Genomic DNA, 57,671 nt, shown 5'->3' on the forward strand with positions numbered 1-57,671 from the left:
GTCATTGGTCATTGGTCATTGGTCATTGGTCATTGGTCATTGGTCATTGGTCATTGGTCATTGGTCATTGGTCATTGGTCATTGGTCATTGGTCAACAGTCAAGTCAAACATAACTATTGACTATTGACTGTTGACTATGGACTATTGTGGGGTTTTTTGCAACTCCGGTCGTTCTTCTGGAAGAATTGCCCCTTCTACTGGGCAAACTTGGAGACAGATGCCACAGTCGATGCAGGTGGCAAAGTCAATCCAGTACCAATCAGTCCCCTTGGTATTTTTTCCTGGACCATCATGAATACAAGCTACTGGACAGGCATCTACGCAGTCAGCGACACCTTGACAGACTTCTGTAACAATTGTATGCGGCATGTTCTCGATTCCCTCTTTTCTGTATCGGCTCTTTCTAGCCTAGCAAGGTAGTGGGGAGTGGGGAGCAGGGGAGCAGGGGAGATAAGGGAGGGAGATGAATTAATAACCAATACCCAATGCCCACTTGCCCTGAGCGGAGCCGAAGGGATGCCCAATACTTCTCTTCTTAGGCTGCGCCAACGACAACGCTGGGTACAAGTGCCCAATGCCCAATAGTTCGACTTCTCTACGAGACGCTACGCGTAGCAAGATCCCCGGAGGGGTACGCTCAGTAAAAGTGCCCCATGCCCACTAATTAACGCAATGGTTCAATTTTTGCGGAGCCATCAGCTTTGATCCAAGCAATTTGGGCTATGCTGCGATCGCGTGCATATTGTCGGATAGCCTCTGCATCCCTTCCCCCTAAATCAATTTCTACCCGCAGCAAATCAGTAGAATCTCTGAGTTTTTGCGCGTAGGCAAAGGCAAAGGCGTTAGCATTGGCATTCTCTGGTGCTACCAACCAGTCACTGGCTGGAGTCGCCTGTGGTAATTGCTGAGTACACAGCAGAACCTGGTATAAATCTTCGATATTGAGTCCAAAACCAATTCCGGGGATGTTTTCTCCTTGAGGATGATATAGCCCCAAAAGCTGGTCATAGCGACCACCGCGCCCTAAAACTCTGGCTTGGGATTCGGTATGGTTGACAAGCTCAAAGACAATACCTGTGTAGTAGTCTATAGTCTGGATCAGGCTAAGGTCGAGGGTTAAAGGAAATTGTTTCTCCGATTCTAGTAATTCTACTAGGGATTTGAGGTTATTTACTGCCTCTCGCTGTTCTTTGTCTAAATCCAAACTACTAACTTTTTGCAACACATCTGCACTTGTCCCGCGCAAATCCATGATGATTCGGGCGCGATCGCGTAGTTTGTCACTCAGGGGTAAACTATCTATAGTAATCCGATCGAGATGAGCGATCGCACTGCGAACTTGATCTTGTAAATTAGCAGGAAAGGCACTCAGGAGCGATCGCGTAATTCCCGCCTCACCTAAAATTAAATGCCATCCTTGCAAACCCAATGCTGCCAGACAATCTGCTACTAACAGCAGTACTTCGGCATTTGCCAGCAATCCGCCAGCACCTAATAACTCTACCCCAGCTTGATAAAACTCCTGTTGGCGATTGTGTCTACTTTCCCAAGTGCGGCGAAACACATTGGCGTTGTAATACAACCGTTGCGGATAAGTACCACCGGCCATCCGAGTCACAACAGTACGAGCAATAGATGCTGTTAATTCTGGACGTAGCCCTAATTCATCATCTTCGCCATTTTGTTGTAGTTGAATCACCATCTGACGCTGAATTGCTTCTCCCGCCATCAGGGTATCCATACGCTCTAAAGTCGAGGTGATAATCCTGTGATATCCCCAACGGTGAAACACTTGCTGTAACCGATCTTCAATCCAGCGTTTTTTCTCCACATCCAGGGGTAATAAATCCCTGGCTCCCGCAGCTGGTTGATACACCATTATTTTTTCTTCCCACCAAACAAACCACCGAACAAACCACTACCAGATTTCTCTGGTTGCTTATCTCCATTATTGGGGGATGATGTCACCTTATGATCGCTAGTTTGTTGTCCTAAAGCCTTATCTATTTTCGGTTTCCATTGCAATGCCGTTTCATCATTGGGGTCTAATTTTAGAGCATTGTCAAAGTGGATTTTTGCCATTTTTAGCTGATTTTGCTTCAAATACACCATTGCAATTAAGCTATGACAGCGACTATTTTTCGGTTCTAGCTTTAGCGCCTCTTGCAACTCTACTTTGGCTGGGGCAAATTGGTTTTTGTCAATCAAAGATTGAGCGCGACGAACATACTGTTCTACAACCAAGCCTTCTTTTGCTGGTGCTGGTGCTGGTGGATTTTTTGGTGTATTTGGCTGAGGTATATCTGATTGGACTTTGGGTTGAGCAGGTGGCGGTGACGCTGCGGATGATTTACCCGCAGTCCGCATTAAATAGACTAAATTTAACTCACTAACTTGGGCAATGACTTGCAGTACATGCTCTAAAGAATCATATTGGGTTTGGGCGAGTTTAGCGATCGCACTTTTATAGAAATGATCGACATTAGCTGCCTCAACTAACTGCCTAGCCAAGTCGGTGTTGAGAGTTACCGAGGTAGACTCTTGTACCAAACGCTTGCCAATTTGCGACAAAATTAGAATATATTCAGTGCGAGTGCGATCGCCAACAAGTTTTTCGTAAGCTGGGTTAACCAGCTTTGATAAGAATTCGTTTCCTAGCTGTTTTTGGGCATCACTTTCAGTAAAACTACTATCCGGGTGTAAGCGACGGGCAATTTGGAGATAGCGTTTACGAATCTCTTTGACATCCGCATCAACTGGAACGCACAATACGGCGTGATGATCTATGAAATCATATTTAAATAGTCCGCGATCTATTTTAAAAGACATATAGAGGTTTTGCACCAAAGGAGCAGTTACATTCCTCTTAGTTTACCCAAAGTTAGGGGGAAAGCCGCCACCTGCTACACCCAAGCTGACAGTGGCGGAGTTTGTAAAAGTTCGTTACTGAGGGAGTCGTGAATATAACCATTTGTGGCAAGAATTCTACCTAATTCAATTTTGACGGCAGTGCCATCATAAGTGGTGATTTTGCCCCCAGCTTCTTGTACCAAAATTATCCCGGCGGCAATATCCCAAGGAGAAAGCCCTCGTTCCCAGTAACCATCGACACGTCCACAGGCAACATAAGCCAAATCTAGCGATGCGGAACCGCTACGTCTGACTCCTTGGGTAAGATGGGTGAGGTGGCTAAATTCAGCATAGTTGTTATCAGAGGTTTCGCGGCGATCGTAGGCAAATCCTGTCACTAGTAGGCTTTTACTAAGTTGAGATGTTACTGAAACCTTGATGGGCTGACGGTTACGCGTTGCTCCTAAGCCAGCAGCAGCCCGGAATAGCTCATTGTGAAAGGGGTCATAAATTACACCAACTTGCGGAACGCCATTAATTAATAGCCCGATGGAAACGGCAAAAAATGGGTATTGATGAGCATAGTTGGTTGTGCCATCTAGAGGATCTATTGCCCAGAGATATTCATTCTCTTGATTACCTAATTTTCCTGATTCTTCAGCAAGGATAGAGTGCTGGGGAAAGTGGCGACGCAAAATGTCTAAAATCAACTTTTCTGAGGCTTTATCAGCAGCAGTGACTAAATCCCCAGGGCGTCCTTTTTCAATAATTGCGTCTTCTAGTTTACCCAAGTAACCTTGCAAAATAGCACCAGCAGCTAAGGCCGCTTCTGTCGCAATATCTAGAAAAATTTGTAGATTAGTCATTACTTATTGGGCATTGGGCATGGGGCATGGGGCATGGGGCATGGGGCACTTGTACTGAGCGAAGTCGTTGGCGCAGCCTCTCGTAGAGAAGTATTGGGCACTTGTTATGACTCCCAACTCCCCACTCCTAACTCCTTAAAGATTTTGGCGGCGAAACTCGGCGGGAGTGAGGCGCATAGATTTTTCTGGGTTCCAGATTCCTTGCCCCATGAGTCTAGCCCATTGTTGGGCACGTTCTAAACGCTGATCATATTTGTGGTTAGGTGATCGCCCAACAAACATTGCATTCCCTTGTTTGACTAATTCTTCATTCAACAACACCTTATTTTTCCACACATAAGCTAGAGTTCGCCCGATTTTGTCTTTTGCTTCTAAATCAAACTCCAGCGTTACCAACTGTTCTGCACCACCAATTAGATTCTCTAACTGTTCTTTTGCTGCTTCCCCCCAAGGGCGCTGTCGCAAATCTGGTGCATCAATACCCACTAACCGCACTTGGGAAATCAAATTTGGTTGTTCAGCCATGCCTAACACTTCCAAACTTTGCCCACTAACTACCCGCGCTACTTTCACCTCAGCCTCATTGCTTGGCAGCTGGTTTTTACCTTGGCAACTCACCAAGAGCAATAAGCAAGCCAAAATAGCTATTTTTCGCAACCAGTCACCAAAATGTACAGGCATCTGAAATTCGGTGATTTTAAATTTATTCCTCATCTAAGGGTAAACCCGCTTTAATTCTCCCCCTAGCAAAATAGCGTCCAAACTGGAGTTCGTAGACTTCATCTTCGTCTTGTGTTTCCACTTCCAAGTCAGAACGGGGGTAACTCACACACAACAAGGCATAACCTTGCCGTCGTAAATCTGGCGACAAGCCGATGGCCTCTGGTTGGTAAATTTCTCCTGACAATACTCTCACAGCACAAGCGGTGCAAGCCCCGTTGCGGCAGGAAAAGGGTAGTTCCACCCCTTGTTTTTCGCCAGTGTGGAGGATGTAGCGGTTTTCTGGCACTTCTAGAGTGTATGTTTTGCCAGTGGCGCGATCGCGAACTCTAATTGTGTATGTACGGGACATCTGGATTTGGGTTTTGGAATTAGGACTTTCAGATTCAATCTAAAATATCTTTCTTTATCTTTGCATTTTCTGGGATTCTATAGTAGAATCGTAACTTGTGGCACCTGGAGAGGTGGCCGAGCGGTTTAAGGCGCAGACCTGGAAAGTCTGTTTAGGGAAACTTAACGAGGGTTCGAATCCCTCCCTCTCCGTTTTTCAACCCTAGTCTAAATATATAGTTTGAACCGGACTTCTACAAATAATCTGATTCAGCAAAAAGCAAAATATTGCCAAATATAATCGCCTGCCAAGGCATACTTTGAGCTATTTCCGACAGCAGCCCCACGCCGTCCCGAAGGGCGGCGCGGGGAGTATGTCACCAAATTTAACAGAGGCTCAACTACCAACTTTAGAAGGGAATATCATCTGGATCTGGTTCTTCCGCTTTCACTGCTGGATAAGTGGTTCGCTCATAATTTGTGGGTTGGGGTACGGGTTCGTAACTGGTTCCTTGGGGAGTAACGCCAACCGGATTTGTAACCGGGGTAGGCGCTGGCCTTTGTGACTCGTAATTGGGAATATCTTTCTGTGGAGGACGAGATGTTGAAGATGGTTGTGGTGGAGCCGTTTCAGTGAATGATGGAGTTACGGTTCCTGAGGGCAATGGATCAGTATTAAAACTACCTCCAACAGATTGAATTTGTTGCACCGTCAATTCAGCGCGTTTTTCTTTAAAACCTTCTTGCATCGGAACAGTATTCATACTTAAACGCCCTACCAAGATGACGCGATCGCCTTGGTGGTAGTTTTGCTGAATTTCTGTCGCTAAATTCCCCCAGCCAACAACTTTCAGTGTGGCTGGCGGATCTTCTGGTTTCTGGGAATTGGGAAACTGCACCAGCATTTCCGTGACTCCCAAATTATCCGCCGTATAGCGGAGTTGCGGTTCATTAATAATTTCCGCCATCAAAACGCAACTGTTCATTAAAATTACTCCTAACTGCAAAAAGTACTGATTCAAAAACAGGGGGTTTTTCTATGTAGTGCCAATTAATATCTAGATAGGTTTAATTGTTTGCATTTTTTAATAATATTTGAACAAATATTCTACATCCATTTTTAGTTTTTAGTTATTTCTAGCATAAAAGCCAAGCGATCGCTTTGAACAGTATTAAATATACCGTTCGCCACTTTCGCCTGACTAGGATGAGCATTTAATTCTGCATTGAGTAGTATAATTGTACCACTAGTTGATGAAATATCAAAAATTCTTGGCAAAAATTAAGTCTTGACGTGAACAGGGAAAACACCCAAGGCGATCAACCTTGCTGGAAGGTCACGCAAGATAGGTAAGCGCAAAAACGCAGGTGGTACAAAGGTGCGATTTGAGGTGAGAATCGGTGCAAATAACCGCTTTTGGATAAAAGTTTGAATACTAATTTGGCGCATTTTGGCATGGGGGAGTTGCAGCAAGCGATCGCTAAGTCCCAATTCTTCCATAATTTCCATTACTGATGGATGAATCGTATCGCCGCGAAAGTCGCGAGAGACTGATCAATACTTGGGTGAGGAAACTCCTTCAAGCAAATCAACTCGTAGAAAGAGGAAACCCAAAGAGCGATCTTTGGAATCCCCACCTTCAACGAAGTAAGGTGGGGAGGATGTCAATTTTCGTATTTACATACAACGTGTATTATGATTGGCGCTAAACTGTCATTGGTCATTAGCCCAATGCCCAATCCCCAATCCCCAATGACAATAACTAATCGTGTCCCAAGTTGTTTTAGAAAACGTTTATAAAAGTTTTTCCTCGCGTCAAGGGGAAAATGTTACCTCACAAACCCAATCTCCCCTGATGTCTGGGGATAAAACTGATGCAGCACAAGAGCGTGCGGGAAGCGTCAATGTTTTGCGGCGGATTAATCTGACGATCGCAGATGGCGAGTTTATGGTGTTGGTAGGCCCTTCTGGTTGTGGTAAAAGCACCCTACTACGGTTAATCGCTGGGTTAGAAGTGATGACTGGAGGCAATATTTGGGTAGGCGATCGCTTGATTAATGACTTACCACCCAAAGAACGCGACATCGCAATGGTGTTTCAAAATTACGCCCTCTATCCTCACATGACGGTGTATGATAACATCGCCTTTGGGTTACGTCGTAGGGGAAGCAGGGGAGCATCACTTCGGCTACGCTCAGTGACCGAGGAGCAGGAGAGCAGAGGAGAAAATACTCCCTATCTTCGGAGGTGGGCTGAAAATCTTTTTGTGGGGGCGACAAGAAAGTTACCTAAAGGACTGCGGTATATTTCTGATCAAGAACGGGCTGTAGATGAGCAGGTGCGTAGTGTCGCTCAACTGTTGCAAATCGAAACATTGCTGAATCGCTTACCCAAACAGCTATCTGGGGGACAAAGACAACGAGTTGCACTGGGAAGAGCGATCGCCCGTGATCCCCAAGTATTTTTAATGGATGAACCGCTTTCTAACTTAGATGCCAAACTGCGGGCGGAAACCCGCGCCCAAATTGTCAAATTGCAGCGCCAACTGGGGACAACAACGATTTACGTTACCCATGACCAAACAGAAGCCATGACAATGGGCGATCGCATTGCGATTATGTCTGAGGGTAAAATCCAGCAACTTGCTTCTCCCTTAGAACTTTACAACCGTCCTGCCAACCTTTTTGTAGCAGAGTTCATTGGTTCACCACCGATGAATTTTATTCCTGTGGAATTTCATGCCCCTCTGTTGATTACTCATTCCCAGTTACGTTTCACCCTTCCAGAAGTCTGGGGAAAAGCTTTACAAAAATATGATCGGAAAACTCTAATTTTAGGCATTCGCCCAGAACATTTTAACTTGAGTATGCCTGCCACCAAAAACCTACCAGTGCAAGTAGATTTGGTGGAGAATCTCGGCAACGATTCCTTTCTTGCTGTTAAGATTGTCGAACCGGGATCTCAAAGAGCCACTACAGCTAATTATCTACAAGTGCGAATACCACCAGACCGATTTGTCCAACCTGGTGAGCAACTTTGGTTATCGCTAACTCCAGAAAAAATTCACTTTTTTGACCCGGAAAGTGAGTTAGCGATATTTCCCTAAAATCAATCAACAGAGAAACACAAACTTACCAAAGTTTAGATTTTAAATTTTGGATAGACACCATTTATTTGTGAAGCTGTGCTAAACCTTTTGGTTCTTCGGTTAAGGCAAGAGACGGCGATTTATCGCGTCTTTGTGATGATTTATCGCATCTTTATTGTGTCACCTATTCCCCATAATGTGTGCCTGCTACTTTCCCTCGAAACACAATGTAATTGTAGATGTTGTAAAACAACATAATGGGAATCAGAAATCCAATGAAGATTATCATGAACACTAATGCGCTAGGTGCTGCGGCGGCCTGATAAATGGTGATACCTGGGGGAATAATATAGGGAAAGACAACTAATCCTAACCCCACAAAGGTAAGTAGAAAAAGCAGCACCGTCCAAACTAGGGGAGTAGTTTCTGCTTTGCGGTTCAGGCTTTGAATCAATAACCCAATCAGCAACACACCTAGCACGGGAATGATTGAAAATAGATACACTTCTGGCTGATGAAATAACTTTGCTCTGGCATTTTCATACACAACAGGGGTGGCGATGGTGATTAAGATTGCACCTAAAAGCGTTGTCCAGGCAGCAATTTTTGCTGTGCGGTAATGGGACGTTTGCAGTTCTCCCTCAGTTTTTAAGATGAGATAGGTGGAGCCAATCAATACATAACCCTGGATCAATGTCAAGGCAACTAAGAGCGATCGCCAATCGAGCCAGTCCCACATACTGCCGATAAAGTGACCCGATTCATCAACTGTAATGCCTTCTAAAATGCTGCCCAAGGCAAATCCTTGAAACAGCGCCGCCATGAAACTACCGATTCCAAATGCCACATTCCAAAACACTTTGTTTGTAGAATGCTCTCGAAACTCAAAGGCCACAGCCCGAAAAATCAAGCCAAAGATCATCCCAAAAATGGGAATGTAGAGCGCATTCAAAATGGTGCCATAAGCGAGAGGAAATGCCCCAAACAACGCACCCCCCATCAACACCAACCAGGTTTCATTGGCATCCCAAATATTACCCAAACTCGTCATTAAGATGTCGCGTCGGTCGTCATTGGAACTGGTTAGCGATAGGATGCCTACGCCTAGATCAAACCCGTCTAACATAACGTAGAGAAATAAAAACAGAGCCAAAATGACAAACCAAACTTGTGCTAGAAAGTGTTCTAGATTCTCCATACAGTTACCTATTAATAGTGCTGAGTGTTCGCGTAGCGTCTAGGGAAGAAAAAGTACTGGCTAAAGCCCCGCTACCGCTAACAGCACTCTTCATTGCGAATTGCGAATTGCGAATTGGTTTCATCGAGACTCCTGGGTCTGAAAAGAATAGTGCTTCTAGAACGGCTTTGCACAAATCTTTAAATTACACAGAGTTGTGCTTTGGTAAAATTAGGATACGGTGAAATTGCTAAATGCAGGAAATTGACTCGTTTCCAAAGCTTAAGCAGTAACCGAGTTGTCTTACGCGTAGCAATGTAAATTGAGTCGTGGGGTGTGGGGGTGAGTACATCCTCTGGTCAAGCGTAACCGCGCCCGTAAGTTCCGCAAACAACATGAGTAAACAAGCAATTGTTAGTAGTGTTGGGAGGGGGACAAAGCCTCTCGCCTTTAGGCAGAGGAATGGTTACTGCTCTGCTTCGACAGGACGTTGATCTGGAACAAATTCAGCCGGGGTAGTTTCTATGGCAGCTTGGGTGTCAATGCCTGGAACCGGAAGCTCTAGGTTGGGGCCTTGACGAATGATCCGACTACCAAAGAATAAGGCACAAATAAATAGGGCTGTATAAATTACAGCAAAAATTAGCAGAGATGTTAAGACCTCACTAGCAGGTAGGTGGGAAACTCCGTCTGCGGTGCGAATTTGCCCGTAAACTACCCAGGGTTGCCGCCCAACACAACGCACAATCCAGCCTGATTCCACGGCAATGTAGCCCAGTGGAGCCGCCAAAATCCAGATTCGCAGTAGCCATTTCTGTTGGGCGATCGCCTCTGGTGAGAGTTTACCCCGCAACCACTGAATCACACTGAGTCCCATCAATCCAGCCAAGAAGAAGCCGATACCGCTCATGATGCGGAAGGCGTAATAAATCAAACCCACCATGCGGGGGCGATCTTCAGGTTTCCAATGTTTCAATCCGAGAACGGGTTTAGAGAGGTTCTGTTTAAATTCCAAAATGTAGCCTAAGCCGTTGGGAATTGAGATTTCCCAGTCATTTTGCTCAGTCTGGTTATTGGGTAATGCCACCACACTCCAGGGCGCAGGTTGACCGGCAGGAGAGGTTTCCCACTTAGCTTCCATCGCAGCTAGCTTGGTAGGCTGATAATCAGCTACCTGCTCGGCGCTGAGGTGTCCGATATAGATTTGTAATGGGGTGACAGCGATCGCAATTGCCAAGACAATTTTGAGCGATCGCCCAAAGAAAGCTTCATGACGGTTGTTGAGAATATACCAGGCGCTAATTCCCCCAATCACAAACAGAGAAGTTTCCAGCGTGGCTAAAAACATGTGCGAGACACTGTTGAGCATGAAGGGATTTAAAATTGCTTGAAAGTAATCATCGACAACAAACTTCCCGTTCACCATTTCCCCACCTGCCGGGGTCTGTAACCAAGAGTTTGCCGCTAAAATCCAGAAGGTAGATAGGTTTGCGCCAAAGGCAACCATAATCGTGGCGAAATAGTGAATCACTGGGTTGACTCGTTCCCAGCCAAACAGCATAATCCCCAAAAATCCGGCTTCTAGCATGAATGCCATCGAAGCCTCAAAGCCTAAAATGCTGCCAAAAAAGTCGCCTACCGCTTCAGAAAAAGGTGCCCAGTTTGTGCCAAATTGAAACTCCATCGGTAAGCCGGATGCTACACCAATGCCGAAATTCAACACATATAGTTTTGCCCAGAAACGAGCATGGTGGTAGTAATCAGGATTGCGTGTTTTGAGCCACATTCCTTCAACGATGACCAGATAAATCCCCATCCCAGTGGTGAGAACAGGCCATAGCATGTGAAAGATCGCCGTCAGTGCAAACTGCATCCGCGATAGGGCAACGGTGTCCGAGAGAAAATCCATGAACTAACCTCTGAATTCGTTTAATTGCCCAGCATCTTCGGGTCATAGTCGAATGGTAATATCATGTCCGTATAAATAGTTATGATTCCCACAGTCATTGCACCCCACCCCCAACCCCTAAGAGCTTGCGGGGAGGGGAGACAAAGCGTAGCTTTGGCGGGGTGGGGTTCTTCGGGTTTAATAAGTAATCAAGCGGACATGATATAACGGAACATTTATACCCTAGTTGGGCTACGCCTACGCTAATTCTAAACTTCCCAGATTTGTTAAAGTACACCATCCAGCGCTCCTCAACTTCGACAGCTTGTCTTTTGACACAAATTCAGTTTCAGCAAAAAATGTACACATAAAAAAATGCGTTATGGTGTGAGAATTAATGCCTGACCTCAAATATTTTTCCAAGCCCTTCATCTTCCTCCTTTCGACATTGATAGCTACGCCCGTACTTGCTCATACCGTACAGATGTCAGGCGATGTTGGAGCTACCTTTCATATTGAACCCAATGACAATCCCCAGGCTGGAAAGCCTTCCCTTGCTTGGTTTGCTTTAACTCACAGAAGTGGGCGCATTATTCCCCTATCGCAATGTAATTGTCAGCTTGCAGTGTATGCGGTTCCTCATGAGAAAAATGCTTCGCCTCTGATCAGTCCAATCTTAAAACCTGTCAGTGGCGATCGCTATCAAGGGATTCCCGGTGCTGAAATTACTTTCCCTACAGTGGGAGAATACGAATTGAAACTGAGTGGATACCCTAAAAAGAATACTGGATACAATGGTCGATTTATACCTTTCACGCTGACCTACAAGATTATCGTTGCCGGAGGTTAAGTAATTTTTCCAACAATATTTGAGGTGAAAGTTACTGAATCTGCCATCAACAATAAGAAGTAAGATTATGGGTCACAAGTTCAAAAATATTGCAATTATTTTCCAGTTAACCTTTGCATTACTGGTGTATTTTTCACATCCTGCTTTTGCTCAAACATCAGCGTCAGTGCTACCAGCAAAACAGGATAAACCATTGGTAAACGATACTGCCGAAAATACTGACCAAGGACAGGTGACTTCGGTATCCCAACTTTCAGATGTTAAACCTACTGATTGGGCTTTTCAAGCGTTGCAATCTTTAGTAGAACGCTATGGATGTATCACCGGATATTCTGACTCAACATATCGTGGTAATCGTGCCCTCAGCCGTTATGAATTTGCAGCTGGTGTCAATGCTTGTTTGAGTCGGGTAAATGAATTGCTGGCTTCTACAACAGACAGTCTAGTAAAAAAAGACGACTTAGCGCTGTTGCAAAAGTTACAGGAGAGTTTTGCCCCAGAACTGGCGACCCTACGCGGTCGAGTGGATGATCTGGAAGTACGCGATGCCACTGTAGAAAAGCAACAATTTTCTACAACGACGAAGCTCTATGGTAACGCCCTCTTTTCCTTAACGGCTATTGGGGGTAACAAACAGGCTGATGGTAGTGGCGCACCGGTGAGTCGTAATCTGATTGCCAGTGATTTCCTATGGCTGACTCTTGATACCAGTTTTACTGGTAAAGACCTGTTGAGAACTCGGTTACAAGCTAGCAATACGCCTAATTTGAAGGTTGCCACAGGCACTAACATGGGACGATTGACACTAGATGATTATGACAGCCCTAATCAACTGACTTTAGCTAAATTATCGTATCAATTTAAGGTGGGAGACAAACTCTCCATCCATATTGGTGCAAATGATGAACTACATGAAATGCTGGATGACGATGTGGATGCTGTTTCCCCTCTGGGCGATCATGTTAATGGTTCCATCTCACTCTTTGGTCAGTTCAATCCCATCTTCGCTATCGGGGGGGAAGATGTTGCTGGTGGTTCTCTCACTTATGAGTTTAGCAAGGCAGTGAGACTTAGCGCTGCATACGCTGCTGGTGGCAATAGCAATAATCCAAATTCGGGACTTTTCGGCGGGACTTATGTGGGTTTGGCTGAACTTACCTTACGTCCAATCGATCATTTGACTTTTGCACTCACCTATACACATTCTTACAGTGCTGACGATGATGAGGCGAACAATGCGCTCGATACTGGTACAGGCAGTATCAATGCCAGCGACCCCTTTAATGGCAGTCCTACTTCAGCTAACTCCTATGGTGTAAATATGGCTTATGATGTTAGTCGTAAATTCACCTTGGCAGCGTCGGCAGGCTTTACATACGCCCATGCGGAAGGAGGTGACAATCAGGGAGCCAATGCGGACATTGTGAACTGGTCGGTGACAGCAGCATTTCCCGATTTGGGTGGACAAGGAAACTTAGGGGGGTTTGCGATTGGACTACCGCCAAAGGTGACTAGTAATAATGTTGCAACTCGCGTAGATCCCAATAGCTCGCTGGAATTAGAGTTGTTTTACCGCTATGCCATCAATGACGCTATTGCAGTTACACCGGGACTAATTATGGTTACAAACCCAGAACACAACAGTAATAATGACACAATCTATATTGGTACAGTCCGAACAACCTTCTCTTTCTAGGTTTCATTGAGAAATCTTGCTTATCAACATCTGTAAAGTAGCGATGCCTACGGCGGCAAGCTACGCACCTCAATACACCCCATCAAGTGCGATCGTATTTCATTGAAAATCAATCTTCTTGAGAAAGAATTAAATTTAGAATATTCATTTCTTTAGACTGGAATATTTGATTTTCATTAAATAGGTTTTTCCCTAATTTATCCATTTGTAAAGACGCGATGAATCGCGTCTTTACCGATTCATCGCGTCTTTACTTGATGCCACGATCGCCAAGAGTGCCAAACGTAACCCAAGAAGGCCACTACACCAAGAAAAAACTGAATATCTGCCAATCCTAGACGTTCAGAACCGTAAAACTCTCTCGGAAAAACTGTCGTGTTATATCCCACAAACGCGGCAGAAATCCAAGCCATTAAAGCTAAACCCAGCAAGCTATAAGAAAGAATTTCTTCAGCATTTTCAATTGGTAAAATTCGTCTTATCCAGGTAAAAGGTTGTACAAAAATATGCCATGCACCACCAGCAATTAAGATAAAGCCAATCCAAATATGCCCGCCAATGACATCTTCTAAGTTATCAACACTTGCCATTCCTAAAGGATTCCAGCTACCATCTTTCAGACCAACTAAGTAACCAAAAATTGTTACTGGGTTTAAATTGGGATTGCTAATCAGGCGGACATTTCCCAAGTTAGTGTCATAAATTCCGCCAAAAATCGTTGCCTTTAGCACTAACAAAAATGCTCCCAAACCCAGAATAATTAGGTGATGACCTAAAATTAAACCCAATTGCTTTGGGTCATTCCACTCATAGTGAAATCTTGCCGTCTGTCCACCAGCATTATATAAAATTACTGGAGCGCGAAAAACATGAAAAAGTCCACCTGCACCCAATACAGCAGATGCAATTAAATGCAAAATGCCAATTACAAAATAGGGGTAGGTATCGACTACTTCACCTCCAGCACCTACACCCCAGCCCAAAGTTGCTAAGTGGGGTAACAAAGTCAATCCCTGTTCATACATTGGTATACTAGGAACAAAGCGTGTAACTTCAGATATTGTGATTGCTCCTACCCAAAACATAATTAAGCCTGCATGAGCAATGTGAGCGCCTAATAATTGACCAGATAAATCAATTAAACGGGCATTACCCACTAACCACGATGAATTTTTGTCTGCTGCTAAGGTTCTATCAGTTGTAATTGTCATAGTTAAATACCTTTAAAAGTGCTGAGTGCTGAGTAGTGAGTAGTGAGTAGGGGTTTAGCATTGCTAAACCCTGACAGGGAGTGGGAGAAGAATTCGTAACTTCTAACTATTAACTCGGAACTCAGCACTCACAACTCAGCACTTATTACGATTCGCTACCTATGGCATTTATTGCCCTTTCAATTCGGCTAAAGTCAACGCCAATTGCTCGTAGGGCGTGCCACAGATGACCTTGTAAGAAGAAGAAAGCTAAGAAGAAATGGGCATTTGCTAACCATGCTCTGGAAGTGTAAGCACCGTTAGCTAACTTAATGCTGTCGGCAAAATAAGGGCTAACTCCGAGTTTTACTTCCAAGGTAGAGCCATAAAATTCCACGGGATAAGCTAAGGTATTCACCGCACAAAAGTAAGCTGCAACAAATCCAGCTAAGGCAATACCGCCCAAAGAGTAGGAAAGGATGGCTTCACCAGAGAAAATTAAAAGCTTTTTCGCCCAAGGTAAAGGCTCTATGAGGATGTGCCAAATCCCGCCGCCAATGAGTAACAAACCTACATAGATATGACCACCGACTAAATCTTCTAAGTTGTTAACTGTGGCAAAGTGAGTTTGATAGCCATAAATAACCAAGGGGTTGAGGGTGGGGTCGGTGACAACTCGAACATCGTGAATTGTTGAGTCGTATAGTCCTCCCCAGAACATCGCTTTTCCTACTAGGAGTAAAGCAGCTACTCCTAAGAAAATCAGGTGATGTCCTAAGATAAACCCAAGTTTTTTCGGGTCATCCCATGTAAAGTGAAATTTCCGAGGGCGACCGGTGGCATCTTTTAAGTTTTTTGGCGCTTTGAAGGTGTGGAAAAGTGCCCCTGCGCCAAGTACAGCAGAAGAAATTAAGTGTAAAGCGCCGATAACGAAATAAGGGTAAGTATCGACTACCTGACCACCTGCGCCCACGCCAAACCCCAAGGTGGCTAAGTGGGGAAGCAAAATTAACCCCTGTTCGCCCATCGGTACTTCGGGATTGTAGCGAGAGATTTCAAACCATGTAAACGCACCAGCCCAGAGCGTCGTCAGCGCTGCTTGTGCCACATGAGCGCCGATAAATAAGCCAGAGAGATTGGCGAAGCGGGCGTTACCAGTCCACCAATCAAATTTGAGGTTGGGATTGCCGTATGTCTGCATTGTTCAGGTGATTAGTAATTGTTGCTAATAATACTCAACTAGTTGGTACTTGTTTTAGCAGTTAAATGTCGTATGAGTACAACAAATCAACTACCAGGTATGTAGATGCAAAGCTTAAGTTCACCGCAGGCGTTGCCGATTGTTATCTACTCTACTCGTTAAATCTAATTACCAATTATTGAGATTACAAACTTACTTTATTGAAAATAATTCTTATTTAGATCATCTATTTACAAAATGTAATCATTAAAACTGGAGGAAAAATAGGCAGCGCAAGCGGAGCGACAATAGTAAATATCATCGCTCGAACGCAAGAAAAGATTAGTTTTTAAGAGTGGGTTTTTTTGCCTTTATGAATAACTTGTAGAAGTGCTTAGAGATAGTCCAGATGCTTCCAATAGATGCGGATGATGGCGTTGCCAAAAACTCAAAATCTCTTCGCCAACCTGTTGAGGATAGAAGTAGTGAAAGAAATGATATCCTTGTGCGTATTCCCAAAGCTTATCTTCTGGCTTGAGCCAATTAAACCAGTCATGCAATGTAAGTGAGTTGACTATGGGATCATTCTTGCTACCACATACCATCATTGGCATAGAAACTCCACCCTTGGGTAAATAAACCAACTTAAACAAAGAGTGTGACGATGGAGATTGTTCTAAATCTTTATCTAAGGCAGCGACTAACTTCTTAGTGGTATGAGCTGGTTGATTTCCAAATAGACTGCGAACGGTGCTTGCCAAAACTAGTTCGCGGCTGATGCTAAAAAGTTGTCGTTGAAAGTAATAGTGAGCTTGCCAATTGTTTGCAGGTTGAGCTGCTACAGCTAGCAGAGTGAGCGATCGCACTCGGTGGGGAAATCGACGGGCAAAGGTTAAGGCGATCGCACCACCCATCCCATGTCCCGCTAAATGCAGGGGGCGATCGCACCATTCTAAAAAGTCATATAGCAACTCCACAGCTTTATCTATGGAACTGGCTTCATCTTTAGTTTGCTGGTATTCCCACTGGGCCACATTTATATACCCAGATAAATAATCAAGTAATGGTTTATCAAAACGCTGTAAAGCAGGACTGGCACTTAACCACAAAACATCAAATGAATCAGACATAAATACCTGTAACTTCTAAATTATCAATTTCGGCGGTTAGAAACTGCGTCTACACAAACAAAACCCGCCTCCGTGGGTTCAAAAACTTTAATTTTCTCTTAGTCCGCCTCCGCGGACTTTGCCTGTGTAGCCGCGAATTTTATTCACCCTGGCTTGAAGTTGACTTTCTACAAACCAAATTCTGTCTTCAACTGAGCAACCCAAGTTTTAATTCGCTCGTCTGTTAAATCAGATTGACTACCTTCATCAAGTGCCAATCCGACAAACTTGCCATTTTTCAAAGCTCTAGATTGCTCAAAGTCATATCCCTCAGTTGGCCAATAGCCAACAGTTTTACCGCCCTTCTGGGAAATTTTTTCTTCTAGAATTCCCATTGCATCCTGGAAGTTATCGGCATAGCCATATTGGTCTCCATCACCAAAATAGGCAACCAGTTTACCTTTAAAATCTATTTGATCCAAATCGGGGAAAAAGCTTTCCCAATCGCTCTGAAGTTTACCAATATCCCAAGTTGGAGAGCCAATAATCAGCAATTCATACTCAGCAAAAGTGGTAGTATCCGCTTCGTAAATGGGATGTAATGTTACAACATCACCACCAAACTCATCCCGAATTTTTTCAGCATCAGATTCAGTGTTGCCAGTTTGAGTACCGTAGAACAGACCAATTTTTTTCGACATATTTTCACCTGATATATGATTTGCGATTTTCTTGCCCTGGGAGACGATGCGCGATCGCAAGGATACCTATTTGCCAAGTTTGTGCAACTCAGAAAAACAAACTGCTATTGGTTAACAGCAGGAAGGCAAACAAAGCTCCACCACAGCTACCCACTGTCCACCCAGCATTAAACTCACTCCAAGACTTAGCTGTTTTCATGTTTTCCGGTAGCTCTCCTTGGGCAGGTTTGCGCCCTTGGAACGATACACTACCGTACAGCCACAGGCAAATCGATAAAATCAACAGTAGACCGATTGTGGCCACCGAAGAGATAGCCAAAGATGCGACTAGGGTTAATGGTCGGTTCAGTAATCACTCGCACAGATGCCACTACCGGATCGTAAAGACCACCCCAAAACACCGCCTTTGCTACCAATAACCAAGCCCCAAACCCCAACAACAGCAGATGAATACCGATGATAGTGGTCATCTTATCTTCATCTTTCCAGTCGTAGCCAAAGAAGCCAGGGAAAGAGGTGTTTTCACTTAATATTTCCGGGCCTAAGAGGGCGTGGTAAATGCCACCAGCACCCAGTACGGCAGAACTAACCAGATGTAAAACACCAATGACAAAATAGGGATAGGTATCAATAATTTGGCCGCGATCGCCAACACCAAATCCCAAGGTTGCTAAATGGGGCAGCAAGATTAACCCCTGTTCATACATTGGTTGAGAGGGGTCGTATTTGGTGATTTCAAACAGAGTCATTGCTCCTACCCAAAGAACAATCAGGCCAGCATGAGCTATATGAGCGCCCAAAAGCTTACCCGACAGGTTAATGAATCGGGCATTGCCAGCCCACCAACCGGATTCCTGGGTTGTTATCGTTGCAGTTGCCATTGTTAGATTGCCTCCCCACGAGTTGAACGGATGACTCTACCCTTTGAGAAGTCAAATCCAGCAGCGCGTAAGGCGTGCCAGAGATGCCCTTGAAGAAAGAAGAAACCTAGCCAGAAGTGAGCATTTGCCAGCCAAACGCGAGAGGATAGTAAATCTCCACTCTGGAAATAAGGAAAGCGGTCAAACCCAATACTCAGGGCTGGCCCATAAAATTCGGGTGGGTAAGCTAGTGTGTTAACAGAAACAAAATAGGCAGCAATTAAACCCATGAGAGCTAAAGCACCCAAGCTGTAAGAAAGGTATGCTTCTCCTGACCAGATAAAAAGCTGCTTTGCCCAGGCGAAAGGTTGAGTAGTAATGTGCCAGATACCACCGGCAATGCAGAGAATGCTGACCCATATATGACCACCAACCAAGTCTTCTAGGTTGTTGACTCCAGCAATCCAGTGTTTGCCACCACCGCCAAATAAGTAGCCAAAAATAACGGCAGAGTTCCAGGTGGGGCTAGAAATTATCCGCACTTCACCCACCGTAGAATCGTACAAACCGCCAAATAACATGGCTTTGGCAACTAGTAAACCTGCTCCCAGACCCAGCAATACTAGGTGAATACCCAGAATAGTGGTCATTTTATTAGCATCTTCCCAGCGATAGCCAAAGAAGCAAAATCTCTCTTCTAAGATGGCGGGGCCTCGTAGGGCATGAAAGATGCCACCAAGTCCCAAGAAGGCGGAGCTAATTAGGTGCAATACTCCAATGACGAAGTAGGGATAGGTATCTACTATTTGTCCACCATTTTCTACACCCCAGCCGAGGGTTGCTAGATGGGGCAATAGAATCAAGCCCTGTTGGTACATTGGTTGGGCTGGGTTGAAGTGGGCAAGTTCAAACAGGGTTGTTACACCAGCCCAGAGAACAATTAACCCCGCATGAGCAACGTGAGCGCCCAAAAGTCGTCCTGAAAGGTTGGTTAACCGGGCGTTCCCTGCCCACCAGGGAATTGACTCTGGTGTTTGAACAGCCATCCTTGTCATAGCGTTACCTCCTGAGAAAGTTTACAAATAGCTCAGATATATCGCTAGCTTAATGCATATTAATATCAATAAGCTTGAAGATATACTATCAGACTTATTGAAAAATTTTTGCATTTAGTTAGAGTAAACTTTTGTGAAGTATTTCCGGAAAAAAGCCGCAAAAGCGGGCGGCGCTTCATTCCAACTCAATAAGGAGTGGGCTACAAAACAACTTCTTGTAAATGCCTTACGATCGCCTCACAAAACATCCAGATAATTACTTGTTTCAAAAATCACTTCGGTAAAACAAGCTAGAGGAAGTAAGTTTTGTGTGCATTTATGAAATTAATCCAAATACTGAAAGTAGCTGTAATTCCTGTTTTGACTGTGTTGAGCTTGTTGTCTGCATCAAATAAAGTACTAGGGCGTGTTTTCAAAGTCTTAGATCCCCCCAACCCCCCTTAAAAAGCAGGGCTGTTTCATTCGATCTCTTAGAGATTTTGTCAATAGTGCCCCTACACCTAGCGATATAATGTTGTACCGCATCTGAATGGGAACCGCTATACTGGGGAAGCTTTAATTTATTTTGATTGCAATTACGCCGGTAGAAAATTACCCGAATGTCATAATGTCCAATGATAATTTTGAAAACATCTCGGTATAATTCGTGATTTATTGTAATGACGGTTGTGGACTCGTTAACGTAATTCGTAATTAAATAATTCAATTACGAATTACGTTAGCGTAGCCCATTACAAATTACACTTCGGCGGGTTGATATTCTTGTTGTCTTTCCACAAATGCCTGTACACGGGTGCGGTAGTTTCTCACAGTTTCATCTACCCATTCGCGATCGTTGCTATTTGCATACAAATGCACCAGTGGTTCGCTAGCATCTGGTAAAACTAATAGCCAACTGTCATCATAGGGTTGACAAATTTTCACTCCATCGATTAATTCTAGGTTTTGGGCGGGGTGAGTTTCCACTAAGTAACGCATCAAAGCACCCTTGGCTGTCCACGGGCAGCGTATTGTATAAGTTTTGTGAATTACACGGGGCAATTCCGCTCGCGCCGCAGCAAGCGATCGCTCCTGTATAGTTAACATTTCAATGATCTTCGCAATGCAGAACATAGAATCAAATCCCGGATGCAGTTGCGGGAAAATAAAACCAGTATCTCCACTACCTCCCAATACCACATTCGGGTTTTTCTGACAAGCCTCCATTAAAGCTGTCGGGTTAGCTTTGGTGCGAATTACTCTCCCATCATGGCGACGGGCGACTTGTTCAATAGCACTGGAAGCATGAACTGGTACTACTACAGTTCCTCTGGGGTTAGCTGTCAGAATCATATCGACCATCAGTGCTGTTAAAGTTTCCCCACGAATTGGGTAGCCTGATTCATCAACTAAAATTAGCTGTTCCCCGTTAGCGGATACTTGCACACCAAAGTTAGCTTTCAATGCCTCCACTACATGACCTAACTGAGTCAGCAGTCCTTCGCGGTCAGCTACAGACATCGCCGTTTTATTGACACTGGCATTCAGTACGACTGCATCAGCACCAAATTTATCTAACATTTGGGGTAAAACTGCCCCCGATACGGCATAAACATAGTCAATCACCACTTTTGCCCGACTGTTGCGGAGTGTATGAACATGTAAAAGTTTCTCAAAAGCAGTGCAGTAGCGCTCCATGACTTGGCTAGGATAAGATACATCGCCAATTTCATGAATTAGCGCCCGCCGCATATCTTCCTTAAAGTAAGCCCCTTCAATTTTCTTTTCCAGGGCTTTGGAGATATTAATGCCCTTGGCATCCATGAATTCAATCAAAATGTAGTCGGGGCGATCGGGGTGTACCCGCACATGGATACCACCAACTACCGACATTGTAGGTATAACTGTGCGGGCAATGGGAATAGCTGTGGCATCGAGATTTTGAATATCAATACCTACTGACATTAAACCAGCAATGAGCGATCGCGTCACCATCCGCGAAATATTACGCTGGTCACGGGAAACCGTTACCTTAGAACCAGGTTTTAAGGTAGAACCGTAAGCAGATCCCAATTTCACGGCGAATTCTGGGGTGATGTCGATATTAGCTAATCCTTGCACACCACGTTGCCCAAATAAATTCCGTTGGGCAATATTGCCCCAAATCAAGTTAATGTTTAAAACTGCGCCTGATTCAATCTTTTTACTAGGCCAAACACGCACGCCGGGGCTAATTTGGGCTTCTTCTCCCACCGTAGAAAGCGAACCCACAACAGCAGCTTCTAATACATGGGCGCGGCGGTCTACACGAGTGCCACGGGAAATCACACAGGCAGAAAGATGTGCTTCCTCGCCAATTATTGCCCCATTCCACACTATAGGACGTTTGAGATTAGCATCAGCGCCAATAGTAACATTATCTCCAATTACAGTTCCGGCCTCAATTTGGACTCTTGCCCCAATGCGGCAATTATCACCAATCACTGCTGGAGTTTCGATCACAGCCGTCTGATCGATGTAAGTATTTTGGCCTACCCATAACTCATGGGAAACTTCTTTGTAGGGAAAATCCAGTTGTACCTTGCGATCTAATGCGTCATACTGAGCCTCGCGGTAGGCATCTAAGTGACCAACATCACACCAGTAACCTTGATCGATGTAACCATACAGGGCTGCATCTTTTGCTAGTAGTAAGGGGAATAAGTCTTTGGAAAAGTCGCATTCAGTGTTTACTGGCAGATATTCCAAAACTTCTGGTTCAAGAATATAAGTGCCAGTGTTGACGGTATCGGAAAAAATTTCACTACTAGAGGGTTTTTCTAAAAATCGCCGAATCCGTCCTTCCTCATCGCTAATCACCACCCCAAACTCAATGGGGTTGGGAACCCTGGTTAAAATCAAAGTCGCTTTTGACTTTTTTTGTTTGTGAAATGCGATCGCTGCCGTGAGGTCAAAATCTGTTATGCTATCACCGCTAATGACTAAAAAAGTTTCATCAAGAAGTTCGGCAATGTTTTTCACACAGCCTGCTGTACCTAAAGGCTGATCTTCTTCGACGGCATAAGTCATCTGAACGCCAAAATCGCCGCCATCTTGAAAATAATCTCGCAAGACGTCAGGTAAATAATGCAATGTTGCAATCACTTCTGTAATTTGATGTCGTTTGAGGAGATTAATAATATGTTCGGCAATTGGTCGATTTAGAATTGGCACCATCGGTTTGGGCAGATCGCAAGTTAATGGGCGAAGCCGCGTTCCCGAACCCCCTGCCATCAGTACTGCACGCATAAATCCTCCTTAACTAGTTACAGCCTTCGCTGCTTCAATACCCATGAGATATCTTTTATTCTTCCTTCTTTAGTCTCCTATGGATATTGATATTTGAGGAACTTCCATAAGATGCATCTGGATTGGGGTATTGGGCATCTAACCGAAACAGACTCATGATATAGAGCAACTAAATTTATTTATGGGTAATACCAATTCTGTATGAAGATGCGCCAAACTACATGAGGAACGAACCGCATTCGCGCAGCGTCTCGTAAGAGTTGGACACAAAGAGAGAAAATTTGGCGCAGCCTCACAAAGAAATGGTATTAGAAAAAAATGTATTTTCAGACACACTGCGCGATCGCCTTTGGTATGTCGTAGAAATAAATGTGGTGTCTTTATGATCTTTGGGACTTCCGAGAATTCAGGACTTAGCACAGGTAACGGAAAATCGAACCACAGAGGACGCAGAGTACACGGAGGAATAGGAGTTTAAGAGGTTTCTTGCGTAAGTCCTAGAATTGGCTAACTGGCTCTGAAAAAACCAAAATTTTAGGCAAAAAAATGAGGATGGCGTATACCATCCTCATTTTATTTTTTGTTATTTTACTCATTTCCAGATGGTAGCTAGAATTGAGTCAAGTATTACAGTTGAGGTACGTACTGTTGCTTCTCAGGCACTTCAGCGTACTCAGCCACAATCTGGCGAAATTCTTCGCCGTCAATGGTTTCCTTTTCAATGAGCAGATCGACTAAGCGATCGCTCACAGTCCGATGCTCACGGATAATCTTCTTAGCATTTTCGTAGCATTCTTCCACGATCGCTCGCACTTGTCCATCAATGCGGGAAGCGATGGATTCGGAATACTCAGATCGGGTTGTCCAGTCACGACCCAAGAATACTTCTCCCTGCTGGCTTTCTAACGACAGTGGTCCTAAGTCGGACATCCCGAAACGAGTCACCATTTGCCGCGCCATTCCTGACAACTGCTGCAAGTCTCCACCTGCACCAGTTGTGACTTCCGCAGCCCCAAAAATCACCTCTTCAGCAGCCCGACCACCTAAAGCACCAGTAATTCTAGCTTTGAGTTGAGAACGAGAAATTAACCCCTGTTCTTCGTTGGGTGTAAACCAAGTTAAACCCTGTGCTTGTCCTCTTGGGATGAGTGTGACTTTCTGTACTGGGTCATGGTCTTTTAACAAAGTCCCAACCAAGGCGTGTCCAATTTCGTGGTAGGCAATTAAGCGCTTGCTCTTGCTGTCTACCAAAGGAGTACCTTCCATCCCAGCGACTACGCGATCAACTGCATCATCAATTTCGCGGAGGGTGACCGCTTCTTTGCGTCTTCTAGCAGTGAGAATTGCCGCTTCGTTGAGTAAGTTGGCTAAGTCAGCACCAGTGAATCCAGGAGTGCGACGAGCGATCGCATCTAAAGATACACTAGGGTCTAGTTTCTTGTTCCGTGCATGGACTTGCAAGATTTCCAAACGCCCTTTGATATCGGGTGCATCGACTGTTACTTGGCGGTCAAAGCGACCGGGACGCAACAATGCCGAGTCTAATACGTCGGGACGGTTGGTAGCAGCAATAATAATGATGCCTGTGTTACCTTCAAACCCGTCCATTTCGGTGAGCAATTGGTTGAGGGTTTGCTCTCTCTCGTCGTTACCGCCACCGATACCAGCGCCCCGTTGCCGTCCTACAGCGTCGATTTCATCGATGAAGATGATACAGGGGGCGTTGTCTTTGGCTTTCTTGAACAAATCGCGGACGCGGGATGCACCCACACCAACGAACATTTCCACAAATTCCGAACCGGAAATACTGAAGAATGGTACACCTGCTTCGCCAGCGATCGCTTTTGCTAGTAAAGTTTTACCAGTTCCAGGAGGTCCTACTAACAACACTCCCTTGGGAATCCGTGCGCCTACAGCCGTAAATTTTTCTGGCTGTTTCAGGAAGGTGACAACTTCTTGCAATTCTTCCTTAGCTTCTTCGATCCCGGCTACGTCGTCAAATTTGACCCCGGTTTTGGCCTCCATTTGGAAACGCGCTTTAGATTTGCCGAAGTTCATCGCTTGACCTGGGCCACCGGGGAGATTGCTAGAACGGCGGAACAAAAAGAACAGTCCGGTAATCAATAAAACTGGGAACACAAGATTGCCCAATAATCCCCAAATTGCGCCATCATTCCGCATGGGGTGAGCATCAAAACTAATAGCTTTTTCTTTGAGCTTGCTAATTAACTCAGGAGCGTTAATAGGCAAATCCACCCGCCACCTTTGGACACGATTTTCGATGTCTGGATCGCGGGCTTCGATAATTGCAGTCCTACCACCTTCGTACAAATCTACGCTAGTGACGCGATCGCCGTCTAAGTATTCTAGAAAGCGGCCATAAGTCATGCGGGTATTGGCTGTATTCTTACTCATGTCGGCAGGAGCGCCTGCAAAAGCCCCTTGCCAAAAGAAAAAGCCAATTACCAAAGCTGGCAATGTCCAGAGTACTACGACTTTCCAAGAGAATTTCATCTTAATTTGCCTCTAGATACATATACAACTCATCAGCCCTAGCAACAGAATGTTCATCACTATGTGACTTTAAGCTGTTAAACGGATGTTTATAAATCCATTTTGTTTAATTTGATCTCTTATATGCACTGCTATAGAGCGATTAGCCCATTATGGCAATGCCAACAAGAATCTTAATCAAAGTTAACTTAATTTTAATACAAAATCGCACGAGAAAAGGGAGCGCAGCAGGATACAAAGACACGGATAATTTCTCCAAAATGCTTCTCGTGCCGTTCAAGCCGCTCTCAATCTTCATTCTGGGGACTGGGGAGTGGGGGAGATGAGGGAGTAGGGAAAGATGAGGGAGATAAGGCAATACGGTTCGGTTAAGGTTTTTTGATGAAAATTCTAGATCACAAAGACACGATAAATCGCCGTCAAGACGAAAGACTGATTATTGTAGAGACGGCGATTCATCGCGTCTCTTGTCTTAACCGAACAGTATTGGGAGATAAGGGGGAAGAACCAATGCCCAATCCCCTACTTAACTTCTGTAATTTTTAGAGTGTAAGGGAGATACTTGCCTTTTTGGTAGGAGCCAACCCAAATTTGGTAACTTCCAGGTAGCCATTCACCAACCATACCAGCATTTTTGCCATCAAAATCGTCATTACACCAAGTACCGCCGGGTCCCTTGATAATCATGGTGGTGTCTTCAGGACTTTGCACTTGTAGCTTCAGGTAGTCAAATTTACTTGTTAGTGCTAATGTGTGGTCTGGTGTTTCATCAACAAATCCGGTACAAGGACCAGTGGCTGTTTCACTCCTCCCAGCTACTTGATTCCCAGGTATTGAACCACCACTCATCCCGCGAACTGTCATGGGGTCTGGCGAAAACTGAGAGCCAATGGTGACATCTCCAAATATCGTTGGCGCTTCCTGAGCATCAGTCACAGCATTAACTGTCGATATGATGAAGAGCGTAACTATCATGAACGATAATCTCATCCCTCTATTGAGCGCTTTTGTCGGCATTGTAATTACGTTCGCTTCTAAGTGTTTTTGAAGACATGAATTTTACACACCAAGTTCCCAACATGAGGAGAATTGACTAACTATTTTAGATGTGAAATTGAGAATAATTCATTAGTAATTAGTCAATGATTTCTTGTTCTCATAGTTGCTCTACCTTATGGATCTACGGTGTACACACAAGTCGAAAAAAGCTTGATTTTCCATTATTTTCTCGTTGCTCTTGTTCCCATGCAGAGCATGGAAACGAGGAAAAGCGTATTGCCTTATGGATAGGGGCCCACAAATGTGCGCCCCTAAAATCTAAAATATTTCTAAAATTCAAAAGTAATCGCTAATTCACTTCCGTTATAGCCCGACTCAAGCGCGGCTTATCTAAACCAATCTGATTTAGTAGTAACCAAGATTGGATTAGATCCGGGCCATGAACATCTCCAGTTAAGGCGGCTCGGAGCGATCGCATCACTAAGCCTTTTTTGACTTTTTGCTCTTTCACCACTTGTTTAATAATCTCCTGGGCGGCGGCTTCCGACAGTTGCGGCTGATTTTCTAAAGCTGTGACAATCCCCTCAAGGACAGCAACAGAACCTTCTTGCTTCAGTTGCGTACTACCTTCGTCGCTAAATTCAACGGTGTCGCTAAAAAACACTTGGCTTTGAGCTACTGCATCTACCAGGCGAGTCAAACTTTGGCTAATTAAAGTTACTAGTTGCTCTAACCAGGGGCGTTCCCTTCCACCATCAAATTTATACCCAGCCCCTTGCCAATAGGGTATAAGTAAATCTGTGAGTTTATCTACTGGCGTATTGTGGATATACTGACTGTTCAACCAATCCAGCTTGTCCCAGTCAAACTTTGCACCTGCTTTATTTACACGTTCAAAGCCAAATTCTTTCGCTGCTGTTTCTAAGGTAAATATTTCTTGCGTCGAGTCTGGTGGCGACCAACCCAGCAATGTCATGTAATTCACCAAGCCTTCAGCAGTAAAGCCCATTTGCTGAAAGTCAGAAATGGAAGTAACACCATCTCGCTTAGAAAGTTTGCGTCCTTCCACATTCAAAATCAAGGGTGTGTGGGAAAACTCTGGGATTTTTGCACCCATTGCTTCATACAGTAAAATTTGCTTGGCGGTGTTGGCGATGTGGTCTTCTCCCCGAATGACATGGGTGATTTGCATATCGATGTCATCCACGACAACGACAAAGTTGTATAAAGGTTGACCGCTCCCTTCTTCTGAGGCGCGGGCGATGACCATATCACCACCTAAATCGCTACCTCGCCAAGACATCTTTCCCCTTACTAGGTCATTCCAGACAATTTCCCGTCCATCTTCGATTTTGAAGCGAATCACAGAAGAGCGACCTTCGGCTTCAAAAGCGGCGCGTTGTTCTGGGGTGAGGTTGCGGTGACGGTTGTCATAGCGAGGAGCTTCACCTCTAGCTTTTTGGGCTTCTCGGAGAGCCTCTAGTTCTTCAGAAGTGGTGTAGCAGCGATAGGCTAATCCTTGATCTAGCAGTTTTTGTACTGCTTCTTTATAAAGATCCAGGCGTTGGGATTGGAAAAATGGCCCTTCATCCCAGTTAAGTCCTAGCCAGCGCAATCCTTCAAGAATATTGTCGGTGTATTCGGGACGCGATCGCTCTAAATCTGTGTCTTCTATTCGCAGTATAAATTTCCCGCCGTGGTGACGGGCAAATAACCAATTAAATACAGCCGTTCTAGCTGTACCAATATGTAAATTTCCGGTTGGACTCGGCGCAATTCTGACTCTGACAGTCACAGTTAATTCTCTCTTTCGCAAAGCATGATAAATGTAGCTTATATTTAAACCCTGAATCTTGAGTCAATCATCTTGATCGCCTTTAGCTACGGTCAGGCGAGACGCACACCCTACAAGAGGTAGTTGAATATTTTTATTTGGAAGTCCCTAACTAATAAGCAATGCCGAATTCCTATATTACTCATCAGAACTCAGCATTAACTACTTATAAGTGGGAACGGGACTGACGGGGCTCGAACCCGCAACTTCCGCCGTGACAGGGCGGTGCTCTAACCAATTGAACTACAGTCCCTTGTTTGTCAACTTTGCTATTATCACTATTTTTTTTCTACTTGTCAAGTGTTTTGGAGTTGGGATAGGAATTTTCATTATGAGACGAGCGAAATAGATGACTATGTTCGGGATGATATAAACGCGATCGCCCTGTTGCTGTGGAGAGTGCTGGACTGATGATATAAAGTGTAGTGCGAATTAGTTTTTCTTGATGAGTACAGTCTGCCATTTGATTCAGGGGGACAACCCTAATCTTTTCATCAGGCCATCCGATGCGAAAGCAAATGGCAATGGGGGTTTCGGCTGGGTAATGTTCGAGTAGTTTAGCTTGGGCATTTTCGACATGACGCGCACTTAAATACAGGCAGAGGCTAGCCTGATGTGCCGCAAGAGTGGCTAACTCTTCAGTAGCGGGGACTTCTGTACGTCCGCTAATGCGCGTCAAAATAATAGTCTGGACTAAACCAGGGACAGTCAGTTCTACTTTGAGTTTGGCAGCCGCAGCTTGAAAAGCGCTGATACCAGGTATGACTTCAAAAGGAATATTTGCCTCTGCTAGGAGGTGCATTTGCTCGTGGATGGCACTGTAGAGGCTAGGATCGCCAGAATGGAGACGGACGAGAGATTTGGATTGCGATCGCACCCGATCGATCATAATCGGCAAAATCTCTTCTAAAGTCTGATTCGCAGTTCTAATTATCTCCGCATCTTCTCGGCAAAGTTCTAAAATCTGTTCGGGTATTAAAGAATCAGCAAATAAAATCACATCAGCCGCAGCCAGGAGTTTCTGTGCCTTCACCGTTAATAAATCAGGATCTCCAGGGCCTGCTCCCACAATATACACAGATGGTTCTAGAATATATTGTGTTATTTTATACATCAGTTTTTCTGTATATTCACTTTTAAAAGAACACACGGCAATCCCTCAAAAATTTTTTGGCAGATTCTTCAGTATCTTTCCGGATTTACCCTCTTTCTCTAGTAGAGAGTAATGGTAGATGCACCCTGGTTAAGCCCTAGAGAATACTCTGGGGCATTTTTTATTTTTGGGCATTGGGAATTGGGAATTGGGCATGGTTATTTTCCTCATCTCCCACTCTCGCCATTTCCTTTAAAAGTAGGAACTACATCGGGTAAAGGGCGTTTAAGTAAGTAAAGCCAAGCTAATCCAACTAATCCCAATAAAATTCCTAGACTGCTGACTACTTGTGCCATCCGTAATGATCCCAGCATCAAGCTATCGGTGCGAAAGCCTTCAATCCACAAGCGCCCTAAGCTATAGGCTGGCCAGTAAACTAGAAACAGTGTGCCTACCTTCAAACGGGGCTTACCGGATAAAGATCGGAAAAACAACGTTATTAGTAGCGCAAACACCATTAAATCCCACAGAGATTCGTAGAGGAAGGTGGGATGAAAGTAATCGAAACTAACGTAATCTAGAGGACGACGATCTGGTGGAATATAGAGCTTCCAGGGTAAATCAGTGGGATCGCCAAAAGCTTCAGAATTAAAGAAATTGCCCCAACGTCCGATCGCCTGCCCTAAAATCAGCGAAGGCGCTACTAAATCTGCTAGTTGCCAAAAAGAAACCTGTTTGATTTTGGCAAAGATTAACGCAGCTAAAACCCCACCAAGAATCGCTCCATGAATGGCAATACCTCCTTCCCAGATAGCAAAGATTTTTCCTGGAGTTGGGGCATATTTTGACCACTCAAACAAAACGTAATATAGCCTTGCGCCAGGAATTGCCCCAATCAACAACCAAAAGAATAAATCGCCTAGCAACTCAGGATTAACATTACGGCGCTTTGCCAATTCCTGGGAAAGGATAACGCCAATTAAAACTGCTGTGGCAATCAACAAGCCATACCAACGGATTGTGAGTGGCCCTATTTTCACCAGAATTGGTCCTGGAGAAGTAAACTGAAATGCCAAAGGCAAGGCGGAAAAATCCAGTGCCATGAAAAATTACCTAGAAAAGTTCGTTAACTACCCGCGCACTTTGCTAAGTACGGAGTTTTTTGTGTCTCGGATACTGGAACTACACTTGAATCTTCCACAACATTGTGGGGACTTAGTTGACACTCTCAGATCTAAAGACACTGAGATTCTTAGTTCATCGACGTGCCTTAAAATAACCTATCCTTGCGGCAATGCTTAAACCTGAAACCCGTTCAATAGAACCAAGCATCGAGTTCAATTTAGATAATCCCAGGTGGCTCTCATCTCCCTAAGCGTTAGAGAAGGAGTTCTCTTGTTCCCGTGTGCCCCACGGTACATTTAATGTTTTTTGAAAAATAGTTAGTTTGCTGGATTTAGATCCGCGCTGGCATCCTAGTTATTTTTAAAGTGGTTTATTCACTACCCACTTGCCATTATTTTTTCCTAGCCAGTCGTTTTGGGGTTGATTATCCATTTGTGCTAGCGGTTATTCTACCTGTGGCATAACTATATTATGCCCCCCCCCGCACCAAAAATTAATTCTGAATGGGGTTAAAACCCCACAATTCACTTATATCTCAGGTCTAAAGACACGTAGCTCTACGCTTACCGGCTAACTTGTAAAAATCCAGCATCCATATTTAGGAGTCTAGTTCCTAATGCCTAGTTGAGCATAACTTGTGCCACTAAAACAATTGAATTTAGCATCTTTACCCAGAGCGCAAGATGGTAAATTTGAGTAGGTTACGTAAAACTGTTTCGATATAATCACGTAAACAACTTTGATATATTTAAAATTGTGATTGCTATTTATCCTGGTAGCTTCGACCCCATCACTTTGGGACACCTTGACCTCATTGGGCGCGGTAGTCGGCTGTTTGAGCGGGTGATTGTCGCTGTACTGCGGAACCCTAACAAAATTCCACTTTTTAGTGTGGAGCAACGGCTAGATCAGATCCGTGATTCTACACAACATCTACCTAATGTAGAAGTAGACAGCTTTGATGGTCTGACTGTCAACTATGCCCAAATGCGACAAGCACAAGTTTTGTTGCGGGGTTTACGGGCTGTGTCAGATTTTGAAGTGGAACTGCAAATGGCTCACACCAATAAAACTCTTTCTACCGAAATAGAAACAGTTTTTCTTGCAACCTCAAATGAGTATAGTTTTTTAAGTAGTAGTGTGGTAAAAGAGATTGCAAGGTTTGGTGGCTCTATCGATCATCTCGTTCCCCCACACATTGCCCTGGATATATACCAATGCTACAATCAGAAATCTCCAATGTCGAACCCAATCTCAACGGAAACAATCCCGCACCTCAAGAATATCTCGGTGGAGAGGGAAGCATAGATATTCAGCAGGAACTCAACCGCCTAGAGGAAATAGTTCTCTCTAGTCTCAGGATTCCGTTGACGGGACGCACACTCATAGATGAAGAAAAGCTACTAGATCAGCTTGATTACATCCGGGTGGCTTTACCATCACTTTTTCAAGAAGCAGCAGCAGTTCTCAACCAAAAGGACGAGATTTTGCTGGAAGCAGAAGAGTATGGGCAGCAGGTTGTTGAGGCTGCACAAGCAAAAAGAGCGCAAATTTTAGCTGAAAGCGATATTATTCACCAAGCGAAACAGGAAGCTGAACAACTGCGGCGACAAGTGCAACAAGAGTGTGAGGGAATAATGCAAGAAACCCTCGCGGAGATTGACCGCAAGCGGTATGCTTGTCAGCAAGAGTTAGAGTTGATGCGACAAACTGCGATCGCTCAGGCTCAAGAAATTGAAGATGGTGCCGATCAATATGCCGATGGACTTTTGGGAAATATTGAGCAGGATCTCAAAGAGATGTTGCGAATTGTCACCAATGGACGCCAACAACTGCAAATTGATAACCTCACCCAGCGCAACTCATCTCCTGGCAAAAAAAGATAAACTGTAGTCCTAGCATTTACCAATTTGGGCTGACGGGGTTGTAGAAAGATGATTTGATGTATTTTTCTTATAGAGACGCAATATACACATCCCGTTTATACAAAACATGCTTTGCTAGAGGCGTGACAGCTGATTGAGCTAGTTGCGAGTATCAGGATATAAGGAGGTTTTATCCAACCAGACCCAAAATTTCTCAGGTTGTACAGTCAAACTAGAACAAGGAGGTCTATTCTGTTTGTGAGCCACATCTGCTTGGCACATTTGCAATTTTTTCTGCCAACAGAGGAATATTATGCTAACTAGGTTGAAAGTTTCTGGTTTTAAGAACCTCGTCGATGTTGATGTCCAATTCGGGCCATTTACCTGTGTAGCCGGGGCTAATGGGGTTGGTAAATCTAACTTATTTGATGCTATTAAATTTTTAAGTGCGATCGCGGATATTCAACTAATTGAAGCTGCCTTATCTGTGCGAGATGAAGGAGGTCGAACAGCTGATGTACGTAGTCTGTTTCATCGGGTTGGTGACGAATATGCAGATGAAATGTCCTTTGATGCCGAGATGATTGTACCAGAAGAGGGTGTAGACGATCTAGGGCAAAAGGCGGAAGCTAGTATTACTTTTCTTCGCTACTCTATCATCCTTGCTTACAGATCAGATGATGGCTTGCGGTCTTTAGGTTCCCTAGAAATCATTAAAGAGGAGTTAGTTCACATCAATCTTGGTGATGCCAAGAAAAACTTATTGTTTCCTCACAGTGTTGAGTGGCGTAAATCAGCAGTTAAGGGGCGACGAACTTCACCATTCATTTCAACCGGAGACGACAAAGGAAAGACAGTAATTAAGCTACATCAAGACGGGAGGAATGGAAAACCCTTGTCTCGGCTAGCCATGAATCTTCCCCGAACCGTGCTATCTGTGGCTAATGCGGCAGAAAGTCCAACGGTGCTGCTGGCGCGAAGAGAAATGCAATCCTGGCGGCTACTTCAGTTAGAACCTTCAGCACTACGGCAGCCAGACGAATTTACATCGCCCACAAAGTTAGATATGGATGGTTCTCACTTAGCTGCAACACTCTATCACTTGGCACGCATCAACAAAAATCATCCCATAAATGGACTGTCAGATGATGAGGCGGAAGCACAGGTTTACAGCCAAGTTGCGAATCGGCTGGCAGAACTGATTGATGATGTAGGTGAAGTAGGAATTGACCGGGATGAACGACGTGAAATTTTGACGGTAATAGTTACTGGCAAAGACAGTACATCACATCCAGCAAGGGCGCTATCAGATGGAACCCTGCGCTTTTTGGCATTAGCAGTTCTAGAATTAGACCCTCACGCACAAGGTCTTTTGTGTTTAGAAGAGCCAGAAAACGGTATTCATCCAGAGCGTATTCCCAAAATACTCAAACTACTTCAAGACATTGCTACTGATGTTGATGAACCTATTGGGATAGATAACCCCCTTCGTCAAGTAATCATCAACACTCACTCACCTTCAGTAGTTATGCAAGTACCTGACGACAGCCTATTGGTTGCTGAATTAAAGGAAACAGTAGATTCAGGGAAGCGATTTAAGCGAGTATCGTTTGCTTGTCTACCTGACACTTGGCGACAGAAAGACCCAGAAAGCATGAATGTTGTACCCAAAAACAAATTACTTGCTTACTTGAATCCGGTAGTACTTGGTGAATCAGAGCCTGAGAGTAATGGAAAAGTAGGAAATCTCCAGCAATCAAAACCAACACAACCCAAAAAACGTCGAGTTGTGGATAGAACTGACCTTCAACCACTAATTCCCGGTTTTCCTACTGAATAGGCATGAAAGAACTTTGCTACACTTTGCTGTCAGACGGCAGTTCAGATAAAGCACTGATGCCTATCCTCACCTGGTTATTACGGGCGCATCAGGTTGAGTGTGCTATCCAGTCTAATTGGGCGGATCTACGACGCTTACCCAAACCACCGAAAAAGTTATTACCACGGATTATCAACAGCTTAGAACTCTATCCTTGTAATCTCTTGTTTATCCACCGAGATGCAGAAAGAGAACCACGCGAAAAACGTATAACGGAAATTTCAGAAGCGCTAGAAGAAGCAGTTAAAAAATCAGTAGTAGTGCCACCTCATATTTGTGTGATTCCGGTACGTATGCAGGAGGCGTGGCTTTTATTTGACGAAGTAGCGCTACGGAAAGCGGCAGGAAATCCTCGTGGACATCAACTATTACAACTGCCAGATATTCGTAGACTTGAACAAATACTTGATCCAAAAAATATTCTCTATGGACTTCTGTACGAAGCTAGTGAGTTGAAAGGTCGGCGGCTAAAGCAATTCTCGGTAAACGAACGTGTACACCGATTAGCTGAACTTATTGATGACTTTTCACCCCTAAGAGCTTTGTCTGCTTTTCAATTATTGGAAACTGACATTCAACAAGTTATAAAAACACAAGGTTGGTGTTCCTAATAGAGGTGTAAAATTTTGCATTCCCAGAGGATATTTACATGAACTGATTACAAAGTATATGTAAAATCTTCCACTAGCATACCAGGAACTAAACTACCTCCAAGTTGGCGACTATCATAAGTTCCGACTTCAGGAATGAATTCTTGAAAATTAGTCAAATCTACTAAGTTTTCTCCCCAAAAGCGATAGAGACTTTCATCAAAACGTAAGTTTTCAATGGGGGCGATAATTTCTCCGTTTTCTACCCAAAAACAAGCATAACGAGTCATACCTGTGATTCTACCAGTGTGGCGATCGCTCCAATTCAAGTAATGCAAATTAGATACATATAATCCTGTATCTAAACTCGGAATAATCTGCTCAAATACCAAATTTCCCGGACTCACTTCTGGCGCTCGTAAAGTCTCTGAAGCATTAGCGCCGTTGGCAATTTTTTGATATTCTTTAGCAGTCCGAGAATTCACCAGAGTATTTACCAAATATCCTTTTTCTATTATAGGTAACTCCGGTGCTGCTATTTCTCCCAATTCATTAAATCGTGGTACTAATCCCCGTTGGAAGTTTTCTTTCAAACTAAATGCAGTGGAAAGTTGTTTTTCTTGACGCGATAGAGCAGCTAAAGAGCTGTTTCCTTGCTGAATATCAGCTTCGCTCACAGAACCCCAAGAAAGCATCATTAATAAATCTGCGACAGCAGCTGGTGCAAAGTAAGTTTTGTACTGTCCTCGTGGCAATTCTTTAGCTGGGCGAGTCAGCAATTCTAGTTGCTTTTTGGCTTCGCTAATTTTGGCTATATAAGCAGATTTATCCCAATCACTCCCGGCAAATGTGCCTTTAACTGCTTGTCCAGATGGGGAAAATAGAGAGTAATCTAAGGTAAAAGAATCAGTTGCAAACCAGTGTTTTTTACCACTAGAATCACCATAGGCTTTAATTACCGATCCCCCGGCATATATCCCGGTAAAATCTAATTCAGAAACTAGTTCTAGTACAGTTGGTACTACTGCTTCCGCCGCCAATAAATTCCCAGAATGTATTTCTCGACTGGTATTATTTCCTGATGGCAAAACTAGATATGGATCGATGGGTAGTAGAATAAGTTCGTCACGTAGTTCTTGCAAAGCAGTATATGTTAACTGCCAATCTAGATCCCAATTTCCAGTAAAGGGAAATTGGCGAACACTATTGCGCTGATCTTGCATCAAAGTCAGTTCTATCCAACCATCAGCGACACAACCAGTTTGTCGCACTTTTGCATGATTAAAACGAGTAAATTGACTTATTTCACTGCTGAGTCTCACGGTGAATTGTTCATTTTTTGCTTTTTTAATCAGCAAACTTTCAATAAGTCGATTAAAGCTGACTTCTAATACAGATAATTCCTCAATTTTCATAGATATTAAATATTAATAGGGAATAGGGAAAAGTAGAGACGCGATTAATCGCGTCTGTTTGGAGAGACGCGATTAATCGCGTCTGTACAAGAGTTGGGAGTAGAGACGCGAATCGCGTTTGTACAGGAGTTGGGAGTTGAAGATTTTTAACTACTAACTTTCAACTCCTAACTTTTTTCAAGTTCCTCCACCAAAAACTTCGACATTAGCAAATACACAGACAGGTGAGCCGTGTCCTACCCAAATGGCCTGATTTGGTTCTCCTTTGCCACAATAAGGAGTACCATACATTTGCCAGTTTGTGGCATCTCCGACTTGAATTAAACTATGCCAAAACTCTGGTGTTGTGGCGCGATAGTTAGGATTACGAAGGGTTTTGGTAAGTTTACCATTTTCAATTAATTTAGCGTACTCACAACCAAATTGGAATTTGTAACGGCGATCGTCAATTGACCAAGATCGGTTAGATTCCATATAAACGCCGTGTTCTATCCCAGCAATAATGTCTTCAAAAGTACCGTTTAAAGGCTCTAAATTCAAGTTACCCATGCGATCGATGGCTGGTCGATTCCATGAGGAAGCACGGGCACAGGCAACTCCTGCTACACCTGCTCTGGCTTGGCTCTCCAGACTGCCTAAACCCCGTTGAAGTACACCTTCTTTAACCAAGTACTCCCGCGTGGCTACAGCACCTGTATCATCAAAGCCATAGCTAGCAAATTCACCAGGGACGGTGGGATCAAAGGTAATGTTCATCAGTGGCGAACCATAAGCTAGGTTGCCAAAATCACTTTTATTAACGAAGCTGCCCCCAGCATAGTTACGCTCATCTCCCAAAATTCGGTCAATTTCTAGGGGATGCCCGACACTTTCATGGATTTGCAGCATCATTTGATCTGGGGCTAAAACTAAGTTGGTACGGGTGGTTGGGCATTCCTCTGCTGTCAAGAGTTCTATTGCTTGTTCGCCAATTTGCCGTACCCGATGCCATAAGTTTTCTTGTTTTAATAGTTCAAGTCCGCCTTGGTAACAGTTTGCTTGGGAGCCGTTGTTGCTGCGCTGTTGTACAATTGCTCCATCTTGGGCGGTGGCTCCGTAATTAGTGCCTATAGATAGTATTTTTTGATAGACTTCTGAACCGTTGCTGCTAATAAACCAAGATTCTCTCTCGGTTGTGCTGGCACTGGCGATGGTTTGCACAATTTTGTCATCAACTTTGAGCGTTTGGCAAATCCGAATTAGTAAATCGTTGATTTCTCCCGGACTCAGAGCATCCAATGGCTCAAGAAATGGAGATTTATATTCACCAACGACTTTCGGGCGCTCACATTCACGGAAGGGATGTATCCACCATTCACTGGCTGCTAGTGCCTGTTTATAGGCTGTTTGAGCAGCAGCTTGGAGGGAAGATAGTTCTAGAGAGTTAGTTGCTGCATAACCCAGACAGCCATTAACCAAAACTTCCAGCATGGCTCCGACAGTGAAGGATTTGCCGTTTAGTTGGGGTAAGGCGTCACGGACTAGACGGGTAGTAGAAGTTTCCTTTACGGCTCTAATACCAATCCAATCAGCAGGAATATCGAAACTAGCGATCGCTTTTTTAAGTTCAGACCACATAATTTAAGGGAATGGGGAATTGGGGATTGGGGATTGGGGATTGGGGATTGGGGATTGGGGAGAATTCAATTTATTCCTAGTCCCTAGTCCCCAGTCCCCAGTCCCCTCTAATTACGATGCCAGCGTGTGCCATCACGACTATCAATTAGCGTAATACCTTCTGCTTGAAGTTCGTCACGAATGCGATCGCTTTCGGCAAAATTTTTGGCAATACGTGCTTCTCGCCTTTGCTGAATTCGCGCCTCAATTTCTGCATCGCTTAAACCACTACTCGTGGGAGTTTCTGTTTCTATCTTGGCTTCTAAACCTAAAACTCCAGCTAATGTGACGAGAGTTTGCCATTGACGCTGTAACTCCTCAGGGGAAGTTTCGGTTTTCCCTTCATGCACAAGAATGTTTCCCTGACGACGCAGTTCTTTGGCTAATTCAAACAGCACTGTTAATCCACCAGGAAAATTAAAGTCGTTATTTACCGTTTCTTGGAAGCGTTCAACAGTTTCAGGAAGTAGTGAGGCAGTTCCCACTCCCCAGCCTAGTTTTTTGCCGTATTGGTAGCCGAAGAGTAACCCTTCTTTGATGGTGTGCCAACCGTTAGTTGCTGCGGCGATCGCTTCGTCGGTAAAATCTATGGGTGTACGATATTGAGCAGTCAACACGAACAACCGCACTGCCATCGGGTCAACTCCTCGATCTAGTAAGTCTCGAATAGTGGTAAAATTACCCAAAGATTTGGACATTTTTTCACCATCTACCTTTACCATGCCGTTATGCATCCAGTAATTTGCTAAAGGTTTTCCTGTCACAACCTCAGATTGGGCAATTTCGTTTTCGTGATGAGGAAAAATTAAGTCAGTACCACCAGCATGAATATCGATGGTATCACCCAGGCGATCGCGCACCATTGCCGAGCATTCTATATGCCACCCCGGACGACCTGCGCCCCAAGGTGATTCCCAAGCTGGTTCTCCCGGTTTTGCTGCCTTCCACAAAGCAAAATCAAAGGGATCTTTCTTTTTCTGATATTCTGGATCTTCGATGTTGACGCGTAGGCGTAGCCCGCCGTAGGCATCGCTTTTCCCGGCTTGCATATCTTCTAACTTACGTCCAGAAAGCTTGCCATACTCAGAAAACTGCCGCACAGCATAATATACATCGCCGTCAGCAGGGTAGGCAAAACCTTTATTTTCCAACTCATGAATTAACCGTTGAATGCCATTCATCGTGTGGGTAGCACGGGGATATTCATCAGCTTCTTTGATTCCCAACCGCGCCATATCCTCAAAATATGCTTTGATATAGCGATCGGCTACAGCTTCCATTGAGGAATGCTCAACACAGGCTCGATTGAGAATCTTGTCATCAATATCGGTAAAATTTTGGATATATCGCACTTCATAACCGATAAACTGGAGGTATCGGCGCACGACATCCCAAACGATGCAAGCTCTAGCATGACCCAAATGGCAGTAGTCGTACACCGTCACACCGCAGTAATACATCTTAACTTTGCCTGGTTCGACTGTTTCAAACGGTTCTTGACGACGGGTGAGGGTATTGTAAAGGTTTAGGGTCATAACAGAGTAATGCTGAAATAAGAAGATACGTAATAATAGGGTAAAGCAGCCGGGATGACAGTCCAGCATCCCTATGCTAGTGTTTTCTGGACTATCTGCGCTACATTACTATTTTTTGACTATTTGATAACAGCGCTATGCAATCAGCAGTTACACCCGAATCTTCGACAATGGATACGCCCAAGCAAGGAATGCCAGTAACAATTATTACGGGTTTCCTCGGTAGTGGCAAGACGACTTTACTTAATCATATCCTCAACAACCAACAGGGTTTGAAAACGGCTGTTCTCGTGAATGAATTTGGTGAAATTGGCATCGACAACGAGCTAATTGTTTCCACTGGTGAGAACATGGTGGAGCTAAATAACGGTTGTATCTGCTGCACTATTAATAATGATTTAGTAGATGCAGTTTACAAAGTTTTAGAACGCCAAGAAAATCTAGATTATCTCGTAGTGGAAACAACAGGATTAGCAGATCCGCTACCAGTAGCTTTAACATTTCTGGGCACAGAATTGCGAGATTTAACCCGCTTGGATTCGATTATTACCGTGGTAGACGCGGCGAATTACAGCCTAGATTTATTTAACTCTGAGGCAGCATACAGCCAGATTGCTTATGGTGATGTAATTGTGCTGAACAAAGCAGATTTGGTTGATGAAGCCACTTTGAATGAGTTAGAAAGAAAAATTAACGAAGTCAAGGAAGGAGCCAGAATTATCCGCACGACGCGATCGCAAGTGCCACTTCCTTTAATTCTGAGTGTTGGTCTGTTTGAGTCGGATAAATATTTTGACACAGTGGTAGATGAACATGACCATCACGATCATGACCATGACGATCATCATGATGATCGTGACCATTCAACATGCGGTCACGATCATCACGACCATGACCACGATCACCATCATTCTGATCATTTAGAAAATGATGGTTTTACTTCCATCTCTTTCCAAAGTGACAAGCCTTTTTCTATTAAGAAATTTCAGTATTTCTTAGATAACCAGCTACCCACAAATATCTTTCGAGCGAAGGGTATTATGTGGTTTGACGAAAGTCCAAAGCGTCATATTTTCCACCTTTGCGGTAAACGCTTCACCTTGGATGATGATGAATGGCAAGGTAAATTGAAAAATCAACTAGTGCTGATTGGTCAAAATTTGGATCGTGAAGCTTTAATTACTCAACTCGAAAACTGCATTTGTCTACCTTCAACCTCTCGTGGTAAAGGCTTTGGCAAATAAAAGTTAGGAGTTAGGAGTTTAATAACTCGTTACTCGTTCCCAGGTTCCACCTGGGAATGCATTCCTAACGGCTCCGCCATCAATTTTGAACAATTAAAATGAGAGAATAGCGACACCGAATAGCGCGTCGTAGACATCGCTTCCTCATTCCCCAAAGAATTATTCTCACGTAGGGGCAATTCACGAATTACCCCTACGTGAATAAGGGACTTCCAAATAAAAAAACATCCCAAATTTTTTGTGGGATGGGTGTCCACCCGTCCCTGATTTAGAGCGGGCAAGATGCCCACCCCACAAAATGGATAATTTATTTCTTGGAAGTCCCTAAAGGCCAGCCTCACAATACTGAGGACTAAATGCTTCTGGATCGTAAACTGATTTACTGATTTAGTAATCCGATCGCTATTTCAAGGTACATCTTAGCTTTGTGTAAGTTCAGCAGGTTCTCCTGATCGTATCGGTCAGGATAGCTCATCGCTTTGCCCTCCATCGTTAGCTTAATCAACGCTGCTTGCTCATCAGTAGGTGAGTTCATCTCATCTACCACCCCTTCAAGGAATTGAATAACGCTAAAGCCTGGTGACTTTAATCCTCTTCCCTGCCTTAATTGAGCGAGTGCTATCTGTGGGAATGCCATCAAGGTAACAATCCAACTGGTCTTGTATCCCCCATTCCCGGTTGACTTTAGTCCGTAACACCTAGACAAGTCTCTCAACTCAGCAGTAGTTTTGATTTCAAGTTCTGACCGTGTGAACATAAAATAGAATTACCTCTTGATAAAAGTGGTATCGGTGAGTTACAAGTTTTCCAGACAACATACTCACCGATTTAAAATTCTATTTCGATGCTTGCCTCGAAACAAGCTATATTTATATTTCTAAACAATGCCTAACCCTAAAGGTAATCCTCAGAATTTTGATAATCCACCAAGTAAAGATTTAACTGAAAATGTTACTTTTAGAGCTACTAAGGAAATGAAGGAAGAGATACAGAAACAGGATAACCCGGCGCAATTTTGTCGGGATGCTGTTCAAGAGAAGATAGATAGGAATAAAAAAGAGGGGTAAAGGGTAAAGGGTTAAATTAGGTCAATTTGGGGCAATGATGCAAGTGACAATTGAAAATCATCGCCTCGTAACTTTGTTACTTGAAAAGGAAGTAATTTAAGTGTATACACTAAAAAAATGAATAACAGTAGCCTGTAGATCGTGGTGTTCTAATTGATGAGAGAATATTAAATTAACCATCACAAAAGTTTAAATTCATTGATCATGACGAAAATCCAATTTTCTAGAGGTCTTGACGAAGAGGTAACTCCAGAGGTGCGGCTGACGCGATCGCGCAGTGGCGACAGTGGCACAGCGACGTTTATTTTTACCAATCCAAAGATTTTAGATCAAGGTAGCACTGAAGATATTACCGGGATGTACTTGATTGACGAAGAAGGTGAGATAATTACCCGTGAGGTCAAGGCTAAATTTGTCAACGGGAAACCGGAACAATTAGAAGCACTTTACGTCATGAAATCTGTCGAAGAATGGGATCGCTTTATGCGCTTCATGGAGCGGTACGCTGAAGAAAACGATCTGGGACTGAGCAAAAATGAGGCATAGGGGAGCCAGTGCGTTGCGGAGGTTCCCTCCGTTGAAGCAACTGACGTCATAGGGCATCGGGCATCGGGTATCGGTAATTATTGTCATGTTTAATGCGCCATTGCCCATGCCCAATTATCCAGGATCAAAAGTTTATGACTGACCTATGACGCTACAACCTCATCCAGATTCGCCTAGAATTCTCGTAACTTGTGCTGTGGTTACTGTCAGCGATACACGCACTTTGGAAACAGACAAAAGTGGACAGCTAATTCAGCAGTTACTCTTTGCTGCTAACTATGCTGTAGGAGCCTACACGATTATCAAAGATGAACCGACCCAAATTCAAGAGCAGATAGAAAATCTGGGTAAAAGCTCAAATTTAGATGCTGTGATTTTCAATGGTGGAACGGGTATTGCAGCCAGAGACACCACTTATGATGCCATTGAGAAGTTGTTAGAGAAAACTTTGCCGGGATTTGGGGAGTTATTTCGTTTTTTAAGTTATCAAGAAATTGGTTCGCGGGCGATCGCTTCTCGCGCTGTTGCTGGTGTTTATCAAAATAAATTAATCTTCTCGCTTCCTGGTTCCAGTAATGCTGTGCGACTGGCGATGGAAAAATTGATTTTGCCCGAACTCACTCACTTGGTAAGTCAACTTTGTCAGGGGTTTTCAGCCTCTCCCTGATCAAACTAAAGCATGAGGCACTAAAATCATCCTTTCTATCGTTACATCTTGAGACTACCCAGAATTATATTGAAACGGATCAAATCTTAATATCAGATCAGCAATGGAGCCTGTTCACTGGAATTGCACAATTGCTCACGGCATCACCGCATTTTCATACTTTGGTATCCCCACAGTCATAGGGGTTTTTTTTGCCAAAACTAAAGCAACCATCCCTTCTAAGTTTTGGCTAGCCTTTTTCTTATCAGGTGGATTTGTACTACTTTGCGGATTTCATCACCTTCTGGCGATCTTTGAGCCATATATGTCAGTGTCGCTGCTGCACTTAGGCGTACTCGATGTAATGGCAGTTATTTCCTTGGCTGCTTTACTCTACCTGATGCCAACCGCTTATCGAATTTTAGGGGCGATCGCCAAATATCAAGAAGATACCCGCGAACTTCAACGCAGTCAGCAGCTGCAACAGCTATTTCTAGATCATGGCCCCTTTGCAGCCTATATCAAAGATGAGCAATCTAGAATTCTCTACTACAACCAGGAGATACAGTCTAGATTTTCGGTAGATCCACAAGAATGGGTGGGAAAAACGGATAGCGAAGTTTTGCCAGATCCAGAAGAGGGGAGGCGGGTAATGGAAAACGATCAAGTCGTTTTGAAGACTCTACAACCCTTAAAGCTGATTGAAGAGGCAAAAGTACCTGGTAACGATCACCCGTGCTACTGGCTATCGTTTAAGTTTCCGTTCCGCGATTACGCAACGAGTGCTTACCGCATTGGTGGGATCAGTATTGATATTACAGAATCTATAGAAGCACAGCGATCGCTCACTGATCTAAATCGGCAGCTAGAAGAAAAAACACTGGAATTAGAGGCAAAAAAACGAGAACTTATATATCTCTCAGATATGGCAGATATGCTTTATTCCTGCGAGTCTGAAGATGAGGTGTATCAAGTGGTCGCTTTAACCTGTTCCAAGCTGTTTCCTAAGATGAGCGGTTGTATCTGTATAATTGCTAATTCCAAGAATTATGTTCAGATGAATAGTATTTGGGGAGATGAAAAAACCAGTAAAGAAATATTTTCACAATCTGAATGTTGGGCATTGCGGAGAGGGAAACTAAACCTTTTATCGCCTCTGAAGTCAGGACTAATTTGCAGCCACTTCATACAGCCTGTTAGCGGCGCACATTTGTGTATTCCATTGCTTGGACAAGGCGAAGTAGTTGGGATTTTACATATCTATGACCTTGTACAAATTAGTCCAGAAGAACAAGAAATTACTGAGATTATTGCTAGAACCTTAGCCATTGCACTGAATAATCTATCGATAAAACAACGTCTAACCCATGATAGTTTGCGGGATGGAATGACCCAACTATTCAATCAAAGCTATATGCAAAATATAACAGAACAGAGGCTAGCGGAAGCTGATCGGTCGGGAGAACCTCTTGGTGTTATTTTCCTTGATATCGATAATTTCAAATATTACAACTCACGCTATGGGCATCTGACTGCGAACATTGTTCTTAAGGGATTAGCAAAACTGCTGTTAAAATCTATTCGCTCCTTTGACATTGCTTGCAGATGGGGTGGTGAAGAATTTGTGATTGTGATGCCTAATATGACAATGGAAGCGCTTAGGAAGCGAGTAGAAGAACTAAGGCTAGATGTTGAACGAATGCAATTGAAGGACGGCGATCAGATCCTCGAAAGCATCACCGCTTCTTTTGGAATAGCTGTATCAGAACCAGGGATGACGGTTAAGGATTTGCTGAATCAGGCAAATCAAGCGATGCTTGATGCCAAGCGAAGAGGAAAGAATCGGGTTATGGAATATGCAAATACTTCTAATTAATTCTTGGTCTAAGAAGTTCAGCACGACAAGAAAGAAGGCTAAACAAAGGCAGTCTAACAATTATCATAAAGCTAGAATTCGGTATGCCTGTAAGTATTTCAGAGGATGTTTGAAAAGTCCTCTTCTCGGTAGCAAATACTTATAGATCCCCCTAAATCCACGCCACGTGCTTCTCCCAGGGGGAGACGCTACGCGAACAAGTCGGGAAACCGCAAGGGCGCAGTGGCTCCCCTTAAAGAAGGGGGACTTTGATTCTGGTTCCCCCCTTTTTTAAGGGGGGTTAGGGGGGATCTATAAGTGCCTAAAATCACAGCCAAGCACTTTTCAAACAACCTTTAAGAGTAAGTAAGCAACGATATAATGAAGGTAGGCATTATTTTCATAAAATTTATGTTTTTAACTTGGTTAGATAGTAACTCTTGGCTGCTGGAAGTTGGCGGAAAACGAATACTAATTGACCCTTGGCTGGTTGGTTCGTTAATTTTTAGCAATTTGGATTGGTTATTTAAAGGTTCGCGATCGCAAAATCGCCCAATCCCAGATAATATTGATCTGATCCTGCTGTCTCAAGGTTTAGAAGACCACGCTCATCCACCAACGCTTAAATTACTTGATCGCAGCATCCAGGTTGTAGCTTCTCCCAATGCTGCCAAGGTAGTACAGCAGTTAGGTTACACCCAAGTAACAACTCTGGCTCATGGTGAAACTTTCACTTTAAATAATCAAGTTGAAATCAAGGCTTTCCCCGGCTCACCCATTGGCCCCACTCTGGTAGAAAATAGTTATCTCCTCAAAGAATTGGAGAGTGGTTTAACTGTATATTACGAGCCTCATGGGTATCATTCCCCAGAAGTTAAGCAAGCTGCACCTATCGATGTAGTGATTACACCGTTTATTGACTTAACGCTGCCTTTGCTTGGGCCGATTATTAAAGGACAAAATAGTGCTTTAGAAGTAGTAAAGTCGTTACAGCCTCAAGTAATATTACCTACGGCGGCTGGTGGGGATGTGGCCTTTGAGGGATTGCTGGTGAAATTCATTCAGACTAAAGGAAGTGCTGAGGAATTCCGCTCCTTACTTGAGAAAAACAATCTGGCGACGCGGGTACTTGAGCCGAAACCAGGCGATCGCTTTGAACTACCATTAGAAAAACGAGCATTAGCAATCTAAGTTAGCTGCACCTAGCCCTAGTGATTAGAAATCGCCAGAGCTAGAGATTTTCTTTCCTTATGGACTTGCCAATTATTTACCACCGAGATTACGTTGCCCCATTACCTGAAGGGCATCGCTTCCCGATGTCTAAGTTCCGACAACTCTACGAATTGCTGTTAACTGATGGTGTAGCTAATCAAGAACAATTTCACACCCCCGAACGTCCACCGCTAGAATTGATAGAGTTAGTCCACACTCCAAGCTACGTTCAAGCTTACTGTGAAGGAACCCTAGATGCCAAAGCACAGCGACGCATTGGTTTACCTTGGAGTCTAGCATTAGCGAATCGTACTTGTGTCGCGGTAGGTGGTACGATACTCACTGCTAAACTGGCATTAAGTCAGGGTTTAGCTTGTAATACGGCGGGTGGAACTCATCATGCCTTTCCTAGTTATGGATCTGGTTTTTGTATTTTCAACGATTTAGCGATCGCCTGTCGTGTTTTACAAAAACTTGGACTCGTCCAAAAAATCTTGATTGTAGATTTGGATGTCCATCAAGGAGACGGCACAGCTTTTATTTTCCAAGACGACAACAGCGTTTTTACTTTCTCCATGCACTGCGAAGTCAATTTCCCTGGTACTAAACAAAACAGCGATTTGGATGTTCCTTTACCGGTGGGAATGGAGGATGATGCTTATTTACAAACCTTGGCGAATTACTTAGCAGATTTATTATCTAAAGTCAAGCCAGACTTAGTATTTTATGATGCTGGTGTTGATCCTCATATAGGCGATCGCTTAGGCAAATTAGCCCTAACCGATGCTGGGATTTTTCGCCGGGAAATGCAGGTTTTAAGTACCTGTATGAATAGTGGTTATCCCGTCGCCTGCGTCATTGGCGGTGGGTATGCTGATGATATGAAATCCCTAGTTTGGCGGCATTCCCTACTACATCGCGCCGCCAGTGAAGTTTACCAGCAGTATAAACTATAGTCACTTAGTAAGCAATACTACACAAAACAATGAAAGCACCATGAATTTAAGATTGAGGACTTACTCAAAATCGTAGCGTTTTTAAACGCAAAGGTACGCAGAGTCTTAGCAAAATGGGACTAAAATAAACTTTGCGCTCCTCTGCGCCCTTTGCATTTAAATTTAAACCCTATTTTGTCGGCAAAGGCACTACTGGATGAATAACAGCAAACTCAGAATCTACGAACTAGCAAAAGAATTAAATTTGGATAGCAAGAAGCTATTATTAATTTGCGAAAAACTCAAAATTGTAGTCAAAAGCCATACCAGTACAATCTCCGAATCCGAGGGAGAACGCATTCGTCTGGCGGTAAATAAGCTAACAGCAAAATCCTCGAAAACTAAAACCAACTCTGAAGATTGGGGCTATACCTTTATAGCTTCAGCAATTGATAGCTTTATCCGCCATCTTGAAGGTGAAACCGCCCTTAAATCATATCCCGAATTTCGGGAGCGGCGCGATCGCGCCAACGAGTTAATGTATGAATGCGTCGGAAAAAAGCCTTCTCTATTTTATGTACGTCGCAAAGGTGCGGGGAAAGAGGCAAGAGAAGAAATTTGGGATTTGACAATAGCAACAGACTCCGATGATTTTCCATTACCCGCAAGACTTGAGAAGCTCAGAAAAACATTAGGATTTCGAGCGGCTGTACCAAAAGATGGACGCGACGGTTTAAAAATACTTTCGGCTCAGTTATTACAACCCTCACGGGGACACGCCGACAGTTATGCTGTACCTTGTCGCTTGCGTTTGCTACCCAATCATCAGCATCATCTCGACATTCCGCCGGCAACATTAAAACGCATGGCAGCTGCGCCAGTTTGTGGCGATCATATACCTACAGAAGATCAGCTAAAAGCTTGGAAAGCATTTTTGCAAATTGAGGAAAAAATTGCTAAAGCGCGTCAGTTTTGTGTGCGTTATGTAAGTCATAACTATAACTTCAAAAGACGAATAAGTTTTGAAATTGATGTAGCCTCAGCCACCCTTGACGGCTTCTATCAAAATTCCCTCGAAGTGCAAAACTTTTGGGAACGAGCCAGACGCACAAAAAACGAAGATTTAAAGCTTTTTGAAACTGCTCCCGTCGGCAAAAATTGGATTAGCGGTCGTCAATTAGGGACTGTTGAAGAAGTTGATCCCAACCGTTGTATTATCAGCCTCAGATTAGAACGCGACTTAGCTGAACATATCGCAGCAGAGCGTTATCAATTACCAGCTACCGGATTCTTATGTTTCGAGGCAGTTGGTGATATTCAGCAGATTCAGCGTAAGAAAAAAGCTTTAGATGATTTGAATAATGGATACACCCAAAATCCCTACTTGGGCAACTTCTTATTCGATGCTTCTCAGGCTAGACAAATCAAAACAACTATTGAACTTCAACCACAAGATTTGTTATTATCTTCAGCTAATCCTGGTCAGAAAGCAGCAGTAGAAAAGGTACTTGCGGCTAAGGATCTTGTTCTGATTCAAGGACCACCAGGTACTGGTAAAACTACCGTAATTGCCGAGATATGTTATCAAATTGCCCTTCGTGGTGGACGTACCTTAATCGCTTCTCAAGCCAATTTAGCAGTAGATAACGCCCTAAGTCGATTAGTTCACAACCCAGTTATTCGCGCTGTACGCAAGGGTAGAGCCGAGAAAGTTGGAGAAGAAGGACAGCCGTTTCTAGAAGACCAAGTGATTGGTAGATGGCTAGAAAATACAGCCAATGACTGCGAAAATAATATTACGCAACGGCTCGAAAATATCCAAACTTTCAGTCAATTACTCGCATCATCGCTAAGATTTACAGCCTACTTCCAAGTAGAGGAAGAATTTAATCAGCAACAAAATAAATTCCATAAAAACAAGATAAGACTAGAGATAAATTTTAAAAATCAAGAAAAATCTCATAACGAAACCGTAGAAAAACAGAATGAGGTTGAATCCCTAATTGCCGGACTGGAAAATATACTAAATACTGGACAAAATATCAGATGGGAAGCTCCAGAAGTTACAGACTTTTTGCCACTTCTTAAGCCATACACAGAAGGTGATAATTCAGTAGAAGAATTTTTAGCAAATGTTCGTCAAACCATCAAATATACTAATGAACTTGGTTTTGTGCGTCCAGCACTTGGTGCTTTTGGTTTAGCGGCTTGGTTGCGTGACACTGTAGCCAGAGAAATTTCTGAATTTAAAACTGCTTTGACTTATGCTCAAGATGCAAGTCAAGCTATATCAGAAGTCGCAGCATCAGTACAGGTTGTCAAACAAAATTTCGCCTTGTTAAATCAGGTACAACCAGATTATCAGCAATATCTTACCAAGCTACAAAACTTACAGCAAACAATTCAGATTTGGGAAAATCGTAAACGGGAAATAGATTACATTATCTCAGCAGTTAAGGAATGGAAATCTACAGCACCTTCTCATCTGTATCAAACTTTAAAAGATTGTCAGCAATCAGGTTTGCCGCTAACAGAGAATTTACTAGATTTACCGCTAGGTTTGTTGATGTTTGCTAATACCTTAAAGTTACCAATTTTACCAAAAGTATATAAAATTAACCTGCCAGAATGGGAAGTATTAACAAAGGCGATCGCTTATGAGATAGACGGAGGTTTTACCGACAGGCTGGGTAAACAGCATAATTTTAGCTATTTTTTACAACAAAATTTCAGCCAGATTCCGATGGTGCTATCAAAGAGCGATACCTACGGTGGGCAAAGCCTACGCACCCAATGGCAAGAAACCTATCAACAGTTTAACAATTATCAGCTACTCAACCCCAAACAGCGAAAATTACTAGTTGAGAATACCCAGGTTTTTTTAATTAGAATACAAAAAACCTATGGTGCATCATGGGAATGGAATAACATTGATTCTACTCTCACCCGCATTACACAAGAATTGCTAGATATTATCCTTGCAAATGCACGTCAATGTGTTTTAAAAGTCAAAACTGAAGCGGAACAACAGCTTCAGCATCTGCAACAACTATTAAATGAACTTCAGAAAAATGAAGTTAGCCAACAGCAAATATCCATTACTCAAGCTGAGGTAGAAAAAGCACAGCAAGATGCTAATTTGCAACTTGGACGAGTGATAAATATCTTGCAAGAACTTAATCAAAAAAATATACCTGCTCAATTACGGATTCTAGTTGAAAAATATCTCGCAACACAATCAAATATTTGGGAGCAACCGCAAGAATTTTCAAATCAAGTGAACTATTGGGTAACTTCCATTAGTCAGCTTGAAAACTTAATTTCATCATTAGAACCTTTTGCAGTGCTGGGGATAATTAGAAATTCTCTAAATCAGCATTTATCAAAACTAAAACAAGAAACTGAAACTTCTCTACAGCAACTTCAGAAATTACAAATTAATCTACGTGAAATAGAACAAAAGTCACAACCAGAGCCATCACAAATTTTAATAGCAGAACGAAACTGGTGGGTGACAGAATGGCAAAGAATCCCTGATAAATTTAAGCTCGAAAATTCTCATGGTGATTTATTTAATCTCGATTTTTTATGCGCTATTAATACTCAGTTTGAATCTTGGCAAGAACAACTCAAAAAGGATGAAAATTATCTCAATAAATATCAGAATTTTGTTCAAGATTGGATAGAAAAATTAAGAAAGCCAAGTGAAGGCGATAGCGACGATTTAAGACGTATTTATTTAGATAATGCTAACGTCGTTGGTATTACCTGTGTTCAAGCTGCAAATAGAGGTTTTTCTGAAGAATTTAAATCCTTTGATGTCGTCATCATTGACGAAGTTAGTAAGTGTACTCCACCAGAGTTACTAATCCCAGCTTTGAAAGGCAAAAAGTTAGTTATGGTAGGCGATCATCGGCAATTACCACCCATGCTTGATACTAGCACTTTAGAAGAGGTTGCTCAAACAATTGGTAATACACGAGACGAGCTACAATTCTTAGAAGAATCACTGTTTAAAAGTCAGTTTGAATCTGCTGATGAAAGCATCAAACAAATGCTAACTACACAATATCGAATGCATCCATTTATTATGGGAGCAATCAATCAGTTTTATGACGGGAAATTAGAATCTGGTATTTTGGAGCCGGATACAAAACGCGCCCATCATTTAGCAGATGAAATCATCCAAGAATCTCAGCATCTTATCTGGGTAAAAACGCATATCGAAAATCAGTTTTTAGAGCAACGAAATGGAACTTCTTACTTTAATACTCCAGAAATTGATGCGATTGAACGTCTGTGTCAGCAGTTTGAGAATACTTGGGCTTCTAGAGTTGCTAATGGTGAGCCAAAAAAAGAAATTGCCGTAATTACATTTTATGGCGCTCAATTAAGAAAAATCGATGAACGTCTGCAATCTGAACTTTTCCCTTCACTAGAAATTCGTACTGGTACTGTAGATCGATTTCAAGGTATGGAAAGACCTGTTGTAATTGTCAGTATGGTTCGCAACAATAGCAAAGGAGATGTAGGTTTTGCTAAAAAGCCAGAACGGGTGAACGTTGCATTTTCTCGCGCTCAAGAACTGCTGATAATTGTGGGTTGTCATAATTTATTTACCCATCAAGCAGGTAAAGTCGGAAGTATGTATTCCGAAGTTTCAAATATTGTCAGTATCCATGAAGGTTTCGTTGATGTTTCTCGCCTCTTCTGCTAAACCTATTGATGACAATCTCAAGAATTTTGTAGAAGAAAATAAATAATTGAATTTTTACTGTTACCCTTACCCGCAATCCCCTTTACCCTTGAACTGATAAGTATTGAGATCCGATGCATTTCTGGAAAAGAGATCGTGGAATATGTAGTCTAAAGCAAATATAACTTGATGCTCAATTTAGCTCAAGGGGGTCTAATGATTGATCGCTTTGTGAATCTAATTTTTATCGATTCCTTCGCCCTAGCAATTAACCTGACTTTTGGCACATTGCTTCACACTAAAATCTGTAACTATTCATGGGATGGGATTGGAGGTGATGAGCTTTCAACACCAGAAAGTAGCGCTAGTTCTTCTGAATCGCCACCATCCTTGGAGGAAGTAGATATAACCACTCCTATTTCATGAAGTCTGCCTGCTATGTGTTGTCGAATTAATTTAGTTGAAGTTTGGCGTGATCTGTAAAGATGATTAAAATTTAATCTTTGCTACATCAAAAAAGTCTGAGAATGGCCTTACCTTAGATGTTTGAAAAGTCCTCTTCTCGGTAGCAAAACGTTTTAGATCCCCCTAAATCCACGCCATGTGCTTCTCCCAGGGGGAGACGCTACGCGAACAAGTCGGGAAACCGAAAGGGCGTAGTGGCTCCCCTTAAAAAGGCAGGGCTGTTTCATTCGTTCAGATCAGAATTTTGTCAAGAGTATCAACCAGAAAATTTAGTGAGTTGGTAATCGAAAAATTACTGTTTCAATCGGTAAATTTAAGTGCGATCGCCTGGTTTTTGACCCAATTAGAGTGTTTAAAAACCTGATTTTTTTGACTGATACGCTTGTAAATTAAGGTCTTTTAGGGAATGAATCAGCCCTGCCTTAAAAAGGGGGGCTAGTAGTCTGTCAAGCTAGTTTTGAGGGGTTCGTAGTTGCGCTTTAGCGCTAAAGCGCAACTACGAACTAAATTAATACCCCTCAATTTAAACTTGACGGACTACTAGGGCGTGTTTTCAAAGTCTTAGATCCCCCCAACCCCCCTTAAAAAAGGCTTGCTCAAAATCTCTTAAAGTCCCCCTTTTTTAAGAGGATGTTAGCAGAATTATTTTGGCGTCCTAGAAACTTCCCTTTGCAGGTAGCAGTTTCAGCACTGACGGGTAATAAGTGGGATGTGAACACAGATATTCGCTACAATCCATCTCCCAGATTGAGTGCTGCATTTATCAGCGATCGCTTGTCTAGCCGTTTTAATCTAGATTGGCGAGTTTCTCCTCAATTCACCTTATTCACAACTACTGACACTGCTGATGCGACATCGGGCGGAATGCAAATTAACTTGAGTGGTAAAAATGCCTTTACCTTTGCCCGTGTCAGCTTAGATACTAAAAACCGCCTCCGGTGGAATTTGCTGCAACGTCTCGGTAGACTAGAATTAACGCAACGCGGTAACGAAATAAGTACTTTGTCGGAACTGACTTACAACTTGTCTAAAAATCGCTTTTCTAATAGTGGCAGCGCACTGCTGTTAAATTATGAAACACAGAATCAAGATCGCAGCGGTAACTTGCTAAGTGTCAGTTGGCGCTATCGTTCACAACAAAAGGCGATTGATGGTAGTTATCGCTGGGAAGCACAATTAGGTTATGGCATTGGTTCTCAGGGTAGCGGACTACTAGCCACATTATCAACAACAGTTTTACCCGGTTTGCTATTACGGGCGCGTTATCAAGGTATATCGCCGATTTCCGATGAAGCAACTTTCAGCATAGATTTAGCTTCTAGCCTGAATCTACAAGGGGGTATTAGTCCAGGCGATCGCCGTTCTAATTACTTCCGTACACAAGGCGGACTGTCGATTAAGGTATTTTTTGACCGGAACAATAATGGCAAACAGGATCGAGGCGAAGAAGTTTATATAGATAAGGATGATTTGTTGTTGACTTTGAACAATAAACCGCTTAAGTCATTTTCACCACAAATCCAGGGCGATCGCATTTTAGTACGGATGTCTCCTGGCATTTATCGCCTCGACCTCGATCCAGCAGGATTACCCCCTGATTGGCAAGCTAAGGTTGATGCTTTAGCCGTTGATGTGATTGCTGGGAGTTATACCCCTGTGATGATTACGCTAATTCGTTCTTACACGCGATCGGGGGTAGTCAGGGATCTTCAAGGTAAAGCGATCGCAGGCGCACGGGTAGACGCTATTTACTCAACAGCGTGGACAAATCGGGAGTATGTACTCCGAAGTTTCAAATATCGTGCGTCTACATGGAGTTTTCGTTGATGTTTCTCGCCTCTTCGTCTAAACCGATTGACGACAATCTCAAAAATTTGGTAGATGAAATAGAAGCGCATAGTCATAGTTTGTCAGTTTTAGCAGCGCGTGAATTCCGTTATAGTTTGCGTCAAACTCCTATAGAAGTAAGTATCAAAGAACCTCGCCAGTTTAACGTACTTGAAGAATTTATTATCCGCGCTGCTATTGAATTTCAACCCCCGCCAACAGAAGATGAATTAGCCTCTGTACTTGGACTAGATTCTGTATTTATCAAAACTACTACTACAACTCTTCGGTCATTACAAACTCTATCAGCAACATCGCCACTAACAGTTACTCCTGAAGGGCGTTCATTTTATGAAAAAGGGTTTGTACCACAGCCGCCATATCCTATACAAATTCATGCTATTACAGACCCTTTAAGCGACAAAATAACTTTTCAATCTGAATCTTTAAATGAGACAGTGATAAATTTGCCTGACTTGGCAGATTTTTTAACTATTGATCAGACAATTGCTGATATTGCTTCCTTACCCCTTGAGGAAATCCAAAAAAGTATTCAAGCTTCAGGTTTAGCACTTCATGTACCAGAAGAGGGAAAAATCGTCACTTCCTATAAGGTTGTAGCTTCAACTCAAAAAATTTGGAGAAAGATATCGCTTTTTGTTATCTTTGATGCTCTTGAAGATAAATTGAGCATTCAAATAAGAAATGGTAAGCAAATTTTAGAGTCAGCATCAAATTGGTTAGAAGTTCTACACGCTGAAGGTAAAATATCCTTGCAAGCATTGTGCGAATTGTCAAGCGAAACCATCAATTTTGAACGAGAAGCCATTCTCAAGCAGAAAAATACTGAAATAGAAGCTAGAGTCGAAAATATTCGCCAAAAGGCGCTACAAGCTGCTACAAAAGCTGTTGAAAAAGTAGATAGTTCGACATTGGTAGGTGAAGCTATACAGTTACGCAATGGACAAATTAGCCAAGCTTTTCTAGAAGTTTTAAATTTGGCTAAACGTCAAGTTCTAATTTATTCTCCCTGGGTGAATCAGGCAGTTGTTAATGAAAAATTTCTAACTCTGTTACAGAAATTAGCTAATCGCGGAGTTTGGATTTTAATTGGACATGGAATTGCGCGTCAATTAGAAGACGAAGATAAACCAATTCCACCAGAAGTAGAGAAAAAACTTCGAGCAATAAAAACACCTGACGGTTTACCATGTGTACAGATTTTTTGGTTGGGAGATTCCCATGTCAAAGAAGTAATAGTTGATCGGGAAATACATCTTTGTGGATCTCATAACTGGCTATCTTATCGCGGCGATTACCTACCACGAGGTGAGTCAGTTTATAAAGTTACAATCCCACATCAAGTCCAAGAAGCTTATGAATTTCTCGCTAATCGCTTCCAAAATCACGCTCAAAAATTATGGGGAAATGCTTTAGAAAACCGCGATTCTCAACTTGCTGTCGAGCCTTTATGCGTGTGGGGCGCGTTAGGTATGGAAGATATTGCACTCAAAGAAATACAGAAAAATAATTGGTTTGAACTTCTGCCTATATGGTTGAATGTAGCACTTCAAGGATTAAGGTCGAAGAATATACAAGCTGATTCAGAAAGTTTTAAAACGGCACTTTCGTTGCTAAATGAGGTTTCTTCTGAAGAAGTTTTTATTGAGTTATTGCAACAGGGATGGCGTAAAGTTATCGGCGCGATCGCAACTCACGATCCTCAAACTGCTTTAAACTTACTTAGTGATGAAGTATGGGCGCAGTTTCTACGTCTCAATATAGTTCAAGAGACTGATTCACCCAATAATTTTATTCTGTACCGTGATTAACCCATACTAGGATATTTTTCATACTTCAGTACTAATAATTTTCAGGATGACAGCCATTAACAATTCAAAATTCAAAATTCAAAATTCAAAATTAAAGACATTTCAGACGTTCGCGTAGCGTCTCGTAGAGAAGAGGAGTGCGGTCTTCTCCCAAGGGGAGACGCTAAAAGCGATAGCGCAGCGTTAGCGAGTCCGCGAGCGTCTGGGGAGACCCCAAGAGGAGCAACTCCGGGGGATTTTTTAAACCCCGACTGAAATGGGTGCTACATGTAGATTGCAGGTTCTTAGGGATTTCCAAGAAATAAATTATGCAAATAAACGAACCACAGAGGCGCAGAGAACACAGAGAGAGGAGAAATACAGAGGTTTTGCGTCAGTTTTGGGATATTTTTTTCTTTGGAAGCCCCTTAAACCCTTTAATTTACGATAAATCTGTCATCCTGTTTTTCGCGTCAATTGGCAATTAAATGATTCTTAACCTTTGATTGACTGAAAGATAGATACAGAGATTCGTCTTATTCGATACAATTTATAAGCAGAGAGAGCCGAGGAGAAGAAGGTGGTCTTATTAAAAGGCTTTGAGATTGAGATGTACACTGGCACGCCTCAAGGTGAAATCGTCGGTCTCTCCGACAAAATTGTTGCCGCTTTGGGTGAGTTTATGCGGGAGCCAGATAGCCGCAACGTCGAATACATAACCCAACCATCCCCTAATTACGATAATTTATTATGCGCCTTGCTGCGTCCCCGGCGAGAGTTGCGAAAGTACCTCAATCGTTTGGGCGATTACACATTGATACCGGGAAGTACTTTATCTTTGGGTGGGAGCGATCGCTTTCTCCGTTCCGATCCAGCAAACCCATATCATGACTACATTCAGAACACCTACGGCACAAAAGTAGTCACCGCCAGCGTACACATCAATATAGGCATTAGCGACCCAGAAGTATTAATGCGGGCATGTCGAGTCATCCGCATGGAAGCACCTCTATTTCTCGCCCTCAGCGCCTCATCTCCCTTCCTAGATGGCAAAGCTACTGGCTATCACTCCACCCGTTGGGGACTCTTCCCCCAAACGCCTAGCCATGTACCGTTATTTGCCAGCCACGCCGATCATATCCAGTGGGTGGAAGATCAACTCGCTGCTGGAACTATGCAAAATGTGCGGCATTTGTGGTCATCAGTGCGACCAAATGGCGATCGCCGTCCTTATGACCTAAATCGCCTAGAATTGCGAATTTGCGATTTAGTTACAGATCCCATTGCCTTGCTAGCCATTACAGCTTTATTAGAAGCGCGTTTATTGCAAGTAATCGAAAATCCCAGCATCGATCCCTTAACTCAAAGTACATTTTCTCCTGAAGAACTCGTCACCCTCACTGCTGACAACGAGGCGGCGGCGGCGGCTGGTAGTCTCGATGCTCATTTGAGGCATTGGCAAGATGGCAGAAGCATTGTAGCGAGAGATTGGATTGCTCAAATGTACCAAGATGTTTGGGCGATCGCTAAACAACAAGGCTTTAGCTGTTTCCTTTCCCCTTTGCACAAAATCCTCCGCGAAGGCAATGAAGCTCAACAGTGGTTGCAATTACACGCAATCGGTTTTGACAGCCAGCGCGTCATCACTCAGGCTATTGTCGCCACCCAACAGCGCGAAATCGAACTCGAAGAAAAATTGTGTTCGTCCCTCCTGGCTTAACTCAAAAGGTATTGGGCATTGGGCATTGGGTATTGGGTATTGGGCATTGGGCATTGGGCATTGGGCATTGGGTATTGGGTATTGGGCATTGGGCATTGGGCATTGGGCATTGGGGAAACTTTTCTCTACTTTTCCTTCATCCCTCTCATCTCCCCTACTCCCTACTCCCTACTCCCCACTCCCTACTCCCTACTCCCCTGTTCAAACAAAAAGACACAAGCACTTATTTTTTCTACACAAAACTTAATATTTCCTGGTTTTCGCCAAATATCCTCTCAGGCATTGCTCTGTGAGGGTTTTTGCTTCGTTTAAA

At 43.3% G+C, this 57,671-nt stretch carries 46 protein-coding genes, 2 tRNA genes and 2 pseudogenes; 21 read left to right on the plus strand and 29 right to left on the minus strand.

From position 1 onward, the window contains the following. Window positions 1–142 precede the first annotated feature (142 nt). From V7K97_RS13320 to V7K97_RS13345, 6 genes are all read right to left on the minus strand, one after another. Complete coding sequence (locus V7K97_RS13320) at window positions 143–370, minus strand: indolepyruvate ferredoxin oxidoreductase subunit alpha (protein WP_334801518.1); 228 nt, start codon at window positions 368–370, stop codon at window positions 143–145. Between the two features lie 295 nt (window positions 371–665). Next, window positions 666–1,880, minus strand: coding sequence for an ATP phosphoribosyltransferase regulatory subunit (locus V7K97_RS13325; RefSeq protein ID WP_334801519.1), 1,215 nt, complete (start codon window positions 1,878–1,880; stop codon window positions 666–668). Further along, entirely contained in the window at window positions 1,880–2,830 is a 951-nt protein-coding gene (locus V7K97_RS13330) for a J domain-containing protein (protein WP_334801520.1), read from the minus strand. The genes V7K97_RS13325 and V7K97_RS13330 overlap by 1 nt, the downstream gene beginning before the upstream one ends. Before the next feature lie 74 nt (window positions 2,831–2,904). Next, the gene (locus V7K97_RS13335) at window positions 2,905–3,717 is read right to left on the minus strand and encodes an inositol monophosphatase family protein (RefSeq protein WP_334801521.1); all 813 of its coding nucleotides are present in this window, start codon (window positions 3,715–3,717) and stop codon (window positions 2,905–2,907) included. A gap of 135 nt (window positions 3,718–3,852) precedes the next feature. Continuing rightward, complete coding sequence (locus V7K97_RS13340; protein ID WP_334801522.1) at window positions 3,853–4,431, minus strand: thermonuclease family protein; 579 nt, start codon at window positions 4,429–4,431, stop codon at window positions 3,853–3,855. After that, complete coding sequence (locus tag V7K97_RS13345) at window positions 4,421–4,789, minus strand: 2Fe-2S iron-sulfur cluster-binding protein (protein WP_334801523.1); 369 nt, start codon at window positions 4,787–4,789, stop codon at window positions 4,421–4,423. The genes V7K97_RS13340 and V7K97_RS13345 overlap by 11 nt, the downstream gene beginning before the upstream one ends. A 106-nt stretch (window positions 4,790–4,895) precedes the next feature. On the opposite strand from V7K97_RS13345, the gene V7K97_RS13350 reads away from it, so the two are divergent. Beyond that, a tRNA-Ser gene (locus V7K97_RS13350) sits at window positions 4,896–4,980 on the plus strand. A gap of 197 nt (window positions 4,981–5,177) precedes the next feature. Here the strand turns inward: V7K97_RS13350 and V7K97_RS13355 are convergent. From V7K97_RS13355 to V7K97_RS32025, 3 genes and pseudogenes are all read right to left on the minus strand, one after another. Then, window positions 5,178–5,753, minus strand: a complete 576-nt coding sequence (locus V7K97_RS13355; protein WP_334801524.1) for a single-stranded DNA-binding protein — start codon at window positions 5,751–5,753, stop codon at window positions 5,178–5,180. 134 nt (window positions 5,754–5,887) lie between these two features. Continuing rightward, a complete protein-coding gene (locus V7K97_RS13360) occupies window positions 5,888–6,046 on the minus strand; it encodes a hypothetical protein (RefSeq protein ID WP_334801525.1) in 159 nt (52 codons plus the stop codon). Window positions 6,047–6,193: 147 nt separating this feature from the next. Continuing rightward, window positions 6,194–6,313 (minus strand): annotated as a pseudogene (locus tag V7K97_RS32025) (FAD-dependent oxidoreductase); the annotation flags it as partial. A 223-nt stretch (window positions 6,314–6,536) separates the two neighbouring features. On the opposite strand from V7K97_RS32025, the gene V7K97_RS13370 reads away from it, so the two are divergent. After that, window positions 6,537–7,874 (plus strand): ABC transporter ATP-binding protein, encoded by a 1,338-nt coding sequence (locus tag V7K97_RS13370; protein WP_334801526.1) that lies wholly within the window; start codon window positions 6,537–6,539, stop codon window positions 7,872–7,874. A 166-nt stretch (window positions 7,875–8,040) separates the two neighbouring features. Here the strand turns inward: V7K97_RS13370 and cydB are convergent, their stop codons facing one another. Continuing rightward, the gene (cydB, locus tag V7K97_RS13375; RefSeq protein WP_334801527.1) at window positions 8,041–9,054 is read right to left on the minus strand and encodes a cytochrome d ubiquinol oxidase subunit II; all 1,014 of its coding nucleotides are present in this window, start codon (window positions 9,052–9,054) and stop codon (window positions 8,041–8,043) included. 445 nt (window positions 9,055–9,499) lie between these two features. Then, window positions 9,500–10,942 (minus strand): cytochrome ubiquinol oxidase subunit I, encoded by a 1,443-nt coding sequence (locus tag V7K97_RS13380; RefSeq protein WP_334801528.1) that lies wholly within the window; start codon window positions 10,940–10,942, stop codon window positions 9,500–9,502. 376 nt (window positions 10,943–11,318) lie between these two features. Here V7K97_RS13380 and V7K97_RS13385 point away from each other — a divergent pair, with 376 nt between their 5' ends. Together V7K97_RS13385 and V7K97_RS13390 are read left to right on the plus strand one after the other, a co-directional pair. Continuing rightward, entirely contained in the window at window positions 11,319–11,771 is a 453-nt protein-coding gene (locus V7K97_RS13385) for a hypothetical protein (RefSeq protein WP_334801529.1), read from the plus strand. A 67-nt stretch (window positions 11,772–11,838) separates the two neighbouring features. Further along, complete coding sequence (locus tag V7K97_RS13390) at window positions 11,839–13,467, plus strand: iron uptake porin (RefSeq protein ID WP_334801530.1); 1,629 nt, start codon at window positions 11,839–11,841, stop codon at window positions 13,465–13,467. Window positions 13,468–13,706: 239 nt separating this feature from the next. Here the strand turns inward: V7K97_RS13390 and V7K97_RS13395 are convergent, their stop codons facing one another. The 9 genes and pseudogenes from V7K97_RS13395 to ftsH2 form a co-directional block, all read right to left on the minus strand. Continuing rightward, window positions 13,707–14,678, minus strand: coding sequence for a chlorophyll a/b binding light-harvesting protein (locus tag V7K97_RS13395; RefSeq protein ID WP_334801531.1), 972 nt, complete (start codon window positions 14,676–14,678; stop codon window positions 13,707–13,709). Between the two features lie 145 nt (window positions 14,679–14,823). Further along, entirely contained in the window at window positions 14,824–15,858 is a 1,035-nt protein-coding gene (locus tag V7K97_RS13400) for a chlorophyll a/b binding light-harvesting protein (RefSeq protein ID WP_334801532.1), read from the minus strand. 350 nt (window positions 15,859–16,208) lie between these two features. Beyond that, window positions 16,209–16,967 (minus strand): alpha/beta fold hydrolase, encoded by a 759-nt coding sequence (locus V7K97_RS13405; RefSeq protein WP_334801533.1) that lies wholly within the window; start codon window positions 16,965–16,967, stop codon window positions 16,209–16,211. A 167-nt stretch (window positions 16,968–17,134) separates the two neighbouring features. Continuing rightward, window positions 17,135–17,647, minus strand: a complete 513-nt coding sequence (gene fldA, locus V7K97_RS13410) for a flavodoxin FldA (RefSeq protein ID WP_334801534.1) — start codon at window positions 17,645–17,647, stop codon at window positions 17,135–17,137. An 88-nt stretch (window positions 17,648–17,735) separates the two neighbouring features. Next, a complete protein-coding gene (locus V7K97_RS13415) occupies window positions 17,736–17,951 on the minus strand; it encodes a photosystem I reaction center subunit XI (RefSeq protein ID WP_334801535.1) in 216 nt (71 codons plus the stop codon). Then, window positions 17,950–18,528 (minus strand): annotated as a pseudogene (locus V7K97_RS13420) (chlorophyll a/b binding light-harvesting protein); the annotation flags it as partial. The gene V7K97_RS13415 and the pseudogene V7K97_RS13420, both read right to left, overlap by 2 nt. Before the next feature lie 2 nt (window positions 18,529–18,530). Next, window positions 18,531–19,553 (minus strand): chlorophyll a/b binding light-harvesting protein, encoded by a 1,023-nt coding sequence (locus tag V7K97_RS13425; RefSeq protein WP_334801608.1) that lies wholly within the window; start codon window positions 19,551–19,553, stop codon window positions 18,531–18,533. A gap of 747 nt (window positions 19,554–20,300) precedes the next feature. Then, window positions 20,301–22,829, minus strand: coding sequence for a mannose-1-phosphate guanyltransferase (locus V7K97_RS13430; RefSeq protein ID WP_334801536.1), 2,529 nt, complete (start codon window positions 22,827–22,829; stop codon window positions 20,301–20,303). 627 nt (window positions 22,830–23,456) lie between these two features. Continuing rightward, on the minus strand, window positions 23,457–25,343 hold the full coding sequence (gene ftsH2, locus V7K97_RS13435; protein WP_334801537.1) for an ATP-dependent zinc metalloprotease FtsH2: 1,887 nt from the start codon (window positions 25,341–25,343) through the stop codon (window positions 23,457–23,459). 381 nt (window positions 25,344–25,724) lie between these two features. Between ftsH2 and V7K97_RS13440 the strand changes: the two genes are divergently transcribed. Then, window positions 25,725–25,889 (plus strand): hypothetical protein, encoded by a 165-nt coding sequence (locus V7K97_RS13440; RefSeq protein ID WP_334801538.1) that lies wholly within the window; start codon window positions 25,725–25,727, stop codon window positions 25,887–25,889. Here V7K97_RS13440 and V7K97_RS13445 read toward each other — a convergent pair. The 5 genes from V7K97_RS13445 to lgt form a co-directional block, all read right to left on the minus strand. Then, window positions 25,866–26,360, minus strand: coding sequence for a hypothetical protein (locus V7K97_RS13445; RefSeq protein WP_334801539.1), 495 nt, complete (start codon window positions 26,358–26,360; stop codon window positions 25,866–25,868). The two genes, V7K97_RS13440 and V7K97_RS13445, sit on opposite strands and share 24 nt — an antisense overlap. Before the next feature lie 331 nt (window positions 26,361–26,691). Continuing rightward, window positions 26,692–28,137 (minus strand): glutamate--tRNA ligase, encoded by a 1,446-nt coding sequence (gene gltX, locus V7K97_RS13450; RefSeq protein ID WP_334801540.1) that lies wholly within the window; start codon window positions 28,135–28,137, stop codon window positions 26,692–26,694. 218 nt (window positions 28,138–28,355) lie between these two features. After that, window positions 28,356–28,429 (minus strand) — tRNA-Asp (locus V7K97_RS13455). Between the two features lie 36 nt (window positions 28,430–28,465). Beyond that, on the minus strand, window positions 28,466–29,290 hold the full coding sequence (gene cobM / locus V7K97_RS13460; RefSeq protein WP_334801541.1) for a precorrin-4 C(11)-methyltransferase: 825 nt from the start codon (window positions 29,288–29,290) through the stop codon (window positions 28,466–28,468). Window positions 29,291–29,496: 206 nt separating this feature from the next. Next, window positions 29,497–30,372, minus strand: a complete 876-nt coding sequence (gene lgt / locus V7K97_RS13465; protein WP_334801542.1) for a prolipoprotein diacylglyceryl transferase — start codon at window positions 30,370–30,372, stop codon at window positions 29,497–29,499. A 778-nt stretch (window positions 30,373–31,150) separates the two neighbouring features. Between lgt and coaD the strand changes: the two genes are divergently transcribed. The 4 genes from coaD to V7K97_RS13485 all read left to right on the plus strand — a co-directional run bounded on the left by coaD (window position 31,151) and on the right by V7K97_RS13485 (window position 34,749). Next, entirely contained in the window at window positions 31,151–31,702 is a 552-nt protein-coding gene (gene coaD, locus V7K97_RS13470; protein WP_334801543.1) for a pantetheine-phosphate adenylyltransferase, read from the plus strand. Continuing rightward, window positions 31,612–32,280 carry a DivIVA domain-containing protein gene (locus V7K97_RS13475; protein ID WP_334801544.1) on the plus strand — a complete coding sequence of 223 codons (669 nt, stop codon included), beginning with the start codon at window positions 31,612–31,614 and terminating at the stop codon, window positions 32,278–32,280. Before coaD ends, V7K97_RS13475 begins: the two co-directional genes overlap by 91 nt. A gap of 292 nt (window positions 32,281–32,572) precedes the next feature. Continuing rightward, a complete protein-coding gene (locus V7K97_RS13480; RefSeq protein ID WP_334801545.1) occupies window positions 32,573–34,099 on the plus strand; it encodes an AAA family ATPase in 1,527 nt (508 codons plus the stop codon). A 2-nt stretch (window positions 34,100–34,101) separates the two neighbouring features. Then, window positions 34,102–34,749 carry a hypothetical protein gene (locus tag V7K97_RS13485; protein ID WP_334801546.1) on the plus strand — a complete coding sequence of 216 codons (648 nt, stop codon included), beginning with the start codon at window positions 34,102–34,104 and terminating at the stop codon, window positions 34,747–34,749. Window positions 34,750–34,796: 47 nt separating this feature from the next. On the opposite strand, the gene V7K97_RS13490 is transcribed toward V7K97_RS13485, so the two are convergent. The 3 genes from V7K97_RS13490 to cysS form a co-directional block, all read right to left on the minus strand. Beyond that, on the minus strand, window positions 34,797–36,143 hold the full coding sequence (locus V7K97_RS13490) for a TldD/PmbA family protein (RefSeq protein ID WP_334801547.1): 1,347 nt from the start codon (window positions 36,141–36,143) through the stop codon (window positions 34,797–34,799). Between the two features lie 177 nt (window positions 36,144–36,320). Further along, window positions 36,321–37,760 (minus strand): TldD/PmbA family protein, encoded by a 1,440-nt coding sequence (locus tag V7K97_RS13495; RefSeq protein ID WP_334801548.1) that lies wholly within the window; start codon window positions 37,758–37,760, stop codon window positions 36,321–36,323. A gap of 107 nt (window positions 37,761–37,867) precedes the next feature. Further along, a complete protein-coding gene (gene cysS / locus V7K97_RS13500; protein WP_334801549.1) occupies window positions 37,868–39,334 on the minus strand; it encodes a cysteine--tRNA ligase in 1,467 nt (488 codons plus the stop codon). A gap of 137 nt (window positions 39,335–39,471) precedes the next feature. On the opposite strand from cysS, the gene V7K97_RS13505 reads away from it, so the two are divergent. Continuing rightward, window positions 39,472–40,578 (plus strand): CobW family GTP-binding protein, encoded by a 1,107-nt coding sequence (locus V7K97_RS13505; RefSeq protein ID WP_334801550.1) that lies wholly within the window; start codon window positions 39,472–39,474, stop codon window positions 40,576–40,578. Between the two features lie 379 nt (window positions 40,579–40,957). Here V7K97_RS13505 and V7K97_RS13510 read toward each other — a convergent pair whose 3' ends face one another. Then, complete coding sequence (locus V7K97_RS13510) at window positions 40,958–41,335, minus strand: hypothetical protein (protein WP_334801551.1); 378 nt, start codon at window positions 41,333–41,335, stop codon at window positions 40,958–40,960. Between the two features lie 127 nt (window positions 41,336–41,462). Here V7K97_RS13510 and V7K97_RS13515 point away from each other — a divergent pair, with 127 nt between their 5' ends. From V7K97_RS13515 to gshA, 11 genes are all read left to right on the plus strand, one after another. Continuing rightward, window positions 41,463–41,645 (plus strand): hypothetical protein, encoded by a 183-nt coding sequence (locus V7K97_RS13515; RefSeq protein WP_334801552.1) that lies wholly within the window; start codon window positions 41,463–41,465, stop codon window positions 41,643–41,645. 204 nt (window positions 41,646–41,849) lie between these two features. Next, a complete protein-coding gene (psb28, locus tag V7K97_RS13525) occupies window positions 41,850–42,191 on the plus strand; it encodes a photosystem II reaction center protein Psb28 (protein WP_334801553.1) in 342 nt (113 codons plus the stop codon). Between the two features lie 145 nt (window positions 42,192–42,336). Further along, window positions 42,337–42,858: a MogA/MoaB family molybdenum cofactor biosynthesis protein gene (locus V7K97_RS13530; RefSeq protein ID WP_334801554.1), complete on the plus strand. Its 522-nt coding sequence runs from the start codon at window positions 42,337–42,339 to the stop codon at window positions 42,856–42,858. A gap of 103 nt (window positions 42,859–42,961) precedes the next feature. Then, window positions 42,962–44,713 (plus strand): sensor domain-containing diguanylate cyclase, encoded by a 1,752-nt coding sequence (locus V7K97_RS13535; protein WP_334801555.1) that lies wholly within the window; start codon window positions 42,962–42,964, stop codon window positions 44,711–44,713. A 390-nt stretch (window positions 44,714–45,103) separates the two neighbouring features. Further along, window positions 45,104–45,883: an MBL fold metallo-hydrolase gene (locus V7K97_RS13540; RefSeq protein WP_334801556.1), complete on the plus strand. Its 780-nt coding sequence runs from the start codon at window positions 45,104–45,106 to the stop codon at window positions 45,881–45,883. A gap of 59 nt (window positions 45,884–45,942) precedes the next feature. Beyond that, window positions 45,943–46,860: a histone deacetylase family protein gene (locus V7K97_RS13545; protein WP_334801557.1), complete on the plus strand. Its 918-nt coding sequence runs from the start codon at window positions 45,943–45,945 to the stop codon at window positions 46,858–46,860. 196 nt (window positions 46,861–47,056) lie between these two features. Further along, a complete protein-coding gene (locus tag V7K97_RS13550) occupies window positions 47,057–51,556 on the plus strand; it encodes a translation initiation factor IF-2 N-terminal domain-containing protein (RefSeq protein WP_334801558.1) in 4,500 nt (1,499 codons plus the stop codon). 195 nt (window positions 51,557–51,751) lie between these two features. Then, a complete protein-coding gene (locus V7K97_RS13555) occupies window positions 51,752–51,961 on the plus strand; it encodes a hypothetical protein (RefSeq protein WP_334801559.1) in 210 nt (69 codons plus the stop codon). A 669-nt stretch (window positions 51,962–52,630) separates the two neighbouring features. Continuing rightward, complete coding sequence (locus V7K97_RS13560) at window positions 52,631–53,827, plus strand: hypothetical protein (RefSeq protein WP_334801560.1); 1,197 nt, start codon at window positions 52,631–52,633, stop codon at window positions 53,825–53,827. Continuing rightward, window positions 53,827–55,659 (plus strand): hypothetical protein, encoded by a 1,833-nt coding sequence (locus tag V7K97_RS13565; protein ID WP_334801561.1) that lies wholly within the window; start codon window positions 53,827–53,829, stop codon window positions 55,657–55,659. Before V7K97_RS13560 ends, V7K97_RS13565 begins: the two co-directional genes overlap by 1 nt. Window positions 55,660–56,218: 559 nt before the next feature. After that, on the plus strand, window positions 56,219–57,358 hold the full coding sequence (gshA, locus tag V7K97_RS13570; protein ID WP_334801562.1) for a glutamate--cysteine ligase: 1,140 nt from the start codon (window positions 56,219–56,221) through the stop codon (window positions 57,356–57,358). Window positions 57,359–57,671: the final 313 nt, after the last annotated feature.

Source organism: Nostoc sp. (assembly GCF_036917815.1).
Taxonomy (GTDB): Bacteria; Cyanobacteriota; Cyanobacteriia; order Cyanobacteriales; family Nostocaceae; genus Nostoc.

What these genes read in the sequence shown, in the direction of transcription:
- psb28 (WP_334801553.1), top strand. Translation starts at nt 41,850, where the DNA reads ATGACGAAAATCCAATTTTCTAGAGGTCTTGACGAAGAGGTAACTCCA.
- fldA (WP_334801534.1), bottom strand. Translation starts at nt 17,647, where the DNA reads ATGTCGAAAAAAATTGGTCTGTTCTACGGTACTCAAACTGGCAACACT.
- V7K97_RS13430 (WP_334801536.1), bottom strand. Translation starts at nt 22,829, where the DNA reads ATGCGTGCAGTACTGATGGCAGGGGGTTCGGGAACGCGGCTTCGCCCA.
- V7K97_RS13515 (WP_334801552.1), top strand. Translation starts at nt 41,463, where the DNA reads ATGCCTAACCCTAAAGGTAATCCTCAGAATTTTGATAATCCACCAAGT.
- V7K97_RS13475 (WP_334801544.1), top strand. Translation starts at nt 31,612, where the DNA reads ATGCTACAATCAGAAATCTCCAATGTCGAACCCAATCTCAACGGAAAC.
- V7K97_RS13555 (WP_334801559.1), top strand. Translation starts at nt 51,752, where the DNA reads ATGATTGATCGCTTTGTGAATCTAATTTTTATCGATTCCTTCGCCCTA.
- ftsH2 (WP_334801537.1), bottom strand. Translation starts at nt 25,343, where the DNA reads ATGAAATTCTCTTGGAAAGTCGTAGTACTCTGGACATTGCCAGCTTTG.
- V7K97_RS13340 (WP_334801522.1), bottom strand. Translation starts at nt 4,431, where the DNA reads ATGAGGAATAAATTTAAAATCACCGAATTTCAGATGCCTGTACATTTT.
- V7K97_RS13385 (WP_334801529.1), top strand. Translation starts at nt 11,319, where the DNA reads ATGCCTGACCTCAAATATTTTTCCAAGCCCTTCATCTTCCTCCTTTCG.
- V7K97_RS13540 (WP_334801556.1), top strand. Translation starts at nt 45,104, where the DNA reads ATGTTTTTAACTTGGTTAGATAGTAACTCTTGGCTGCTGGAAGTTGGC.
- cysS (WP_334801549.1), bottom strand. Translation starts at nt 39,334, where the DNA reads ATGACCCTAAACCTTTACAATACCCTCACCCGTCGTCAAGAACCGTTT.
- V7K97_RS13345 (WP_334801523.1), bottom strand. Translation starts at nt 4,789, where the DNA reads ATGTCCCGTACATACACAATTAGAGTTCGCGATCGCGCCACTGGCAAA.
- V7K97_RS13440 (WP_334801538.1), top strand. Translation starts at nt 25,725, where the DNA reads ATGAAAATTCTAGATCACAAAGACACGATAAATCGCCGTCAAGACGAA.
- V7K97_RS13535 (WP_334801555.1), top strand. Translation starts at nt 42,962, where the DNA reads ATGGAGCCTGTTCACTGGAATTGCACAATTGCTCACGGCATCACCGCA.
- V7K97_RS13405 (WP_334801533.1), bottom strand. Translation starts at nt 16,967, where the DNA reads ATGTCTGATTCATTTGATGTTTTGTGGTTAAGTGCCAGTCCTGCTTTA.
- V7K97_RS13510 (WP_334801551.1), bottom strand. Translation starts at nt 41,335, where the DNA reads ATGTTCACACGGTCAGAACTTGAAATCAAAACTACTGCTGAGTTGAGA.
- V7K97_RS13560 (WP_334801560.1), top strand. Translation starts at nt 52,631, where the DNA reads ATGTTAGCAGAATTATTTTGGCGTCCTAGAAACTTCCCTTTGCAGGTA.
- V7K97_RS13545 (WP_334801557.1), top strand. Translation starts at nt 45,943, where the DNA reads ATGGACTTGCCAATTATTTACCACCGAGATTACGTTGCCCCATTACCT.
- V7K97_RS13530 (WP_334801554.1), top strand. Translation starts at nt 42,337, where the DNA reads ATGACGCTACAACCTCATCCAGATTCGCCTAGAATTCTCGTAACTTGT.
- V7K97_RS13565 (WP_334801561.1), top strand. Translation starts at nt 53,827, where the DNA reads ATGTTTCTCGCCTCTTCGTCTAAACCGATTGACGACAATCTCAAAAAT.
- V7K97_RS13325 (WP_334801519.1), bottom strand. Translation starts at nt 1,880, where the DNA reads ATGGTGTATCAACCAGCTGCGGGAGCCAGGGATTTATTACCCCTGGAT.
- V7K97_RS13445 (WP_334801539.1), bottom strand. Translation starts at nt 26,360, where the DNA reads ATGCCGACAAAAGCGCTCAATAGAGGGATGAGATTATCGTTCATGATA.
- V7K97_RS13425 (WP_334801608.1), bottom strand. Translation starts at nt 19,553, where the DNA reads ATGGCTGTTCAAACACCAGAGTCAATTCCCTGGTGGGCAGGGAACGCC.
- V7K97_RS13505 (WP_334801550.1), top strand. Translation starts at nt 39,472, where the DNA reads ATGCAATCAGCAGTTACACCCGAATCTTCGACAATGGATACGCCCAAG.
- V7K97_RS13490 (WP_334801547.1), bottom strand. Translation starts at nt 36,143, where the DNA reads ATGAAAATTGAGGAATTATCTGTATTAGAAGTCAGCTTTAATCGACTT.
- cobM (WP_334801541.1), bottom strand. Translation starts at nt 29,290, where the DNA reads ATGTATAAAATAACACAATATATTCTAGAACCATCTGTGTATATTGTG.
- lgt (WP_334801542.1), bottom strand. Translation starts at nt 30,372, where the DNA reads ATGGCACTGGATTTTTCCGCCTTGCCTTTGGCATTTCAGTTTACTTCT.
- V7K97_RS13335 (WP_334801521.1), bottom strand. Translation starts at nt 3,717, where the DNA reads ATGACTAATCTACAAATTTTTCTAGATATTGCGACAGAAGCGGCCTTA.
- V7K97_RS13485 (WP_334801546.1), top strand. Translation starts at nt 34,102, where the DNA reads ATGAAAGAACTTTGCTACACTTTGCTGTCAGACGGCAGTTCAGATAAA.
- V7K97_RS13550 (WP_334801558.1), top strand. Translation starts at nt 47,057, where the DNA reads ATGAATAACAGCAAACTCAGAATCTACGAACTAGCAAAAGAATTAAAT.
- V7K97_RS13400 (WP_334801532.1), bottom strand. Translation starts at nt 15,858, where the DNA reads ATGCAGACATACGGCAATCCCAACCTCAAATTTGATTGGTGGACTGGT.
- V7K97_RS13355 (WP_334801524.1), bottom strand. Translation starts at nt 5,753, where the DNA reads ATGAACAGTTGCGTTTTGATGGCGGAAATTATTAATGAACCGCAACTC.
- V7K97_RS13480 (WP_334801545.1), top strand. Translation starts at nt 32,573, where the DNA reads ATGCTAACTAGGTTGAAAGTTTCTGGTTTTAAGAACCTCGTCGATGTT.
- V7K97_RS13320 (WP_334801518.1), bottom strand. Translation starts at nt 370, where the DNA reads ATGCCGCATACAATTGTTACAGAAGTCTGTCAAGGTGTCGCTGACTGC.
- V7K97_RS13495 (WP_334801548.1), bottom strand. Translation starts at nt 37,760, where the DNA reads ATGTGGTCTGAACTTAAAAAAGCGATCGCTAGTTTCGATATTCCTGCT.
- V7K97_RS13390 (WP_334801530.1), top strand. Translation starts at nt 11,839, where the DNA reads ATGGGTCACAAGTTCAAAAATATTGCAATTATTTTCCAGTTAACCTTT.
- cydB (WP_334801527.1), bottom strand. Translation starts at nt 9,054, where the DNA reads ATGGAGAATCTAGAACACTTTCTAGCACAAGTTTGGTTTGTCATTTTG.
- V7K97_RS13380 (WP_334801528.1), bottom strand. Translation starts at nt 10,942, where the DNA reads ATGGATTTTCTCTCGGACACCGTTGCCCTATCGCGGATGCAGTTTGCA.
- V7K97_RS13330 (WP_334801520.1), bottom strand. Translation starts at nt 2,830, where the DNA reads ATGTCTTTTAAAATAGATCGCGGACTATTTAAATATGATTTCATAGAT.
- V7K97_RS13395 (WP_334801531.1), bottom strand. Translation starts at nt 14,678, where the DNA reads ATGACAATTACAACTGATAGAACCTTAGCAGCAGACAAAAATTCATCG.